The 56,377-nt window shown below is 53.3% G+C and carries 58 protein-coding genes (1 of these 58 running past the window's edge); 23 read left to right on the top strand and 35 right to left on the bottom strand.

What is annotated here, in order from left to right; all coding sequences use genetic code 11:
• Together AB9F26_RS11470 and AB9F26_RS11465 are read right to left on the bottom strand one after the other, a co-directional pair.
• Positions 1 to 156: the 5' portion of a HigA family addiction module antitoxin gene (locus AB9F26_RS11470; protein WP_369768084.1), read on the bottom strand. It extends 135 nt beyond the left edge of the window; the window shows 156 of its 291 coding nt (coding positions 1–156); the start codon lies at positions 154 to 156; the stop codon falls past the left edge of the window.
• 11 nt (positions 157 to 167) lie between these two features.
• Positions 168 to 458, bottom strand: coding sequence for a type II toxin-antitoxin system RelE/ParE family toxin (locus AB9F26_RS11465; RefSeq protein ID WP_369768083.1), 291 nt, complete (start codon positions 456 to 458; stop codon positions 168 to 170).
• Between the two features lie 283 nt (positions 459 to 741).
• On the opposite strand from AB9F26_RS11465, the gene htpG reads away from it, so the two are divergent.
• From htpG to AB9F26_RS11450, 3 genes are all read left to right on the top strand, one after another.
• Positions 742 to 2,604 carry a molecular chaperone HtpG gene (gene htpG, locus AB9F26_RS11460; protein WP_369768082.1) on the top strand — a complete coding sequence of 621 codons (1,863 nt, stop codon included), beginning with the start codon at positions 742 to 744 and terminating at the stop codon, positions 2,602 to 2,604.
• A 374-nt stretch (positions 2,605 to 2,978) separates the two neighbouring features.
• Positions 2,979 to 3,578, top strand: a complete 600-nt coding sequence (locus tag AB9F26_RS11455; RefSeq protein WP_369768081.1) for a helix-turn-helix domain-containing protein — start codon at positions 2,979 to 2,981, stop codon at positions 3,576 to 3,578.
• On the top strand, positions 3,571 to 4,815 hold the full coding sequence (locus AB9F26_RS11450) for a type II toxin-antitoxin system HipA family toxin (RefSeq protein ID WP_369768096.1): 1,245 nt from the start codon (positions 3,571 to 3,573) through the stop codon (positions 4,813 to 4,815). Before AB9F26_RS11455 ends, AB9F26_RS11450 begins: the two co-directional genes overlap by 8 nt.
• Positions 4,816 to 5,031: 216 nt before the next feature.
• Here the strand turns inward: AB9F26_RS11450 and AB9F26_RS11445 are convergent, their stop codons facing one another.
• The 4 genes from AB9F26_RS11445 to AB9F26_RS11430 all read right to left on the bottom strand — a co-directional run bounded on the left by AB9F26_RS11445 (position 5,032) and on the right by AB9F26_RS11430 (position 7,363).
• Complete coding sequence (locus AB9F26_RS11445; RefSeq protein ID WP_369768080.1) at positions 5,032 to 5,607, bottom strand: hypothetical protein; 576 nt, start codon at positions 5,605 to 5,607, stop codon at positions 5,032 to 5,034.
• Complete coding sequence (locus tag AB9F26_RS11440; RefSeq protein WP_369768079.1) at positions 5,604 to 6,260, bottom strand: hypothetical protein; 657 nt, start codon at positions 6,258 to 6,260, stop codon at positions 5,604 to 5,606. Before AB9F26_RS11440 ends, AB9F26_RS11445 begins: the two co-directional genes overlap by 4 nt.
• 233 nt (positions 6,261 to 6,493) lie before the next feature.
• Positions 6,494 to 7,090, bottom strand: a complete 597-nt coding sequence (locus tag AB9F26_RS11435) for a YdcF family protein (RefSeq protein ID WP_369768078.1) — start codon at positions 7,088 to 7,090, stop codon at positions 6,494 to 6,496.
• Complete coding sequence (locus AB9F26_RS11430) at positions 7,091 to 7,363, bottom strand: helix-turn-helix transcriptional regulator (protein WP_369768077.1); 273 nt, start codon at positions 7,361 to 7,363, stop codon at positions 7,091 to 7,093. It abuts the gene before it with no gap.
• A gap of 2 nt (positions 7,364 to 7,365) precedes the next feature.
• Here AB9F26_RS11430 and AB9F26_RS11425 point away from each other — a divergent pair, with 2 nt between their 5' ends.
• A complete protein-coding gene (locus AB9F26_RS11425; RefSeq protein ID WP_369768076.1) occupies positions 7,366 to 8,283 on the top strand; it encodes a tyrosine-type recombinase/integrase in 918 nt (305 codons plus the stop codon).
• 109 nt (positions 8,284 to 8,392) lie between these two features.
• Here the strand turns inward: AB9F26_RS11425 and AB9F26_RS11420 are convergent, their stop codons facing one another.
• From AB9F26_RS11420 to AB9F26_RS11405, 4 genes are all read right to left on the bottom strand, one after another.
• Complete coding sequence (locus AB9F26_RS11420; RefSeq protein ID WP_369768075.1) at positions 8,393 to 8,974, bottom strand: hypothetical protein; 582 nt, start codon at positions 8,972 to 8,974, stop codon at positions 8,393 to 8,395.
• Positions 8,971 to 9,555: a hypothetical protein gene (locus AB9F26_RS11415; RefSeq protein WP_369768074.1), complete on the bottom strand. Its 585-nt coding sequence runs from the start codon at positions 9,553 to 9,555 to the stop codon at positions 8,971 to 8,973. Before AB9F26_RS11415 ends, AB9F26_RS11420 begins: the two co-directional genes overlap by 4 nt.
• A 443-nt stretch (positions 9,556 to 9,998) precedes the next feature.
• On the bottom strand, positions 9,999 to 10,397 hold the full coding sequence (locus AB9F26_RS11410; protein ID WP_369768073.1) for a VanZ family protein: 399 nt from the start codon (positions 10,395 to 10,397) through the stop codon (positions 9,999 to 10,001).
• Positions 10,398 to 10,428: 31 nt separating this feature from the next.
• Positions 10,429 to 10,683 carry a helix-turn-helix domain-containing protein gene (locus AB9F26_RS11405; RefSeq protein WP_369768072.1) on the bottom strand — a complete coding sequence of 85 codons (255 nt, stop codon included), beginning with the start codon at positions 10,681 to 10,683 and terminating at the stop codon, positions 10,429 to 10,431.
• Positions 10,684 to 10,730: 47 nt separating this feature from the next.
• Here AB9F26_RS11405 and AB9F26_RS11400 point away from each other — a divergent pair, with 47 nt between their 5' ends.
• Positions 10,731 to 11,633 (top strand): tyrosine-type recombinase/integrase, encoded by a 903-nt coding sequence (locus tag AB9F26_RS11400; RefSeq protein WP_369768071.1) that lies wholly within the window; start codon positions 10,731 to 10,733, stop codon positions 11,631 to 11,633.
• A gap of 44 nt (positions 11,634 to 11,677) precedes the next feature.
• Here AB9F26_RS11400 and AB9F26_RS11395 read toward each other — a convergent pair whose 3' ends face one another.
• The 3 genes from AB9F26_RS11395 to AB9F26_RS11385 all read right to left on the bottom strand — a co-directional run bounded on the left by AB9F26_RS11395 (position 11,678) and on the right by AB9F26_RS11385 (position 13,981).
• Positions 11,678 to 12,595, bottom strand: coding sequence for a glycosyltransferase family 2 protein (locus AB9F26_RS11395; RefSeq protein ID WP_369768070.1), 918 nt, complete (start codon positions 12,593 to 12,595; stop codon positions 11,678 to 11,680).
• 199 nt (positions 12,596 to 12,794) lie between these two features.
• Positions 12,795 to 13,763 (bottom strand): nitroreductase family protein, encoded by a 969-nt coding sequence (locus AB9F26_RS11390; RefSeq protein WP_369768069.1) that lies wholly within the window; start codon positions 13,761 to 13,763, stop codon positions 12,795 to 12,797.
• A 2-nt stretch (positions 13,764 to 13,765) separates the two neighbouring features.
• Positions 13,766 to 13,981: a hypothetical protein gene (locus AB9F26_RS11385; RefSeq protein ID WP_369768095.1), complete on the bottom strand. Its 216-nt coding sequence runs from the start codon at positions 13,979 to 13,981 to the stop codon at positions 13,766 to 13,768.
• 12 nt (positions 13,982 to 13,993) lie between these two features.
• Here AB9F26_RS11385 and AB9F26_RS11380 point away from each other — a divergent pair, with 12 nt between their 5' ends.
• The gene (locus tag AB9F26_RS11380; RefSeq protein ID WP_369768097.1) at positions 13,994 to 14,146 is read left to right on the top strand and encodes a hypothetical protein; all 153 of its coding nucleotides are present in this window, start codon (positions 13,994 to 13,996) and stop codon (positions 14,144 to 14,146) included.
• A gap of 203 nt (positions 14,147 to 14,349) precedes the next feature.
• Here the strand turns inward: AB9F26_RS11380 and AB9F26_RS11375 are convergent, their stop codons facing one another.
• The 9 genes from AB9F26_RS11375 to AB9F26_RS11335 form a co-directional block, all read right to left on the bottom strand.
• Positions 14,350 to 15,504, bottom strand: a complete 1,155-nt coding sequence (locus AB9F26_RS11375) for a polysaccharide pyruvyl transferase family protein (RefSeq protein WP_369768068.1) — start codon at positions 15,502 to 15,504, stop codon at positions 14,350 to 14,352.
• Between the two features lie 81 nt (positions 15,505 to 15,585).
• Entirely contained in the window at positions 15,586 to 16,593 is a 1,008-nt protein-coding gene (locus AB9F26_RS11370; protein WP_369768067.1) for an IS630 family transposase, read from the bottom strand.
• A gap of 385 nt (positions 16,594 to 16,978) precedes the next feature.
• Positions 16,979 to 18,154, bottom strand: a complete 1,176-nt coding sequence (locus AB9F26_RS11365; protein ID WP_369768066.1) for a glycosyltransferase — start codon at positions 18,152 to 18,154, stop codon at positions 16,979 to 16,981.
• Entirely contained in the window at positions 18,151 to 19,338 is a 1,188-nt protein-coding gene (locus tag AB9F26_RS11360; protein WP_369768065.1) for a glycosyltransferase family 4 protein, read from the bottom strand. The genes AB9F26_RS11365 and AB9F26_RS11360 overlap by 4 nt, the downstream gene beginning before the upstream one ends.
• 5 nt (positions 19,339 to 19,343) lie before the next feature.
• A complete protein-coding gene (locus AB9F26_RS11355) occupies positions 19,344 to 20,720 on the bottom strand; it encodes a hypothetical protein (protein WP_369768064.1) in 1,377 nt (458 codons plus the stop codon).
• A gap of 415 nt (positions 20,721 to 21,135) precedes the next feature.
• On the bottom strand, positions 21,136 to 22,137 hold the full coding sequence (locus tag AB9F26_RS11350) for a hypothetical protein (RefSeq protein WP_369768063.1): 1,002 nt from the start codon (positions 22,135 to 22,137) through the stop codon (positions 21,136 to 21,138).
• A gap of 55 nt (positions 22,138 to 22,192) precedes the next feature.
• Entirely contained in the window at positions 22,193 to 23,470 is a 1,278-nt protein-coding gene (locus AB9F26_RS11345; RefSeq protein ID WP_369768062.1) for a lipopolysaccharide biosynthesis protein, read from the bottom strand.
• A 702-nt stretch (positions 23,471 to 24,172) separates the two neighbouring features.
• Entirely contained in the window at positions 24,173 to 24,841 is a 669-nt protein-coding gene (locus AB9F26_RS11340) for an FkbM family methyltransferase (RefSeq protein ID WP_369768061.1), read from the bottom strand.
• A gap of 656 nt (positions 24,842 to 25,497) precedes the next feature.
• Positions 25,498 to 25,689 (bottom strand): winged helix-turn-helix transcriptional regulator, encoded by a 192-nt coding sequence (locus AB9F26_RS11335; protein WP_369768060.1) that lies wholly within the window; start codon positions 25,687 to 25,689, stop codon positions 25,498 to 25,500.
• Between the two features lie 309 nt (positions 25,690 to 25,998).
• On the opposite strand from AB9F26_RS11335, the gene AB9F26_RS11330 reads away from it, so the two are divergent.
• On the top strand, positions 25,999 to 26,562 hold the full coding sequence (locus tag AB9F26_RS11330) for a transcriptional activator RfaH (RefSeq protein ID WP_369768059.1): 564 nt from the start codon (positions 25,999 to 26,001) through the stop codon (positions 26,560 to 26,562).
• A 12-nt stretch (positions 26,563 to 26,574) separates the two neighbouring features.
• Here the strand turns inward: AB9F26_RS11330 and AB9F26_RS11325 are convergent, their stop codons facing one another.
• Genes AB9F26_RS11325 through AB9F26_RS11315 form a run of 3 tightly spaced genes read right to left on the bottom strand, consistent with a single transcriptional unit; the run spans position 26,575 to position 30,878 of the window.
• Complete coding sequence (locus AB9F26_RS11325; RefSeq protein WP_369768058.1) at positions 26,575 to 27,807, bottom strand: efflux RND transporter periplasmic adaptor subunit; 1,233 nt, start codon at positions 27,805 to 27,807, stop codon at positions 26,575 to 26,577.
• Positions 27,808 to 27,810: 3 nt separating this feature from the next.
• Positions 27,811 to 30,174: an ABC transporter permease gene (locus AB9F26_RS11320; protein ID WP_369768057.1), complete on the bottom strand. Its 2,364-nt coding sequence runs from the start codon at positions 30,172 to 30,174 to the stop codon at positions 27,811 to 27,813.
• Positions 30,171 to 30,878, bottom strand: coding sequence for an ABC transporter ATP-binding protein (locus tag AB9F26_RS11315; protein ID WP_369768056.1), 708 nt, complete (start codon positions 30,876 to 30,878; stop codon positions 30,171 to 30,173). Before AB9F26_RS11315 ends, AB9F26_RS11320 begins: the two co-directional genes overlap by 4 nt.
• 171 nt (positions 30,879 to 31,049) lie before the next feature.
• On the opposite strand from AB9F26_RS11315, the gene AB9F26_RS11310 reads away from it, so the two are divergent.
• Positions 31,050 to 31,400 (top strand): hypothetical protein, encoded by a 351-nt coding sequence (locus AB9F26_RS11310; RefSeq protein ID WP_369768055.1) that lies wholly within the window; start codon positions 31,050 to 31,052, stop codon positions 31,398 to 31,400.
• Positions 31,397 to 32,026 (top strand): DedA family protein, encoded by a 630-nt coding sequence (locus AB9F26_RS11305; RefSeq protein ID WP_335586352.1) that lies wholly within the window; start codon positions 31,397 to 31,399, stop codon positions 32,024 to 32,026. Before AB9F26_RS11310 ends, AB9F26_RS11305 begins: the two co-directional genes overlap by 4 nt.
• Here the strand turns inward: AB9F26_RS11305 and AB9F26_RS11300 are convergent.
• Positions 32,023 to 34,929 (bottom strand): error-prone DNA polymerase, encoded by a 2,907-nt coding sequence (locus AB9F26_RS11300; RefSeq protein WP_369768094.1) that lies wholly within the window; start codon positions 34,927 to 34,929, stop codon positions 32,023 to 32,025. The genes AB9F26_RS11305 and AB9F26_RS11300 overlap by 4 nt on opposite strands.
• Positions 34,930 to 34,988: 59 nt before the next feature.
• On the opposite strand from AB9F26_RS11300, the gene AB9F26_RS11295 reads away from it, so the two are divergent.
• The 7 genes from AB9F26_RS11295 (at position 34,989) to AB9F26_RS11265 (ending at position 41,571) form a co-directional block, all read left to right on the top strand.
• Positions 34,989 to 35,177 carry a hypothetical protein gene (locus AB9F26_RS11295; protein WP_369768054.1) on the top strand — a complete coding sequence of 63 codons (189 nt, stop codon included), beginning with the start codon at positions 34,989 to 34,991 and terminating at the stop codon, positions 35,175 to 35,177.
• A 511-nt stretch (positions 35,178 to 35,688) separates the two neighbouring features.
• Positions 35,689 to 38,550, top strand: coding sequence for a monovalent cation/H+ antiporter subunit A (locus AB9F26_RS11290; protein WP_369768053.1), 2,862 nt, complete (start codon positions 35,689 to 35,691; stop codon positions 38,548 to 38,550).
• A 1-nt stretch (position 38,551) separates the two neighbouring features.
• Positions 38,552 to 38,902, top strand: a complete 351-nt coding sequence (locus tag AB9F26_RS11285) for a Na+/H+ antiporter subunit C (RefSeq protein WP_335583872.1) — start codon at positions 38,552 to 38,554, stop codon at positions 38,900 to 38,902.
• Positions 38,899 to 40,431: a monovalent cation/H+ antiporter subunit D gene (locus AB9F26_RS11280; protein WP_369768052.1), complete on the top strand. Its 1,533-nt coding sequence runs from the start codon at positions 38,899 to 38,901 to the stop codon at positions 40,429 to 40,431. The genes AB9F26_RS11285 and AB9F26_RS11280 overlap by 4 nt, the downstream gene beginning before the upstream one ends.
• Positions 40,428 to 40,925: a Na+/H+ antiporter subunit E gene (locus tag AB9F26_RS11275; RefSeq protein ID WP_335583870.1), complete on the top strand. Its 498-nt coding sequence runs from the start codon at positions 40,428 to 40,430 to the stop codon at positions 40,923 to 40,925. The genes AB9F26_RS11280 and AB9F26_RS11275 overlap by 4 nt, the downstream gene beginning before the upstream one ends.
• The gene (locus tag AB9F26_RS11270) at positions 40,922 to 41,191 is read left to right on the top strand and encodes a K+/H+ antiporter subunit F (protein WP_039003770.1); all 270 of its coding nucleotides are present in this window, start codon (positions 40,922 to 40,924) and stop codon (positions 41,189 to 41,191) included. Before AB9F26_RS11275 ends, AB9F26_RS11270 begins: the two co-directional genes overlap by 4 nt.
• An 8-nt stretch (positions 41,192 to 41,199) precedes the next feature.
• Complete coding sequence (locus AB9F26_RS11265; protein WP_335583880.1) at positions 41,200 to 41,571, top strand: Na+/H+ antiporter subunit G; 372 nt, start codon at positions 41,200 to 41,202, stop codon at positions 41,569 to 41,571.
• A 12-nt stretch (positions 41,572 to 41,583) separates the two neighbouring features.
• Here the strand turns inward: AB9F26_RS11265 and AB9F26_RS11260 are convergent, their stop codons facing one another.
• The 4 genes from AB9F26_RS11260 to AB9F26_RS11245 form a co-directional block, all read right to left on the bottom strand.
• Positions 41,584 to 42,336 carry an SDR family NAD(P)-dependent oxidoreductase gene (locus AB9F26_RS11260; protein WP_369768051.1) on the bottom strand — a complete coding sequence of 251 codons (753 nt, stop codon included), beginning with the start codon at positions 42,334 to 42,336 and terminating at the stop codon, positions 41,584 to 41,586.
• Positions 42,337 to 42,367: 31 nt separating this feature from the next.
• A complete protein-coding gene (locus tag AB9F26_RS11255) occupies positions 42,368 to 43,690 on the bottom strand; it encodes a TRAP transporter large permease (protein WP_369768050.1) in 1,323 nt (440 codons plus the stop codon).
• Positions 43,683 to 44,165: a TRAP transporter small permease gene (locus AB9F26_RS11250; RefSeq protein WP_369768049.1), complete on the bottom strand. Its 483-nt coding sequence runs from the start codon at positions 44,163 to 44,165 to the stop codon at positions 43,683 to 43,685. Before AB9F26_RS11250 ends, AB9F26_RS11255 begins: the two co-directional genes overlap by 8 nt.
• Before the next feature lie 109 nt (positions 44,166 to 44,274).
• Positions 44,275 to 45,273 (bottom strand): DctP family TRAP transporter solute-binding subunit, encoded by a 999-nt coding sequence (locus AB9F26_RS11245; protein WP_369768047.1) that lies wholly within the window; start codon positions 45,271 to 45,273, stop codon positions 44,275 to 44,277.
• A 176-nt stretch (positions 45,274 to 45,449) separates the two neighbouring features.
• Between AB9F26_RS11245 and AB9F26_RS11240 the strand changes: the two genes are divergently transcribed.
• The 5 genes from AB9F26_RS11240 to AB9F26_RS11220 all read left to right on the top strand — a co-directional run bounded on the left by AB9F26_RS11240 (position 45,450) and on the right by AB9F26_RS11220 (position 51,188).
• A complete protein-coding gene (locus tag AB9F26_RS11240; RefSeq protein ID WP_369768046.1) occupies positions 45,450 to 46,355 on the top strand; it encodes an IclR family transcriptional regulator in 906 nt (301 codons plus the stop codon).
• A 33-nt stretch (positions 46,356 to 46,388) separates the two neighbouring features.
• Entirely contained in the window at positions 46,389 to 47,561 is a 1,173-nt protein-coding gene (locus AB9F26_RS11235; protein ID WP_039003779.1) for a thiolase domain-containing protein, read from the top strand.
• On the top strand, positions 47,558 to 49,186 hold the full coding sequence (locus tag AB9F26_RS11230; RefSeq protein WP_369768045.1) for an acyl-CoA synthetase: 1,629 nt from the start codon (positions 47,558 to 47,560) through the stop codon (positions 49,184 to 49,186). Before AB9F26_RS11235 ends, AB9F26_RS11230 begins: the two co-directional genes overlap by 4 nt.
• The gene (locus AB9F26_RS11225; protein WP_369768044.1) at positions 49,183 to 50,031 is read left to right on the top strand and encodes a hypothetical protein; all 849 of its coding nucleotides are present in this window, start codon (positions 49,183 to 49,185) and stop codon (positions 50,029 to 50,031) included. The genes AB9F26_RS11230 and AB9F26_RS11225 overlap by 4 nt, the downstream gene beginning before the upstream one ends.
• A gap of 110 nt (positions 50,032 to 50,141) precedes the next feature.
• On the top strand, positions 50,142 to 51,188 hold the full coding sequence (locus tag AB9F26_RS11220) for an AI-2E family transporter (RefSeq protein ID WP_335583861.1): 1,047 nt from the start codon (positions 50,142 to 50,144) through the stop codon (positions 51,186 to 51,188).
• Positions 51,189 to 51,218: 30 nt separating this feature from the next.
• On the opposite strand, the gene AB9F26_RS11215 is transcribed toward AB9F26_RS11220, so the two are convergent.
• On the bottom strand, positions 51,219 to 51,689 hold the full coding sequence (locus AB9F26_RS11215; protein ID WP_369768043.1) for a DedA family protein: 471 nt from the start codon (positions 51,687 to 51,689) through the stop codon (positions 51,219 to 51,221).
• On the opposite strand from AB9F26_RS11215, the gene AB9F26_RS11210 reads away from it, so the two are divergent.
• The gene (locus AB9F26_RS11210) at positions 51,681 to 51,971 is read left to right on the top strand and encodes a hypothetical protein (protein WP_369768042.1); all 291 of its coding nucleotides are present in this window, start codon (positions 51,681 to 51,683) and stop codon (positions 51,969 to 51,971) included. The genes AB9F26_RS11215 and AB9F26_RS11210 overlap by 9 nt on opposite strands.
• Before the next feature lie 23 nt (positions 51,972 to 51,994).
• Here AB9F26_RS11210 and AB9F26_RS11205 read toward each other — a convergent pair whose 3' ends face one another.
• Both AB9F26_RS11205 and AB9F26_RS11200 read right to left on the bottom strand, forming a co-directional pair.
• Positions 51,995 to 52,603, bottom strand: coding sequence for a TetR/AcrR family transcriptional regulator (locus AB9F26_RS11205; RefSeq protein WP_369768041.1), 609 nt, complete (start codon positions 52,601 to 52,603; stop codon positions 51,995 to 51,997).
• The gene (locus tag AB9F26_RS11200; protein ID WP_369768040.1) at positions 52,600 to 53,010 is read right to left on the bottom strand and encodes a hypothetical protein; all 411 of its coding nucleotides are present in this window, start codon (positions 53,008 to 53,010) and stop codon (positions 52,600 to 52,602) included. Before AB9F26_RS11200 ends, AB9F26_RS11205 begins: the two co-directional genes overlap by 4 nt.
• Positions 53,011 to 53,267: 257 nt before the next feature.
• Between AB9F26_RS11200 and AB9F26_RS11195 the strand changes: the two genes are divergently transcribed.
• A complete protein-coding gene (locus AB9F26_RS11195; RefSeq protein WP_369768039.1) occupies positions 53,268 to 54,377 on the top strand; it encodes an MFS transporter in 1,110 nt (369 codons plus the stop codon).
• Positions 54,378 to 54,391: 14 nt separating this feature from the next.
• Here the strand turns inward: AB9F26_RS11195 and AB9F26_RS11190 are convergent, their stop codons facing one another.
• Positions 54,392 to 55,639, bottom strand: a complete 1,248-nt coding sequence (locus AB9F26_RS11190) for an MFS transporter (RefSeq protein WP_369768038.1) — start codon at positions 55,637 to 55,639, stop codon at positions 54,392 to 54,394.
• Between the two features lie 148 nt (positions 55,640 to 55,787).
• The gene (locus AB9F26_RS11185) at positions 55,788 to 56,318 is read right to left on the bottom strand and encodes a flavodoxin domain-containing protein (RefSeq protein WP_369754872.1); all 531 of its coding nucleotides are present in this window, start codon (positions 56,316 to 56,318) and stop codon (positions 55,788 to 55,790) included.
• Between the last annotated feature and the right edge of the window lie 59 nt (positions 56,319 to 56,377).

Raw genomic sequence — 56,377 nt, 5'->3', positions numbered from 1 at the left:
CGGCGTCACGCTGGTTACCCCCTTCACAAGCCGCTCGATCCGCGTGCGGGGAACGCCCAGACGACGGGCAAAAGCAATCGCCCCCATGTCCAGAGGGTCAAGGTAGAGTTCTTTCAGAACTTCGCCCGGGTGCATCGGTTCTTTAAGCAGGCTCATAGTGCTTCCTTTTAATGATAGTCGATGAACTCAACATCGGTGGGGCCGGTGGCCGTCAAGAAAAAACAAATGCGCCATTGCCCGTTTATCCGCACAGAATGTTGCCCAGCCCGATTACCTTTCAGTTCTTCCAAATGGTTACCAGGTGGGAAGCGTAAATCTTCCACGATAACCGCAGCATCAAGCGCTGTGAGCATCGCCCTACTGCGCTTTACCAAGTCTCGGGGAAAGCCTTTGCCATATTTGCCATATTTGCCTTGGATGGCGTTGGCGGCATGTTTGCCCTTGGTGCTTTGGATCATGTTAGGTATGTATCACTACGCGACACTTGTGTCAATGTGTGATACATGTCCTACCCCTGCGGACATCAAGGGGTGTCTCATGGGGTCCGTTGTGTCCGCCTTATGCAGCTATATTTAGGGGGAACTCCCTTGGAGTTATTGCGAATACTGGCCAAGCTATATTGAGCTTTGGCCAGACATATCGCCCTGAATGTCTAGGCTGGGGTTGAAAGCCTCGCCTCTGCTTCATAGATTGCGCAGGCAAATTTTAAATACGCCCGAAATCGAACAAGGAACTATCGCTGTGACGGATACGGATACTAAAGAAACCTTTTCCTTTCAAACTGAGGTCGGCCAATTGCTCGACATCGTTGCGGGGTCCCTCTATTCAAACCGCGAAATTTTCCTACGGGAGTTGATTTCAAACGCTTCGGACGCCTGTGACAAGCTTCGCTACGAAGCTCTCACCGATCCGACGCTTACAGAAAATTCGGAACAGTTTGCGGTTGTACTAAACGTTGACAAGAAAGCCAAAACGCTTTCCGTTTCCGACAACGGCATTGGCATGAACCACTCTGACCTATTGGAAACCCTAGGTACTATCGCGCGCTCTGGAACCGGCGCATTTCTCGACGCGCTGAAAGACAAGAGTCAAGGTGATCTTGGGCTCATCGGTCAATTTGGGGTTGGTTTTTATTCGGCCTTCATGGTTGCCGATAAAGTCGAAGTGCTAACGCGAAAAGCAGGCGAAGAACAAAGCTGGCTCTGGACGTCTGATGGTAAGGGCCAATTTACTATCGAACCCTCAGATAGGGATGGGTGCGGCACAACCGTTGTTCTGCATCTGAAGAAGGACGCCAAAGAATTTCTTGAAGACCTGCGCGTCAAACATATTGTTCGAACCTACTCGGATCACATCGGCTTTCCGGTACAGCTGGCTGAGGAAACTCTAAACTCGGCATCCGCAATCTGGACACGGCCCGCCAAAGACGTGACTGAGGAACAGTATACCGAATTCTATCATCATTCCTCACACGCATATGACACGCCTTGGTTGGTTATGCACAATCAAGTCGAAGGCGCCGTAAACCACAAAAGCCTTTTGTTTGTACCTTCGATGGCGCCATTTGACCTTTATGACAATGAGCGCAAAAGCCATGTGAAATTGTATGTTAATCGGGTCTTTATTTCCGATGACACAAAAGACCTCATCCCTGCATATCTGCGGTTCTTGAGAGGCGTTGTGGATTCAGAAGACCTGTCGCTAAACGTGTCTCGCGAAATGCTGCAATCAGACCCTAAGCTGGCCAAAATCAGGAAAGCTTTGACCAAAAAGGTATTGAGTGAACTTAAAAAGAAGGCAAACAAAGCTCCCGAAGAATACGCTACGTTCTGGGAGAACTTCGGTGCTGTCCTCAAAGAAGGTTTGGTCGAAGACGCCGATCTTCAAAGCAAACTGCTGGAGCTATGCCGTTTCTCCTCAACCGATAGCGATAGCCTGACGAGCTTGGCTGGCTATGTTGAGCGCAGCAAAGAAGGTCAAGATTCAATCTATTACATGACAGGTGACGACACTAAAAAAATGGAGCAGTCACCGCATCTTGAAGGGTTTAAGGCAAAGGGTGTCGAAGTCCTGTTGCTCTCAGACAATGTCGATGAATTCTGGTTGCAACATGTCACCGAGTTTGAGGGCAAGAGCTTCAAGTCGGTAACCCGCGGCGCAACGGATTTAGACAAGATCGAAGGCGACAAGAGCAAGGATGACGAGGACGATTCATCCGAGACTGAATTGACCGACCTGATTGCGGCGATCAAGGCCGAGCTTGGCGATGCGGTCAAAGATGTGCGCCCCTCTAAACGGCTTACCGATAGCCCAGTTTGCCTCGTTGCCGATGAAGGGGACATGGATGTCAATATGGAGCGGCTATTGAAGCGCCACGGCCAACTAACAGACGGAACCGCGCGTATTCTGGAACTAAACCCAACGCATAGCATCCTGCAAAAACTTGCCTTACGGGCAAACGAAGAACAGTCGGCTACGGACTCCCTCTTGCAAGATGCTGCTCATCTATTGCTGGATCAGGCCAAAATTGCGGATGGGGAAGCGCCTTCCAATCCAGCCGAGTTTGTTAGACGCCTGAGTGCAGTATTCGACAAAGCTTTGTAAAGGTAATAGGCCCGCGGCTTTCCGCGGGCCTTCAGATCCTGTTTGTCCGCTGACCTGAGCCCCTAAAACTCCTCCAGATTGAAGCTCATGTTTTCGTTGGCTCTAGTATGAAGCCCATAGGGGGCATGGAAAAAACGTGAAGAGGCATCGCGACAGATGTCGATTGTTTGAGTTCGTCTATTGAAAAGGGGGGTGCCTTCCTTCCTAGGAGGTAGGGGATGCAATCGTCATTATGTGTGTTGAATAATATCTATTATAGTAGATCACGAATACCTTTTGATTTACAATTATAGATCGATCCTTGCCTGGTATTGAATTTGTGATATGTTATTGTAGATCGAAAGCAGTTCTTGATATTCTAAGGTAGATCAAAAATGAGCTATGCAAGTGAAAACATCGCGGCGTCTCTGAAGGAGGCACGCGAAAACAAAGGGTTAAGTCAACGAGAGCTTAGCGCTCGCTCTGGTGTGCCGCAATCGCACATCTCAAAGATCGAAAGCAACGCAGTCGATCTTCGGCTCTCAAGCCTTGCGTCACTTGCTCATGCGCTTGACCTTGAACTCGCCATGATTCCGCGAAAGGCAGCACCGGCAGTCAGGTCAATTGTCCGCTCCACTGGCAGTCACAAACGGCAAAGCAACAACGATGCACTGCGCGAACTTGGGCGAGCGCAACGTGCTCTTGATGAACTGCCCAAGTCTTTGCAGGAGAACTCGGCGGTGCAAACGCTGCAAAGATTATTTCAAGAAATGAACAATTTCTCCAACATCTTGCAGGAAACTGACCCGATCAAGAATATGCGCAGTGCACTTGAAGCTGTTGAGAATTCTGGAGATCTTAAAAGCCTCGAAAATATTGCCAAAGATGCTCAGCGTCTTCGCAATAAGTTGGGGCACAGCGTACCGTCACACATGATGAACGAACCAACTAGTAGACCAGCCTACAGCCTAGACGAGGATGGTAGTGATGGCTGATGTCTCTGTTTTAAATGTTGAGCTTTATGGTGAGATCGTCGGTACGCTGACGCGCGTTGCGGGGGATCGTAGTCTATTCGCGTTCAATGAAGAGTATATTGAGAACTCAGACCGCCTGACACTCGGTCTGTTCTTCAAGGATGAATTCGGCGAGTTGCGTACCGAATTTAAGCCTGTCCAAAAACAGGTCATGCCATTCTTTTCGAACCTGTTGCCAGAGGGGCATTTACGTAAGTACCTCGCTGAACAAGCAGGGATTAATACCGAGCGTGAATTCTTTTTGCTTTGGGCGTTAGGGCGCGACCTTCCCGGTGCGATAACAATAAAACCAGCGGACGGTGAAATCTGGCCGCCAGAGGCCGCACATGTGGAACGTGAAGACGGGCCCAAGTCAAAAGAAAATATGCTTCGGTTCTCTCTTGCAGGTGTTCAGTTAAAATTCTCCGCCATCGAAAGCGCCAGCGGTGGGTTAACTATTCCAGCTTCCGGCATTGGAGGTGATTGGATCGTTAAACTGCCTTCGCGAGAATATATGGGTGTTCCCGAAAATGAGTTCTCGATGATGCGATTGGCTAGTAAGATTGGCATGGATGTACCTCGTATTGATCTGATCGATATCGAGAGTATCGCAAATCTACCTGACGGTACTGATCGCTTTGGAACTAAAGCATTCGTTATAGAACGCTTTGACCGGCACCCCAGCGGAGCGCGCGTGCATATCGAGGACTTCGCGCAAGTCTTTGGCGTCTACGGCGAAGACAAATATAAGAAGGCGAGCATGCGCAATATTGCTGCCGTCATTGCAGCGGAAGGGTCGGATGAAGACGTCCGTGAATTCATACGTCGCCTGACTTTTAATACACTGATTGGCAATGGCGACATGCATCTCAAAAACTGGTCGCTAATCTATCCTGATCGACGGAATGCCGCCTTGTCGCCAGCTTATGATTTTGTTTCGACAGTCCCTTACATAAAGGGTGATAGTTTCGCACTGAACTACAGCCGAGTGCGCGATTTTACTGCCTTTGATGAAGACGAAATTTCCCATCTTGCTGCCAAGGCTGCTTTGCCAGAAAAAATGGTTCTTGATGTGGCACGAGAAACTGCGAGCGATTTTGCTTTGCTTTGGAAACGCGAAAAGGATGCGCTGCCTATGTTTGACGACGTGAGGGTAGCTATTGACGCGCTTTTACAAACCCTCCCTCTGATGACAAACTACGCAGCGCTGTTAAAATGACCAATAACACCGACTATCGAGCGTTTGGGAGTGTTGCGGCGTATCGGGCGTTTGGAAAAGCAAAAATCCAGCGGTCAGACACGCGGCAGTGTTGGTCATTTGATGGCGCGGGCGATGAAATCGTCATATATTTCTTTTTAAATCAATGAATTGACAGTTTTCATGCCAAAATACAACTATAGATTGTTTTTTGGCTTTGTTTCGGAAATTGAGGACTTACGCCACTTTGACCTTCGTCACCTCCCTGTGACAATGATACTGAAGCCAGGCCTGAAATGCCCTCTTGCGGTGCCCGTGCGCCTCGCGGACATAGCGCTGCAGTAACTTGTGACGCTTGCCGCCGTGTACGGTCTTGGGGGTAATGTCCTTGGCAATGCGCCGCAGCAGAGACAAGCCGAAGCGTTGCAGAGTTGCTGGCGTGTCTTTTTTCATTAGCGGACGGGCGATATACTCAGCTTGCACACGCATCGCGTGAACGGCGCCTGAAGGGGGTGCATCTGCGCGCTCGAATCGCTCCAAGGCCGCCCGGGCCGCACATAGTTTCACTTCGGCTTCTGCGAGCGCCAAGGCCGATGATGTCTGCCCATCGTTCCTCAGCAGATCGCCCGGCGCCAGGTTAGGCTTGTCGAGAATTATCCTCATCCATAATGCAACAGAAGTCGGATCGGGTTTTGCGGTCACGCCATGCCGGCGCGCATTTTGTGCGACGACGGCCTGGCCTAGCGGCGTTCTGGGACCGGTACTCTTCTGGGCATTGGCCCAGTTGCGCGTGGATATGCCGTCTGACCTCATCCCTCGATGACCTCTGCCTCAGCCACCACAGGCCGGGCTTTCTGTAGAGCGTCAAAGTCACGCTTCACCTCGCGGCGGCGGCGCTCAAGTTCCTGCCCCTTCTGGTCGTGATGACGGACTTGCACGCCGGATGTCCGGTAGGCCCCTCCCATGAGCTCAACAACATTCTGGCCCATGGCTTCGATTTCTTTGCTGGCCGCCGTAAGTTCTGCGGGATCTTTTGAAATGGCTTGCGCAGCAAGTTCGGCGCCCGAGGCCTTGGCCGCCTCTGTGTCAAATGAGAAAGGCTCTTCCCAGTCGTCCTGCGTGCCGCCAGCTTCTGTGTGTTTGTCGAAGTGTGCGTCCAGAAGGGCTTCGTGATCTGCGCGCCCTGTGGCGATAACGGCTTTGATTACAGCGTCCCGTATCGCTGCGCGTAGGCCTGCGTCGCGCATGCGGCGGTGCTGGATCAGTTCCCACTCAATGGCGATGAGGTTCTCTGCGATGACGCCTTCATAGGGCGTCAGTGGTGCGAGTGCTTGCATCATCGCTTCGTGGAACCCGTCAAACGATCCGGGGTCCTCTCCAACAATGTGTTCCCTGGCAGGGAGCAAATCGGCAAACCGCGCCAGTCCAAAGCGGGCGGGGTCGTTTGGTATCAGATCGTTGGGCATCGGTGCAGTCCTTTAGTGTTGCGCGCAGATACTCCCAAACCGCGACGTGCTTGTGACCTCAAATTACCATATGTCGTAGTCGAGTGTCTACGGTGCAGTCAAAAAACGGCAGCTGTATAAAGGTGGTGGCAGCGCAAGGGCGCACGTAAACTGAAACATTCCGCCGTGTGAAGGCATGAAGCGCTACGGCTCCAATGCACCCGGCAGCGTGCGTACCAAATGCCCCACCCGTTTCACCTGCAGCCGCCCGGAAAAAATGCCTCTGTGCGGCCGGTAACCCGGTAGGCCAGCCGCCCGACCCATTCCTTCACCCAAGTGTTTAAGTCTGTGAGGTTTTCCGCCAGGTTCCAGCCAATCTGATCTCGGATTGTGCTGCCGCGGTAGTCTGTGGGGTTGGGCACTAGGTTGCGCCATCCCGCGGCACAAAAGCTCCCAACAGCCCGAGGCATGTGAAACGCGCTGGTGACAAGTATCCATGGGCCATTCCCGTCCGGTGCCATGGTGCGCGACAGGGTGGCGTTTTCGGCTGAGCTCCGTGAACGTCCCTCGACGATGAGCCTATCCTCCGAGAGCCCCAATTGCCGCAGCATGTCAGGACCCACTTCGAACGCACCTTCGGCGACCGGCGTGAGGGCCACTTTGCCGCCTGAGTAAAGCACCACCGCCTCGGGGAACCGCCGCGACAGCTGCATAGCGACAATCAAGCGGTCCGCAGCGTCGTTGAGCTGGGCCACGCTACCCGGATATTTGGGCGCGATATCTTCCGCGCCACCCAAAACGAGGACGACTTCAGGCTGTGTAATTGTTGGGTTGGCAGTGTAGTCCTTCACTCATTTTGGATCTCGAAATATCACACCTCTGCCGCCGTCGTCAGTTTTAATGAATTCAATACCCGCGATTTCGAGCGCATTCTGAATGGCTTGTAGAGTTTTTTGAGATGGAGATACCTCGCTGCCTTTGTCCTCAATTCTTATCACCGTCCGCCTATTGAGGCCCGCTTCAGAAGCTAACTTATCAATGGTCCAACCGAGGGATGCTCTCGCTGCGCGTATCTGTTTGGAGTCAATCATTGACACACCACCAAAAGTCACTAATAGTGACATTTATGAAAACTCAAGATACGAATATCGAGACACCCGACTGGCGCACCCACTTCAAGCGCCTTGAAGGCGCCTATGCACCTGCAACAATGCGTAGTTATCGCGCAGATGTCGAGGCGTTCGAGGCATGGTGTCTGGAAAATAAATGCGACGCCTTTCCTGCATCTGTGGATACGGTTTGTCGCTTCCTGCAAGGACAGGGTGTCAATAAAGCTCCGTCAACCGTCCGGCGCCGGCTCTACGCCATTCGAAAAGTCCACCGACTGTTGCAATTACCCGACCCAACTTATGACGAGAAAATAAATATCACGTATCGCCGAGTTAATAGGGCAAAACTCACGCGACCCAAGCAGGCCAAAGGCATGACGCGCGACTATCTTGATAGTTTTCTTGCCGTGCAGCCCGAAACCCCTTGGGGGCTGCGCAATAAAGCGATGTTGTCGCTTGGATATGAATTGCTAACGCGTCGCGCAGAACTTGTGGCCTTAACCACTGATGCGATTGAGTTTCGCGAGGATGGCACAATGCGCGCAATCATTCGGCGGAGCAAAGCTGACCCATTCGGAAAAGGGCGCATAGCGTTTACATCACGTCAAACAGCGCAACTCGTTCAAGATTGGCTAGCCTGGCGAGGGCCAGACATTCACCACTTATTTTGCCCAATATACCAAGAAGTCGCTATAGATCGGCCCCTAAGTACAACAGCGGTAAAACGACTGATTAAAGACGCAGCTCGAGCGAGCGGTTTGGATCAAGAAGATGTTGATGCATTTAGTGGGCACTCGTTCCGAGTTGGGGCAGCGCAAGATCTGCTTACTCTAGGCTATGATACTGCTGCAATCATGCGAGCTGGGGGCTGGAAATCCTTGGGTGTTCTTTCGCGTTATTTGGAATTGGCGGAGCATAACGTCTGGAAAAATTGAAAAAGCTTCACACTTCGAGAATGAATTAGTGCCAGTGCCAGTGCCAACGTTATCGGGCATTTAGGCGTAAAATACAATCAGTGATTGTATTTGGGTTTGTTTCCGGGAATCACTCATTTTGTATGTTCAGCCAGGCCTTGAAAGCGCGCCGGCGTGCGCTCTCGGCGTCACGCCGGTACCGCGTCAAAGTCTTCATGGTTCTGCGCAGAGCGGCTGGGCGTGTTGGGCTGGTGCTTGCAACAATCCGTGCAGCACCCGCGATAAAAGGGTCCTCTGAGTTCGTCGCCATCAATTGCAGCGTATCATAATCTTCCACATCAAAGCCCTGTGCCACCGAGCGGTCTATGACGCGATTGAGGAAAGACGCCGCGTCTTTTGTGGGCGCGAGACGGCTTTGCATATCAAACAGATGGTCGCGTTCCGCCATCGTGGTCCGCGCGACTTGTGCCTCAGCTTCTGCCAGCCGGAGTGCGCTCCGCTCATAGGGGTCCATACTATGCGGGACCGGCTGGGCTTGCGGGTCATTTGTCACGACCCGATACCAGCGCGTGACCTGATCCCAAGGCGGCGGCGTGGTCAAGCCGTGGCGCCGTGCATTCTGCGCAACCTGACGCTTGCCAGCGACCGTTCTGGGCCCCGTGCTGGCCTTGGCGTTCGCTCGGTTTGCATCTGCTTGCCGCTGTGTGGTCATTGTGGATCGACAATCTCTGCGTCTGTGACCGGACGTGCCCGCGTTGCTTTCAACTGATCATAATCTTGACGGAGGCGCCTGCGACGCGTCTCAAGCTCTGCTAGCTTGCGTTCGTGGGGGTCAAGCGCAGGGCCTGCTTTTTGATAGGCAAGCGCGACAATCTCTTCGACGGTGATGTTGTTCTGCGCGAGCCAGTTTCGGGCCTCTGTTGTGTCAGCCCCAGTCGGGCTCATCAATGCATCAGCAAAGTCCATGGCTTCTTGTGACACCAATCCAAGCCCGAGATTAAACCCATTGGTGCGGTTTTCTCTTGTCTCCCGTGCGACCTCCCGAAAATGGCTACGGATCAAACTATCACGCAGAGCGCGGTGCCGGTGGGTTTCCCACTCAAGTGCAATGATGTTTTCAGCAATGGCAGTTTCATAAGGTGTGGATGGCGCCAGCTCGCCCAGAAGCGCCTGTCGTAAATCCTCAAAAGTAGCGTCATCTTCGCCAGGCAACAGGCGCATACGCGGAATGAGATCGAGGAGCTCTTGTGAGCCACCGGTACTGATCGCCTTGGTTTGTTTTTTCCCGGGCATCGGTCTCTCCGAAAATTATGTGCAGTCGAGGTGTTTCTCTGCGACGAGTCTAAACGGGTTTCTTAAAGATTGCGAGATTTTTTACCACATATTGTGTTGGTCTGGTTCTAAGGTACATTTTATGCGGTAGTCGGTCGTTGTTATGGCGCTTGTTAGATCTAATCGTGACACCTGAACGCTGCCTCAGATCCTCTAGGCCGATGCATTCATCGGCAATGTTGAACCGTAGTCCGTTCGGTCTTACATCCCGGCCGCCAGAACAAAATTACACGCATCCCATGCTTTGGACACACAGTATCGGACGGCGTCGCCTGATGAGCCAAACCAGCGTTTGAGTTTGGATTTTGTCTCCGATGTCGTGACAGGCGGCGCCGGTTTCGTAGCCGCGACATGCTAGCGTTTAAAAAAGCACGTGCGCAAGCTGCTGCGCGACGGGCGGGACGCTATCGAGATGCTTTAACAGTGGCGGTGCGTGGTCTCTCGCCGCGGCGGAGCTGAAACCACCATCTGCGCATGATCAGTCCGAGTATGAGCCCACATGCCACGCCGCCAACGTCCGCGACAAAGTCTGCCATTTCGGCGGAGCGGCCCACGAGAGGTTGAACGAGCTCAATGGCTGCGCCGAATACCAGCGCTGCAGGGATCAACCAGATTAGACTTCTGAGGTAGAGGAAGGCTGCCGGAAAGATCAGGGCGGCAAATGCTATCCCGTGATAGGCCTTGTCTGACAGAAGACCATCAAGCGCGTCAGGGCGCGGAGGCGTGAGAGTAAGATAGGCAATCACGGCGGCAAGGAGTGCCGTGGCTAGCAGTGCAAGAGTGTGTCGTTGAGATGCAGTCATGTTTTGATCCTGGTCGTGCTTGCCGTGCGTGTCAGGGCTTTGGTGGCGAAGTCCGTATGCGGACGCCTGGTCCGTCTTCCGGCGTGCCGATGAATTCGATGCCGGCTGCTTCAAGGGCGGCCTGAATTGCAAGAATTGAACTTTTTCTGATTTTCTTGTGTCCATCTTCAGCTTCGGCCGTTTGGATCGTTCTGAGCGAAAGTCCGGCTTCTTCAGCCAGATGGCTCGCAGACCAACCTAAAGCACCTCGACCCGCTCGAATTTGGGAAGATATTACAAATTGCATATATTCTTTCTAATTGCATAAAATGTGCAAATTGGTAGTGTGTGTGCATGTTGGATGGAATCGAACACGATTGGCGTAAAGAATTCAAGCGCCTTGAGGGGGCTTATGCCCCCTCAACGATGCGGTCCTACTATTCTGACGTCGAAATCTTCTTGAATTGGTGTAACGATCAAAACCTGCCTCCGTTCCCCGCCAGCGTCGAAACCGTGTGTCGTTTCCTCGAAGAGCAAGCTCCCGATCGCGCGCCCTCAACAGTACGCCGGCGCCTCTATGCCATTCGCAAAGTGCACAGGCTTCTGCGCCTGGACGATCCCACATATGCCGAGGACATCAACCTCACCTTCCGTCGGATCCGGCGCGCGAAGCGGACGCGACCAAAACAGGCAAAGGGCATGACGCGGCCCTACTTGAATAAGTTTCTCGCCGTTCAGCCTGATAATCCTTGGGGGCTGCGTAACCGCGCCATGCTTCTGCTGGGGTATGAGCTGCTCACACGCAGGTCAGAACTGGTGGCGCTGACGACCAACGATCTGGAAACCCTGGCTGATGGAACAATGCGCGTCATCATCCGGCGCAGCAAGGCGGATCCGTTCGGGCAGGGGCGCGTCGCATTCACGTCGAAGAGCACTGCTGACGCTGTGGAAGAATGGCTGAAATGGCGCGGGACCGAGTTCAATTTTCTGTTTTGTCCAATTTATCGGGGCAGGGCGGTCAATCGGGATCTAAGCACGACGACCGTAAAGCGTCTGGTTAAATCTGCCGCAAAGGCTGCAGGGCTGGAACCCGCGGAAATTGAAGCCTTCAGCGGGCATTCACTTCGCGTCGGCGCGGCGCAGGATCTGCTCTGTGCAGGATATGACGCTGCTGCCATCATGCGGGCGGGAGGCTGGAAATCGGTCAATATCTTGGGGAGGTATCTGGAGATGGCCGAGCATAATGTTTGGGCGTGAGCAAACGATTTCCGCATGATCTTAGCCGACGTGAAGGAGTTCCATCACTTGATTTTGGCCTGATGGGAAACGTCAATTCCGAGTACATCCTGGATGGCTGTCTCAACATCTACGTTGTTTCTTGTGATGTACGTTTGGACTTCATGAAGCTTCATGTCGACAAGGTAGCGATACCAAAAGCCCTGAAGCACGTGGAACGCTGTCCCCTCTTTTCCGTCCAGAAACCCCAGCCGGACAACGTAACGGTAGAAGAAGTAGACAAAGGCACGCAAACCACCTGGCAGCCGCGCATAGACCTTCTCTTTGAGCCAGCGCTTGACGCCAGCTTGCTGGCCCCCACGGATGTCGGCGACCGTCTCGTGCGTCATAAAGCCGTATTCTAGGTTCAACAGATCGACGACCTCGCGGGACGCATACGCATTGTGTTTTTCCGTCCACCAGGTCAGCGAATTCAGATTATCGTCGATGATCTCGCCGGAGAGGTCGGCCGTGGCGCCATCGACAAGAATGTGCTCGTCCATCCAGCGATCTTCGCACCGTCCTGCGCCGTGCCGGAAAACCCTCAGCACCCGGATCGGGAAGAGCCCCCCCCACCGAATAGGACGGCCAAGGAAATGCATGCGTCGTGAGACATAGATACCCTTTGTGTCAGAACCGAGCTTTGGAAGGGTCTCTTTGATTTGTTGGGCGAGAGGCTCTGTGACGATTTCATCCGCATCAAGACGCAGCACCCACTCCGTGTCACCCGGCAACTGATCTAAGGCCCAGTTGAACTGCTGCGCCTGCGTTACAAAGGGGTGCACGAGGATTTTTGCGCCTTGCGCCTTGGCCAACTCCACGGTGCGATCATCGGAACCGCTGTCGATGACAACATACCGATCCGCGATGCCTGAAACGGACGCAAGTGCACGCGTGATATGGCGCTCTTCGTTCTTGGTAAGGATAACGACAGTGAGGGTCATCTCGTCTCTTTATTGGTAAAATACCTTGGGGAAAACTGGCTTAACGACAAAGCCCAGAAGCACTGTTATCGAGCATTAAGGAATTTGAGCACTGTTATCGAGCATTAAGGAATTTGAGTGGCGTTATCGGGCGTTTAAAGCTGGGTAACAGCTTCATCGCCGCTTGCACGTTCTAATCCGTGGACCCATTGATGGAGATTTATTCGTGATCATGAATTGTACAGATTGCATCGGTAGGCCAGCGAGGAGAACGAGCTGCTCGGAATGGATAAGTAGGCGGTAAGCCGGCAGCAACCATTACCACCAGTCGTTCGCGCTTGGGGATAGTACCTTCCCTTTTGATGGCTTGCTCTTTGCTGTGGGTGATCGCGAGGTTCATTGGGCAGCTAACGAACCCATGGGCGTCCAGCGACAGCAGTAACATGGTGGTGAAAATGCCGCCGTCAACATAGGGCTGATTGCGCTGCTGTGGCCCTCCCCATGCCGTGATTTCGGATGTGATTACGAATAGTGTTGGCACAGCCTGAATGAATCCGCGCCCGCCCCCCTGCAATTCGAGAAGTCTCGCGATCCTAGCTCGGTCGCGATAGACATGTAGTCTGGTTGACTGCCTATTGCATTGCGAAGGCGCGCGTTGTGCGAGATGAACCACAGTCGCGATCTCACGATCTTCAAGCGTCCTAGGAGCAAAATCCCGCGCCGAGAAACGTGCGTTAAGGAAGGCGACTGCCGAAGCATCGCACTCTGACTTCTTTTCGATGTAGCCCCGCACACCACCCTCTGCGGTTTCTGTCTCCTGCGTATCAAGAAAAGTGTCGACTTGCGCAGCCAGTGCGGCATCTGGCGGGCTGGTGTCGACGAAAGCGGCACGATAATCGCGCAGCGCTCCTAGCAACATTGTACGCGAAATATCGCCCGGCGGCGGTACCCAGCCGGCATTCATCTCGAGAAGTGCGCGAACCTTGTTTTGCCCGAAATAAGGCCGCGGTTCAGGCAGTGCCAACCCCTTCTCGATCGTGTGCGCCTCGATGATAGTTTTGTGCGAAAGGCGACGATCACGTGGCTCCAGTGGAGAAAATCCGTTGTACCTTAGGAACAACCAACCGTCCCGTGTATATTCGGTAAAGACCTGCAGGATTTTGGCAATCCGTATCAGTTTCGAACGCATTGTCACACTCCCCGCATGGTTTGCTGAGTTGTTGCATCGGAAAGTGGGCCGGTGTCTATTCTTCGTTTTCCGACTTCTCGGGCCGGGTTGCCCGCCCATATAGTCCAAGGCTTCGCCTCGTGGCGCAGGACTGCGCGAGCAGCAATTACTGCCCCTTCACCGACCACTACGCCAGGATTTATCATCGCCTCAGCGGCAATCCAGCAATGGTTACCAATAACGATAGGGGCGTGAGTGAGAGGCCGCTGGAGGCTGGATATATCGTGGCCTGCAGTGCAGAAGAAGGCGCGTTGGCTTATCGTTACCTTCGATCCGATCACGATCCGGTCGACGGAGTAGAGATCGACGCCCGCCGCGATGGCAACGTAATCGCCCATCTCTAGATTCCATGGAGTCCAGATTGCGGCGCGCGGATCGATCCGGCAACCCTCGCCTATCTTAGCGCCGAAAATTCGAAGTATGCCGCGCCTCCAGCCATGCAGTGCCCAGCGAGGGGTTGGCCGGAAAGCCAAAGTATAAACAACACCCCAGAGAAGCCTGGCCAGCTGGTTGCTGCGTGTTAATTGGTTGTCATATTGAAACTGTCTCATGCGTCACGTCCCCCGACTTTAAGAATTTCGGCGGCAAGATAGTCTTCCCCTTCGGCTCTCATCGCTGCCAACCGACTATTGGAGGCATCCCAGTCGATCGGCGAATTAACAAGCCGACTGAGCGCGGTTGGATCGGCCGTCTCAACCATTCGTTCAGTAAGCCCGGTCATCGCCAACAGGTTCGACGCGCGTGCATTCATGCCCACGCGTTTGCCTGGCAACATTACTGCAATGAAAGGCCGGTTAAGGACGATACTGAGAGCGATGCCGTGAAATGAGTTGCTGACTACCAACTGCGCTCGCGCTAGCATGCGCAGCCACTCCACGGGCCCTGGCGCTACCCCCTGACCGATGTCGCGCCAGCGCTGACGGCTACTCTGCGGAGCATAGAGAGGTCCGCCCGTTAGTTTCGCTGCCGTTTCGGCCACCTCGCGGATCACCTGATCGGTACGCAGTGCGTAGCAGAACACGCTGTCGTTGGGGGCAACGTCGCCCTGCAAGTGCGCATCGAACTTGCCAAGAAGGATGGTCGGGTCGGGTACCACGCGGGCGCGATCAAGCGGCATCCCAGTGCTTGTCAGAATACCCAATCCGCTAGTCTCGCGCACGGAAATGCCGTCAAGTCCTTGCAACAACTGGCCGAGTTCTGCGTGGTGCTCGGCTTCAATTGTACTGCGCCCGAAACTTGGAGCATATGCTACTTTGCGAGCGTGGTCTGTTCCAGGGATGTTAAGAAAGTAAACTGGATCAAGTCCACGCTGAATAGAAGGATTCCAAATCTGATCTGAACCACACACTAGCATATCACAATCGGCTATATTGGCGCGAAGCGCTTCGCCGGTCCGACGAGGCGGTCCGATTACACCAAGAGAATCGCGCCGGAAGCTCTCAAAAGCAGCGTGTTGCGAATGATTTCCAAAAAGCTGCCGACGATAATGAGACAGTTTCATGTAGCATATTGTGGCGTTCTTACGCCAAAGTGACGGTTTCCAAGGTCGGTCCAGCGGCCCACCCTCCTCGACATAACTCGGATGGTAATTTATAAAATCTGCCTCTATGCCTCGATTGGTGAACCATTGGCGCAGTGCATACGCCTGATAAAGTGCGCCATAGTTGTCACTGAAATGATAGGTTAGAAGGCCGATTTTCATGAGCGTTCCTTGATCACATTTGCAAAAAATTGATGAAAATTTGCAGTGAAATTTCACCAAGAGAAGTTACTTATACCCCACTCACCGCAAAACCCGAAAGTTTTGATTTGAGATGATACGAAAGTTATCGGTGACTTGATTTCGAAAGCCGGTCCAATTTTCGGGGATGGTTTCCCGAAAGAATTTGAGGATTGCTTCGGCGAATTGTTTTTGGGTTTTATAATGTCTATTATGGGTGACATGCCTGTGCATGACCGCCCAGAGTCTTTCAATCGGGTTGAGATGTGGACAATATGGCGGCAGCTGTATCAAGTGGATGCGACAGTTCTTGCGCGACAGGAAAGCCCTAACATGAGGCCCTTTGTGGTAGGGTGCGTTATCCCAAATGACATGTATGACGCGTTTATCGAGGTTGCGGGCTTCGATTTTGGCCAATAGTTGCACCGCACTTGTGCCATCGACGGTGATTGGTTCGACAAACGGCGCATCGAATGTCTCAAGGCTTAACGCGCCGTGGATGTTGACACGCCCGCGTCCAGATGTTGTCAGAAGGGCTGGGTTTGTACCTTTGCGCACCCAGCCAAAGGCAGGTTTGCTTTGATATTCTGGGTGGACCGCGTCCGCGAAATATACGGCCTCGTCAGCGGAAAGTGTATTGAGCAGATTTTCGTAAAATGCGATAAAGTCGGCCTGTTTGACCGGGTCAGCCACTTTTGGTAGCGCGTTTGGCTTACGATACTCAAACCCGAGACGCGCCAACAGCTTGATACAGCCAGAATGCGCATAAAGGATGCCAAATTCGGCGGCTATATAGGCCCTAATCTCGACGGTTGAACGGCAAAATCGAGCCTCAAGCCAATCCCGCAAAGCTATTTCCTGAGCCGCCGTCATCCGTGACTGACCGCCTTTCCAGCCATCATAAGCGACCCCCTCCCAACCCTCATTCTGATATTGCTTGAACCAACTTCGGATCGTGTCGTCATCCAGGTAGAGAACTTTTGCGATCCGAGCACAGCTCTCGCCATCATCCAAAAGCAACAGCGCATTCGCCCGCCGCGCAACCCCATGATCCTCGCGTTGATGCTTCACGCAAGAAAGTAATTTGCGAGGATCTGAAGGCGAAAGAAAACTGGGCTGGATCATAAGTCAAAGCAGAATCCAAATCACCAAAACCGTCAACCAAAATCTCGGGTGTTCAAGGACTCAGTGTATAGTATCTATTAGCGGCCACGCCGTCTATCTTTGTCGCTCTAAATCGCTCAGCTGCATTAGCTCGCGCAATGCACCTGCAGGCGGCCCTATCCATATGCAATCTGTCTGCCATGGCTCTCCGTTTTTCGATGTAAGGGCAGCACGCTGTGGCCTTTATAAAATCACAAACGAAGCGTCAAACCTTACGCAACACACGCCATTTGCATTCTCCAGCGCCTACGTGGACTTCGGAAGGTTAGTTTTTACGTCAACCATAGGTCGGTCATTTTATCTGCACGGTGGGAGGGGCTTCCCCGCCGTCGAGAACCCAACGATAGACGGCAGCCATCTGCTCGGCCACAGTAGACCAAGTGAATCTCTCTTCCACCAGTTTGCGACCAGCGTACCCTACGAAACGCAGTTCGTTTTTATCCAATTTGATGACTTGGTCCAGAACGTGTGCCATTTCGGCTGGGTCAGTTGTAATCCGAAAAGCCGCCCCTGACGCAAACCCCTCTGGCAGATTACAGGCCTTTGTCATCAAAACAGGAAGGCGAAAGGACCACGCCTCGAGAACGGTCATCGGCAAGCCCTCACTGAAAGACGGGAGAACAAAAGCATCCGCGCGGGCGTAACTTGCCTTTTTGTTAATGCCGTACTGGGGCCCCACGAAATGTACGCGCTGTTCCAGCCCGAGCTCCGAAACTTTCGCGACAAGCTTGGCCTCGGTCCCGCCTTGGTCCCAACCGGCAACTACGAGATGCCAGCGCGCCGCGCCGGTAGCCCGCAAAAGCGCAATGGCATCTAAGAGTGGTTCAATGCCTTTCTTGGGATGGATGCGTCCAAGGTATAAAAGCACTTTCGCATCATTAGGAATGTGCTTGCTCCAATTGGGCTTTGGGAAGGGCCCTTCGGCTTCTGACAAATCAACACCATTGGGAATGACGGCGATGGGAACATTGATCCCGCAGGACCGGATCGCATCCCTTTCCGCCGCACATAGGGCGTGTAGACAAGCCGCTCCTGCAAGGTTGCGTCTCTCGAAAAGGGCCATTGCCAGGCTTTTTTTTGCCGCAGAATTCTGCAGGGCCCAAGGGTCGAGCATGCCATGGGGAGAAATTACCCTTGGTTTATTGTTCTCTGAGAACCCCGTAGCCACCAATGAAGGATACATCCACAGCCCATGCTTATGTAGGACATCAACTTTTGCGCCAGCCAGGGATTGGTTCAAACCTCGTTGCCAACCGAATGCACGCGGACCTCGCACTTCGTGCAATCGGACCGGTAAGTTGCCCCACAGGCCTAGGTCCTTGTCAGACTCGGCGTCTCGAGCAGCAAAGACCGCTACATCGATGTCATTGACGACAAGGCTGGCGCTGAGGGCACGCATGGAGGGAGCAATGCCACCAGCAGTACGAGACATCGATGCAGAGAGCATTCCAACACGAATTTTGTTCAATTCCGCCCCCTGGTCCGGGCAATAAGACGAATTGCGAAGCCATCAATGCTAGGTTGGTGCGAGCCCTTAATAACCTGCTGCGCGAGATCCATTGCATTTGAAGCAAAAAATTCAGGTGAAAATGCGCCAATCCTAACCTTTGCCGCTATCCCCATCCGTTCACGCAACATCTCCGGTAATGAGGATAGTTTCAACATCAAGCTTAACAGTGCGCCCTCGTCCTCGGGATTGAAGGTGAAGCCCGTTTTCCCTTCGATTACTAGGTCGGGCGCAGACCCGCATCGGTCTGAAACTAGCGCCGGCAGTCCGGTTGCCATTGCTTCGTTCACGACCAGTCCCCATTGTTCCGAGGTACTAGGCAAAATCAAGGCGTCGGCCAAACCGAAGACAATCGGGGTCTCTTCGTATTGACGAAAGCCGAGTAAATGAACTGCTCCTTGCAGTCCGCTGTCCAATATTTGCCGCTCCAAATCAGGTCGCATTGGGCCATCCCCCATAAGAACGAGATCCCAGGGGGCAGCGTTTGGGCAGGATTGCCGATAGCTCTGAAAGGTCCGAAGAAGCCAAGGCAAATTTTTCTTCTGGATGAAACGAGCAGACACCAAGAAATAGCGCTTAGGCAAGTTAAACTCCTGCCAGTACCGCGCTGGTTCGGCGCGCGCTCGTGCGGCTCCTGCGGCAAAATGGTCGTTATCAACTACATCATAGCCAGTTCGTATCAATTGGCTCGGGACCCCTAGTGCGCGTGCATATTTGACGTGGGGCGAGCCTGCGACCAATGCTCCCGAAAATCGTTTGACAATCCAGCTCTTGAGCGTTTCTGACCACGTGGATCGACGATTATCATGCATTTGAGAGTCTGACATCACAACCGCTGGCACGCCACGTAAGCGGGCCCAGGCCAGCGCCTCCAAAGCAAACCGGCTGCTCCATCCAGGAACAAAAATTATGTCAGGTTGCTCAGTTGACAGGGTTTTCCGGAGTGCTCTGAGTGGATCAACGCCTACTTCCGCAACATCGTCTAAAGTGATTTTCTGAAAGGGAACTGACCCCGCCGACAACCAAGCATAGTCATGGCTCGCCATATAAACCTCGATGGCAAGAAGGTTGCAGAGTGGAGCAAGGGCTTGAAGCCGCGCGACGTGATAAGGCCCAAGGCTGTCGAAGATTACGATAACTTTCATAATTTCTAAATAGACATTCTAAATTTACCAAAAACATAGGTGCGTTTTGATAGCCACATGAGAGTCAAAGCTATGATTGTCGGTCGTGCGAAGGCCCTCAACCCAGAATGGCCGCTAATTACGATACCACCAATAATTAGAAGAAAGATCAAATATTTGACTTTGCCTCGATGAGTTGACTGCAAAACATCAACGCGTCTGAGCAACCATCCATATGCCGCACCCAAAAATATCAAAGGCCATCCGAAAAGGAAATACAGCTCAGCCAAGGCCGGGGAGGTGAGGTTGGTCGACCCTGTTATGCCAAACGACTCCCTCAGGTTAGGTCCAAACTGGACTGGATTTGAAAATAGCGATGAAGGAAGCGGTTGAAGTGCGAAAAAAAGACTTTTCATAGCCGTTAGAATATCCTGGTCTGATCTGTCAGAGAAGTGAATATGGGCGCTGATTGGTGCTAAGGCGTCAAAGAAATTAAGAATAGCGTAGTTCGATATTTCTCCAATGCCTGATGTCGATAGAGTATCAAGAAAGCCAAAGTTTGGATATAGTGCTGCCAAAACGAACGAACTCACACCCATCTCGGCATCTCTTTGGGTGAATCCAACGAAGCATAGATAAAAACCCACAGCGAATAAAAGTATTGAAATAACTTTGTGAGTGAGCCCCATTTTTTTAGGAAGTTGAATTGCGGTCGCGGCAACGATCATAAACAAGCCAGAACCTCTGCTGAAACTTGCAAAAAAACTAATGCTGCAAATGCTGACTAATGCAATTGCTTTCACGAGGTCCAGAATAGAAGGATTCTTTTTATGCCCAATCCTCAAGCCAATTATGAAGGCTGCAAGTCCGCCGATTCCAGTCGACGCGGTGCGGAGAAATCTGCTGAGGTCGCCCGTCAGCGTACGTTCGTTGAACTGTCCGTAACCGCGGTCGATCGTGGACACAAAAAGGTTTTCTAAGCTACCAAAAGTGAGGAAATAGCTTAACGCAATGAGGGACACGGACATTATTAGTGCGTAGAGCACCAGCTTGGACGATGGTTTTTTCTCCACCATTTCATTCAGTACGGACAATGGATGTGCTTGCTTTTTCGTGCCAGTTTCAAATGACCTGCAAAATACATACCCCCCAACAACTGAAAGAACAAAAGCGCCGGCCACAACAATGGATCTATCTACAGACAAAGGCTTGAGCATTAAAGTGCTCCAGCCGCCAGAGAAAAAGGATATGAACGGCGCCAGGAAATACTGCAAGAAGGTCCACATGAGAAAGAAGTAGATGACTATGGCATTGTTTCGATCAGTTCTGTCTTTCAAAATGAAAAGGGAGAATAAGATGAGAGCGGTCAAACCAAACATCTGAAATTCATCAAGCTCATACATAAATAGTACTCCCTGGACTCTAAATCATGCGGAAGCCGCTTCATCAAACAACAGCCCTAGCCTTAACGAAGCCGCTTCGGTTAAAGTGGGTTTTAACGAAACCTAACGATCAACTTTAGTCGTCGTGCTTTGTGTCCACATTATCGGGCTTAATTTAGGACGTGTTGATATTCATCGCGTGCGAATGACAGTCGCCCCGATGTGGATCATTGTTTCAAAGCTTGAAACAGAAATCATGCAATTTGGGAATCCTGAATATCAACAGGCCCTAGTCCCTAATAACTATACCCGCATTCGCCTAAAATTTTAGTTTTATCCGTTGCACGCGCCATGAGGTGCCAAATCCACCCCTGCTGACTAAATTTTTTGGGCAAAACCGAGTGTACGGTATTAGTGAAGTGCTTGAGAGCCGACTTCAAGACTGATTATTACCCAATGATCCGCGAATCTTTGTAATGTCGGACTCGAGAATATCTGGGATGGAGGTGGCGTTTCGGCTGACAAATAGCTTTTCGATAAAGCTTCCTTTGCGCATAACTGGCATCACGCCTGTCTGAAATGCGCGTCCGAATACTCCTGACGCCTGATCATAATCGGGCGCATAACGGCACCAAGCGAAGTCAGCTATACGATAAAGGCTTAGAATCTCGTCATCAGAGACGTACCTATCCTCAACGATCATGCCCATGGCCCGAAGGTCGCTGGCAGTTGCCCTAAAATTGGGGGGCACGCTACCAGCCACAACGACTAGAAGTTTTCTAGAATCGGTTTTCGCGGTCTCGACCAATTCCGGAAAGCCTTTGATCCCGTTCGCAGCGCCGATGTAAATCATGACTTCGCGGTCACCGCGTTCCATTTCAACACGGCGCGACAAGTCGGTTTCAGGCAAGTCGGGTTGGCCGTCTATCCAAAGGTCCCACATTTGCGGGTCATGGATCCAGTCGTGGCTGATTTCGTGCAATTCGGGATGGATGTCGTGGGGAATAATGGAAAATAGCCGCAGTTTTGGCAGTCGGCACAGCCAGCGGAACACTCGCCGCTTCATCGGATAGATAATGGTGCGTTCCGTTCGAAAGCACTGAAGAGGGCGCAGGAAGAGGCCGACTGTCGGCTTAAGAAGTACAGCGCGCATCAGGGCGACAGCAATGAAGCCAGCGTAGTCAGTGTCGATCGTGGCGAAGAATATACGGCGGGCGAATACAAGTTTCCAAAACCGACGCCCCCTGATAGGGCCAGTGGAGGGCTTACCATCTAGCAACCGCAAAAATAGATCGCGATAGGACATGTGATGGCCGTCAGTCACGGATATATGGACAATTGTAGCAGCAACGTCTGTGGTCAGCGAGTCGTCCTCGATATCCCCATCCCTACGATAAATGGCAACAAACGAACGGTACAGTTGAGCGCATAAATTCATGATATTGCCTACTTTTGTGCGAAGTTACTCATAGCGCCGGGCTCAAAAATTCACTTCACTCACGCCGTCTTAGAAACTGACCATTCCCGAAAACAACCATTACTGCACCGCCAACAGTACCTAGAAATATAGCAACTAATATACCCCCGCTGCCGAATTTGGCCCCAAGGGGAATGCCAATAGTTAAAATGCTCGCCGCCATCAAAATATGCGCGCCAATATTCCAACGCATATAATTCAGTCCTACACCGGCAAAGTAATAGGGGATGGCGATAATATTGACGGCATAACCCGTACTCAGAGCAGCTATTATCATTAAAAGCTCTAGGTTGATTTCTCCAAACATTATAACGCTGTAGCTCGGTGCAATGGGCACAAGACTGACGAGCATGACCATCGCGTACGTGGCAACAGATTGTAGTGATTTTCTCAACAAGATACGAATCCGGTTTCCGTCCATTCTGAGCGACGCGAACTCGGGCACCAAAGGCGTCGCCATCTGTACGACAACCGAACGCAATGCCTCTACCAATTTAGCACCAAGATCGTATAAGCCGACAGCCTCTAAACCAGCATAGCTGTTGAGAATAAATTTGACGACGGGATCAGACAGCATCATTGCTATTGAATTTGCCTGTATTTTCAGTCCGTAGGCTACAGTTTCGCGCAACACTTTATTTGACCATTTCGTTGGCAAAAATCCTAGGCCAGTTATATGCTTAGTCAGGATGGCCCATGCACCAAAAATTTTGAACGCTTGTTGAAAGACAATGGCGTATCCCCAAGCCCAAACCCCGAAATATGGGACAAATATAAGTACCGCACCAAGAAAGAGTAAATTTGATATGATTACCAAAATCGCTCGCTGGTCCGCACGACCTACTCCATCAATTCCGGATGTCAAAGTTGAGGAAAGAGGCGTCATCAGGAGGCCTACGATTAGGGCTAGTGGTAGTAGTGATTTAGCTTCGTCCAGCAACTGTGGGTCGATAAAGCGGATAAGGGCATACTCGCCGGAAGCAAGAAATATAAGTAGTAAGGCTGTGTACAGGGCGAGCGTCGACAATACTACGGTGTGAACGTATGATGCAGCATCTCGGCGATCGCTCTTTGCTTCGGCAACAAAGCGCGAAAGCCCGCCTGCACCAGTTAAATCAGCGGCCCTTGCAATCGACGCACTTGCAATCATGAGTGACCACAATCCCAGTCGCTCAATTCCTACCTCTTGGAGTAATACTCTATACGCCCAAAACATACTGGCGATCGATATCAACGCTTGCCCGCCTGAAAATATGGCGTTCCGTTTTAGTCGACTATTTAATATTTTTTTCAAATCGGTACACCTCGAGACGTCTGCATAACCCCTATTTTGATAAAAACAGGAAAAAAATCGAGGTCCCCTCTAAAAATTTGTTGAGTGAAGGTGCTCAGAGCATGCGGAAACTGAAAATTTTGGACAGTCTCGAGTTTCGCTCTATCCTTTCGATAGCAGGTGAACTCCATCACCGGTGGGAAAGCGATTTCGCTCCGATCCCTAATGCGAGCCACGTTGTTCGGGTGGACATCAACAGTGTGATGGGTGCGGAGCAGTTTCAGAAAGGTGGTGCGAATAAGCCTCAAGGGCATGGGAGCGAAAACCTGTCTAAGTTGTGGAATCCGATCCGGATAAGGAACGTTGCTGAGATCTGGGCAGACCAGAGGCCGATCAGTTCGAGGCCACCAACTTGCATGATGAGCCGGTAGGACTCCAAGGCCAGCGCAGCATTGACGATGAAGGCAGCAACAGCAACTATGACGTTCAGACGCAAACGAATGCTATTTTGCTTCGGCACTGGCGTCAAAAGAACGATCCCGACCCGACAGAAAGCTCGCGAGGAGCAAATCTATGCATGTTATAGGAAGCTATTAGACGAGAAAGACGCCCTCGCTCTATCGAGTCTTGGGTACAAGGGGCTCGCCACAGCCCCGCGAACAGGTGACCATTAGTTTCAGCGAAGAGCATTGAGGCTTTGCGATGTCCAGTAATTCATTGGGGTCAGCGTCGTCCGGCGAACCAGCCGGTGGCGAGCGGCGCGTCGGGCAGTTCCGGCACGCAGGGGTGATCTAGTGGATGTGGCAGATCGTGACGATGTTCTTCAATCGCGTCCCGAAGCACATCGCGCCTAAGCAGGGTCAGTTCCAGAAATGGATGCAACACGACCTCGCCCAAGCGGACGGGTGAACGGATGTTATTGGGATGCGCATGCACCACCACATGATCTTGCAGCAGCATGTCGGAGAAGTCACGGAACACTTGTAGGAATGCCCGATTACCTAACGCATTTAGATTGTGAAGTTCCAATACGATTATGCGGAACTGGCGCCGGATGTTGCGGGGTGTGGCAAGCAAAGTGGCATATTCTGCCCCTTCGATGTCCATCTGCAAAATCATGTCCTCCCGCGCCGTTTCGCCCACTTCATCGAGCCAGTCTTGTATCGATATCAGGTCCGTTTTGGCGCAGGTGACGGGCCCTACGAATTTTTTTGTGAAGGAGAGTGGTGTGAAGCCGTCCGGAGGTGCGTCCACGGTCTTGTCGATCAGATGGCTTCTAATTCCCATATCGGCCAGTTCCCGCTCGAAGTCGGCAGTACGGTCCACACCAGGAGATAGACACACTGATATTCCGTCTAGGCAATCGGGTATCAAATAACCTCCATCGTTCATGCCGCCAATTCTACGCAGTGGGAAGCCCGGATCGACGGGCCAGTAACGACCCAGTAGCGCCTTCAGGTCTTGGCTACTGGACGACCTCGAGACATGTATTCCAGCACGCGACATGACTGTGGAGACTAAATTTTTGATATTCACGCTAAGAACTACTCCTTGCTGGATTTGATGGGTGAATTCTAATTGCCTTAGGCCGTATAAAATTTTATATTGCGCTAGCGTTAACCGGTTCAAGATCAGCCCACTCAACTTGACGCCTAATACAAGGAGCTGGCAACCACATGATTTGGGTGCCTTTGCTGCAGTACCCCTTTCCCAATCAGTCGCCAAAGCTGCATTAATGGTTCTATTGTATTAAACGCCCGATAACGTAAAACTGGTCTCCCGTTCCTTTTTATAGACGGGAAATACCCCTAAATGGCCGATAACGTAAAATCTTACGCAAGAATAATATTTCAAAAAAAGCCCCCGAGGGTCCAAGCTTTAATTCCTACTCTAGGGTCGTCCGCGTTTTCGACATTGAATTTGTGTCCGCAAATTTCGAATTCGAAGTCTTTGTACTGATCCAGTTCTCGCTTCAGAAATCGACTTGTCAGCACTGCTTTTTACGAGGTTCTTAGGCGGTAGAACAAATGAAGGGCGAATTTTGTTCTTCAAACACCCGATTTTTTTTCGTCCTGTTCCGCCAAAGCCTTGAGGCAATAATTCAAAACACCCTGCGAATACCCCAAGACGGCAGCAATTTCTCTTTGGCTTGATTGTCGTTCTTGCTCCAAGTGCCGCAGCACAAGGAACTGAATACCTTCGTTTGCGGAATGCATCATGAATTTAGGGTTGGTAATCAATAGCTACCGCACCGGAACTCGAAGGAGTCCGTTGCGCATTTTAACGAAGTTATTCGCCCGCTCATTGTGGAACGCATAAGCCAAAACTATTATCAAGTATAGGGGGGCTTTCTCTCTGTGAGTCTTATTAAACGCAGCAGGATGGTAGGGATCTGAGACTTGGAAATTCTGAATTTTTGTGGAGAATTGGAGTTGGGAGACTGAAGCGTTTTTCGCAGGCAAATAAACTTGGCACATCGGTCTTAAATTGTTAGAAAATTACTGATATACGGTCTCAATCTAAAAAAGTTTGTATTGCAATATAGGTGTGTGTTGTCTGTGGGAAGTGAATTTGACAAGTTGAAGCAATGTGTGGAAACCGACGATAGAAATGAATGTCTTCAATGGTTTGCGGCGCAGCTAAAGCCAAACGGGTTGAAAACGGCACAAAAAAACTTGGAGCGGCAGGGTTTTTACGCATTTATGCCACGGCTTTCAGTCAGCCAGCGGGTGCGAAACCAGTTTGTTGACCGGATGGAACCACTTTTTCCGGGGTATATTTTTGTTGGCGTCGATCCCGACAGTTTGCCTTGGAACAAAATCAACTGCACCTTAGGGGTTGGGCGACTTGTCAGTGGCATCAATGGGCTTCCGGCGGAACTTCCCCGCGAACTTATAGCGCAACTGCTTGCGCGTGCGAATGAAGAAAACATCATGCAGCCAGTCGATCAATTGCCCATCGGCACGAAAGTCACAATATCTGCGGGGCCTTTCACACAGTGGGTCGCCGAGGTTGAAGCCAGTAAAAAAGGCGAGCGTGTGGACGTTTTACTGTCCTTCATGGGGCGGCTTGTACGGACAAATCTTTCGCGGCAAGAACTCAAGATCGTCTGAACCTCAGCCCGCTTACTCAACGACTCTTTGCGTGACTTTTGTGCCGTCCGTTAAACCCGTTGAGGGATAGAGTACCACAGTGCCTCCCTCTGCCAATCCATCCAAGACTTGAGCGGACAAGCCGTTGTTTTGGCCAATCCGAAGGATGCGAGTTTCAATGACTCCGTCGACAACTACATAGGTGGCCCACTTGTCTTGAACTCTAAAAAGGGCGCTGGCAGGGACGGTCAGGACATCTTCCTCTTCCCAAACGATGATGCGCACTTCGACGCGATAGCCGTGGCCGAGTTTTCCGTTGGCGTTTTGGTTTTCATCAAAGCCAATGATCACAAGCACGCGTTGTTCTTCGACACCGAGGGCCGAGAACTTGGTGAATCCATAGGGCTCAATTCGGATGATGCTCCCTACCAAGGCCTCCGGAAATCCCCAGTCTTCGATGATGACGCGATCGCCCTTTGTAACGCGGACGGCTTCGGTGGAAATCAGTTCAACCACCACTTCCAAGTCGCTTTGGACGTCGCCGATTTCAAGTATGGGGGTTCCGGCGGGGAGGGTCGTTTCGGACTTTTGTATGACCTGTAATATTCGGCCATCAATCGGCGCGTAGAGCGGGATTGTCGTCGCCTGCGTATCGGCGACGGATTGTGAAAGGTTCGGGCCGTCGAACTCAATCAATTGACTGCGGGCATTGGCGACTTCCGCTTCGCGCATGGATATGGCGGCTCTGGCGGTTTCCATGCGCGCTTCACTCGCCCGCGCTTCACCTTCGGCGCGCTCAAGCACCGCAGCGCTGACAGTACCCGAGGTGGCTAGTTTTTGGGCGCGGTTCAAATCGGAATCGACGATGGATTTCTCAGCAAGAACCGCGTTTAAATTTGCCTGTGCCACACGCAGGGAGGCCTCGGCGGCGCTCACGAGGGCGCGGGCTTGTTCGCGGGTGCGAACGTCTAATGCAGAGGGGCTAATGGGGCGCATTCGTGCGACAACTGTTTTGCCGCGCTCAACGATATCTCCCGGGTCCAATTCGACGCGCATCAAACGACCCGCAACAGGGGTCGCGACGATATAGGGTTCGTGCACGCGCGTGCGGCCTTCTTCGTTGATTGTGACCGTTAAGGTATCGCGTGTGACTTGGGCCATATCGACTTTGGTGGGGCGGGGCCAAAACGCGGCTGCAACGGCTCCGACGATGATGATCGTGACGCCGATGGTCAATAAGCTGCGGGACCGTTTCTTGTTCGCCATGTTTTACTCCTGAGACTTTAGAACAGCAACCAGATCCGCGCGATCAAGGTCTCGTTTCACCAAAAGGCCCGAAGCCAAGGTTGCAAGCAAGACAAACATTGCCGCAGAGCCATAAGCCTCAGGTGAGAAAACGGTCGTAATTTGATAGAGTTCCGTGGAAAAACCTTCAGCCAAGGCGCGCGCCAGATAATAGCTTATCGCTCCCCCCAAAGGCATAGCTATCAAAACGACGACCACAAGTTCGCCGAGCAAAACAAACGCGGCCTCGCCTCTTGTGAAGCCAATAACCCGCAGCCCCGCAAGATCGCGGGCCCGTTCCGCATAGGCAATCCGCGCGGCGTTATAGATAATTCCGAAGGTAATCGTAAACGCGATAATGCCCATGACATACCGCATAGCCCCCGCCCCCGTGTCCATCATTTTAACCATAGCTTTTCGGGTGTCCTCTTTGAGGCTGACACCTGCCACGGTTGGCATGTCTTTTAGGGCGCGGTAAATGGGGGCGGCTTTGGCCTTATCGATCGAAAGATAGGCGCCGGAAATCCGGTTGGGCTCTCGCATCGCGCGGTTGAGCGCCTCGCGATTCATATAGGCGGGCGATCCAAGCAGGGTTTCGGAAATCGCGACTACGGGAATTTCAAGCTGTGGTTGGCGCCCTTCGCGCACATCCACCGTCAATATTTCCCCCACACCAATATCCAAGATATTCGCCAGCCCACTCGACAAAACAATTCCATCGCCCGTTAAATCAATGGCGCTGAGATCCTTGCTAATGGCACGATTCAGGCGTGCATCGGGCTCCAGCCCATTCACCGCCCCCCGATAGGTTCTCAACCCATTGCGCAGGATCGCGGGGACAATGCGCGTGGGTTCGACCCAAACGATTCCGTGCATTTGCTTAAGCGCAAAGGCGCTTTTTATATCGAGGGGGCGTGTGAAGGTGACGGTTACATCGCTGCGATCTACTACGTTGAACGTCAGGTCGATTGTGCGATCAAACCCACCATAGATCGTGAGCATCGCCGACGAAAGCGCCATGCCGGATGCAACCCCGATGATCGCGCCCGCCATGCGGATAGGTTGTCGCGTCAGACGCCGCAACACCATTCGCGAAGGTTGATCCAGCAGGCGATTGAGAACGCCGGAAATACGGCTGCTGCGACTGTAGTTCGGCGGCGCGGGGGGGCGCATTGCAACGGCGGGTGTTAGGGCGAAAACGTGCCGCAGGACCCACAACCCCCCAGCCGACGAGGCGGCAACGCTGACAAGGTAACCCGTGAAAAACGTGCTGGCCTCGAGCTGGAACACAAGAAACGGGAATTTGAAATACAGGGTGTAAATTTGGATAAGCCAGCGCCCCGTGAAGATCCCCAAAAGGCTCCCAAAAGTAGCACCTCCAATCGCAATCAGGAGAACCAGTTTGAAATAGTGACTACCGACTTCGATATTGGAATAGCCAAAGGCCTTCAATAGGCCGATTTGCTCGCGCTCTGACTGTACGATACGACTGACGACGATGTTTAAAAGGAACGCGGCGACCGCAAGAAAAATTGGCGGCACCACTTTGGCGGAGTTGCGCAGATTTGCAATTTCCTCGCTGACAAATCGGTTGGAAAGCTGGTCTTCGATCCCATAGGCGCCTGCACCGCCGTAGGGTTCCAGTATCCGGTCAATGCTTGCGAGAACTTGGGGAAGATTCGCCCTGTGGCCAAGGGAGAGCAGGACTTCGTTGAAGGCTCCCTCCAGATCATAGGCTGTAGCGAGGGCCTTTTGCCCGATCCAGATGACCCCAAAACGACTATCATCTGGCATCAACTCGCCCGGCGGCGTTGTGTACAGAAACTCTGGCGATTGCGCCACGCCGACGATTTGAAACTGCCTTCGTGCTCCATTCATGGTCGCGCTCAGCGTGTCTCCCGGAACTAAATCATGGGCCTTTGCAAAGCTCTCAAGCAGGATAATTTCGTCCTGATGTCCCGTGCTTAAATACCGCCCGCCCGTGAGGTAGACATCATTCAGGAGCGGTTTTCCGGTGTCGGGAAGCGAAATCGCTATCGCCTGAAGGGGGAGGTCCTGGTCGGGAAGAGCGATAAGCGCACTGCCAAAAACGCGGCTTTGCACATTGGACACACCCTGAATTTCCTCGAGTTTTTTCACCAAGCGTTCGGGCGCACGTGTCACTTGGGCAAAGATGTCGGCAAGGCGATAACGCTCGTAATAAGCTCGGCGGGTTTCATCGAGGGACAACACAAGGCCACTCATCATCACGAGCATCATCACCCCAAGCGCAATCACAACTGCAATGGCGGCCGCCTGTGCCTTTATGCGCCCCAAGTCGCGGATGAGTTTGTGATCAAGGGGGGTCACCAGTGAATGTCCTCGGGCTCCAGTTTCGTTTTGTTTTCAATAATTTTGCGCACGCCGCCATCGGCAAAATGAATGATGCGATCCGCCATCTGCCCCGTGGCCGCCGCGTGTGTGACGATAAAAATCGTGGCACCGAGGTTTTGGTTTACATCTTTGAGGACACGCAAAACGGCCCGCCCCGTCACGCTATCAAGCGCGCCAGTTGGCTCATCACAAAACAAAACGGACGGCTGTTTTGCGATCGCCCGCGCAATGGCCACCCGTTGCTGCTCGCCGCCGGAAAGCTGTGACGGGAAGTGGTCTGCCCGCTCTTTGAGCCCCACAAGCTCCAAAGCTTTTGCGGCTTCCATCGGGGTGTCGGAAATTTCAGTGACCAGTTCTACATTCTCGCGGGCGGTGAGGCTTGGCATCAGATTGTAAAACTGAAAGACAAAACCGATTTGCCGTCGGCGATACTGTGTGAGTTGTTTTTCGGTCATTGTGGTCAGGTTCTGGTCTTGGAAAAACGCTTCGCCATCTGTCGCGCTATCAAGGCCGCCGATGATGTTGAGCAAGGTCGATTTTCCGCTCCCCGATGGTCCCAAAAGGACGATGATTTCCCCTTGAGGGATGTCCAAATCAACCCCGCGCAACGCGTGAACCGCCGAATGTCCTTCTCCGTAGACTTTCGTCAGGCCGCGAATTTTATACGCGAGTTTTGTCATGCGAGGGCTCACTTTTTGGGCGCGAGACGCGCGGTTATATCTTTGCATGGTTGCGCATTCCGGCCTTGATGTGAAGGGCAGGCCCTCAAGTTGACGCGTTCGTGGCTTTACCCCCCCTAGAAAAACTGAAACACTGTCTTAAATGTTGATTGGCTCAACAAGGGAGACGCTGTGCGTCGATTGTCTTATCTTTGGCGCGAACATCGTGTTTTGAGCCTCGCGTTCGTCATGGCCCTTGCGCTGACAACGGTTTTCCTGTTCCGCATTATTGTTGGCATGGTGTATTGGGCCGACCCGATGCATCAGGACCGTCCCTTAGAAATGTGGATGACTCCCCGCTATATTTCCATGTCGTTTGACCTGCCGCGTGAAGAAGTTCTTGATGCACTTGGGATCAAAGAGGGGGAACTGAAACGCCCCACGACGCTGCGCCGAATTTCTGAGCATACGGGTGTTGATATTAAGGGCCTGGAAGCTGCGGTCGAAGATGCCGCCACCAAGTTCCGCGCGTCCCATCCATGACCGATCTCGTCTTCCAATGGGTTTTGAGCTACGGTATTTTAATCGTTTTTGTCACGACGTTTTTAAGCTGCCTCGCGATGCCGGTGCCCTCCTCTTTGATGATGCTTTCGGGCGGTGCCTTTGCCGCATCCGGAGATTTTTCCATCACAACGGTTGCTTTCGCGGCCTATGGGGGGGCGGTCGTTGGCGATCAGGCGGGGTATGCCGTTGGCAAGCGCGGGCGAGAGTGGCTTCAGTCCAAAATCCAACCGCACCCAAAACGAGCGGAGGTTTTTTCCAAGGCGCGGAGCTTTACGGAGAATTGGGGCGGACCGGGTGTTTTCTTGAGTCGTTGGCTTTTGAGCCCTCTTGGCCCCTATGTGAATTTTGCGGGCGGCATCGTGGAAATGCCGTGGCTTAGGTTTACGATTTGGGCGGCGCTGGGCGAGATTGTTTGGGTGACGCTCTATGTGGGCCTTGGGTTTGTTTTCGCAGCACATATTGAAGAAGTGGCGAGCTTTTTGGGGAATACAATTGGGGTTGTGACGGGGCTTGCTGTCACAATCACCCTCGGGGTTGCCCTTTACAGAGCACATCCAAAATCGCCCAAACACACGCGCGAGGTTAAGGCCCGCGAAGGCGTTTAGCGCGCACTTTTTGGTGGGGTTAGGCGAGGGCGAATGAGCGCCATTGGATGCGCCCGCAGCGTCAGGCGCATCGAAACGTAATCCTCAACCACCTCTTCGCCTTCGCTCATTTTGCGCAGATGCACGGCAGGCTCAACAATGCCTTCGCCGTCCAAATCCCCAGCGAAAAGGGGCAGAGGCGCGTCGCCCTTGACGGCTTTGGCTTGCCACAGGGCCTCGCGGCGATTGAGGCCGAGGGAGGCAAAGGCGTCGGCTTCTGCGAGGATTTGGATAAGGCGCGGCGGCGTGCCCGCCCGTCGCCACAAGTCGTCGACATCCAAATAGCCGTTGCCCCGCGCGGCGGTGATCCAACTGGCTTCCTCTTCGCGCATGGATTTGATCTGGCGAAATCCCAGCCGCAACGCAAGGCCGCCGCGCCCGTCTGGTTCCATCACATTGTCCCAAAAACTGGCGTTGATACAGACGGGGAGCACGGCCACATTATGGGCGCGGGCGTCGCGGACAATTTGCGCAGGGGCATAAAACCCCATGGGCTGGGAGTTGAGCAGGGCGCAGGCAAAAATACCGGGGTGGTGGCATTTGATCCAAGCCGAAGCATAGACCAACAGGGCAAAACTCGCGGCGTGGCTTTCGGGGAACCCATAGCTGCCGAAGCCTTCGATTTGCGAGAAACACCGTTCGGAAAATTCGGTATCATAACCGTTTTTTGCCATGCCCTTAAGGAACCGCGTGCGAAAATTGCTGATGTTCCCGAGCTTTTTGAAGGTCGCGAGGGCGCGGCGCAGACGATCGGCCTCATCGGGGGTGAAGCCCGCGCCGATGATCGAAATTTGCATCGCTTGCTCTTGAAACAAAGGCACGCCGAGGGTTTTCCCAAGCACATCTCCCAGCGCGTCCGACGGAAAACTCACCTCCTCCTCGCCATTGCGCCGTCGAATGAACGGATGCACCATATCGCCCTGAATGGGGCCGGGGCGGATGATCGCCACCTCAATCACAAGGTCATAGAAATTGCGCGGTCGCATGCGCGGCAGGAAGTTCATCTGGGCGCGACTCTCGACCTGAAACACGCCAATACTGTCGGCTTTGCACAGCATATCGTACACGGCGGGGTCTTCGGCGGGGAGGGTCGCGAGGTTGAAATCCAACCCGTGGTGCTGCCCCATCAAATCAAATGCTTTGCGAATGCAGGTCAGCATTCCAAGGCTGAGAACGTCGACCTTGAGAATGCCAAGCGCGTCGATATCGTCTTTGTCCCAACAAATAACGGTGCGATCCTCCATGGAGGCGTTCTCGATGGGAACAAGCTCGTCAAGCCGCCCCTCCGTGATGATGAATCCGCCCACATGTTGTGACAGGTGGCGTGGAAAGCCCTGAATTTGATCGCAAAGATCAAGCGTTTGGGCGAGGTGGGGATCGCTGATGTCGAGACCGATTTCGCGCAGACGCTCCGCGCGCAAACCACCACCGCCCCAGCCCCACATCTGGCTGGAGAGGGCGCTGATCGTATCCTCAGAAAGCCCCATGACTTTGCCGACCTCACGAATGGCACGCTTGCCGCGATAATGGATGACCGTGGCGCAAAGGCCCGCGCGGTGACGGCCATAGCGTTCGTAGATATGTTGGATGACTTCCTCGCGACGCTCATGCTCAAAATCAACGTCGATGTCGGGGGGCTCGTCGCGGGCCTCGGAGACAAAGCGTTCAAACACCATGGTGCCGATTTCAGGGGAAACCGAGGTGACGCCGAGGCAAAAACAAACAACGGAATTGGCAGCCGAACCGCGGCCCTGACACAGGATATTGCGCTCGCGTGCAAAATGCACAATGTCGCGCACGGTGAGGAAATAGGGCTCGTATTTGAGTTTGGAGATCAGGGTTAACTCGTGCTCCAAAAGGTCGTGCACCCGCTGGGGGGCACCGCCGGGATAGCGCCATTTGAGCCCCTCATAAGCGAGCCGCGCGAGACGTTGGCGGGGCGTTTCTCCCTGTGTGAGTTCACTGGGATATTCATAGCGCAACTCATCAAGAGAAAAGGTGCAGCGGGTGGCCACGGCTTCGGCGTTAAGGAGCGCCTCTGGGTGGTCGCGAAAGAGGTGCGCCATTTCGACGGGCGCGCGCAACCGCTGCTCGGCATTGCGCAGAGCCGCGTGGCCAAGATTTTCGACACGCACCCCGAGCCGAACGGCCGAGAGGACATCGGCGAGACGGCGGCGCTTGCCGTGGTGCATCATCGGGCCGGCGGAGGCGACCATGGGGATGGCGAGGTCTTCTGCGAGGTGGGCGAGATGATGGAACCGCGCGTGGTCTTGGCCGTCGTATTTCGGAGAGGCGAGCAGCGACACTTGGCCGGGGAAGTGGCGCGTCAGGCGGCGCGCCAGCGGCTGCCAATTATGCGCGCCGCGAAAGGGCGTGAGCGGTTGGCGCACAGGGTGTAGGAGCATTTCACAGCCCGCGCCCCATGCCATAAGATCGTCAAACCGCAGAACACATGTGCCTTTCTTAGCCCGCAAGCGCCCAAGGGATAACAAGCGTGAAAGGCGCCCCCATGCCGCGCGATCCCGCGGAAAAACTGTGACGTCGAAACCTTCCTGAAGCACAATAAACGCCGCGGGTAATAGGCGCGGGATGGTGTAGATGTCGGCGGATGGAGGCGCGGGAATCTGCGTGGGGCGCGGTGGCCCGATGAGGCCATGGGCAGCGTCAAAATCGCGGCGCAATCCGACGTGACGGGCCACTTCGCGGCATTCCACATGGGCGCGCACGATGCCCGCGACGGAATTTTCGTCCGTTATGGCAAGGGCAGGGATACCCAAATACGCGGCACGGCGCACGTATTCCTCAGGGTGTGAAGCCCCTGTGAGAAAGGTGAAATTGGAGGTTATATTGAGTTCTGCGACCATGGCGATTCGCAGTATATTCACGTTTTGTTCTCACTTGGAGTCTAAACTGCCGAGGCTGTGTGGAAACGCATACAGTCGCTAATCATCTTGAAGACTGTGTGGGCGAAGATAGTCCGGTTCGTGCCGCGGACGCATTGGTTGATTTGGTCGATATTGATTTCAGCAATGAAGCCGCCATCGGAAAGCCGGTTGGCATCTGTCGGCCTGTTGAAATTGCCATCTTAAGCCGCACAGCCTCGGCCGATTGAGGACATTCATGCTCAATGCGGCCTTTGCGTTCAATGTTATGGGCGCTTAAACAGAAGCCCCCCTTGGCCACGGGGGATTGAATGGCAAAGGTTGATCACAAATATTGTGTTGATTTCCGAAGACTTGTCATACCTTATAACTGTCAGCTCTTTAGTTTGGTCCAATTCATTTTCTAAAATTCGTCTTTGAAAGCGGAACCATCGAGGTGCTGTCGCTGACATTGCAGGTACGTTGCAATTCCTCTTCTATCTCTAGTCAAGGTTGCAGGACCCCGAAAACACCAATCGGAGGGCTGGACCTCGGCTTCCGCGAAAAGATGTGGGGGAAAATGTGATACCATCAGCCACCCTATATCAGAAAAGTGTCGCACTTTAGAGATCGCGCATAGCGTTTTGTGGGATATACGGTTAAGTCACCCTTGTTTTCAATTGATTACCTTGCTCATATACGACGATGCAAGCCAGCTATAGATAATTTGCTTCGCAGAGGCATTTCGACGGAGGCAACATAGTGTCATTGATGTTTATCGCCCTACTACCGTTTTTGGGCGCAATATTCCCACCCCTCCTTATTCGTGCTGGTCGAAATGCGGCGGCTTGGTCCGCAGGCGGGACAACCCTTCTGGCGTTGATCGGCCTCCTTTGGAATGCCCCAAAAGTTATGCGCGGCGAAGTCGTAACCGCACGCCTTGATTGGGCACCCTCGATTGGTTTGAACGCAAACTTTTTCCTCGACGGGTTGGGGCTTTTGTTTGCGGGCCTGATCCTTGGCATCGGCCTGCTCATCATCCTTTACGCAAGATTTTATCTGTCGCGCAACGATCCGATGGGTCAGTTTTACGCGTATTTACTGCTGTTCCAAGGTGCTATGGTTGGCATTGTTTTGTCTGACAACATACTGCTATTGCTGGTTTTCTGGGAGCTGACCTCGCTGTCGTCTTTCCTTTTGATTGGCTATTGGAAACATCTACCCGCAGGGCGCCAAGGCGCGCGAATGGCTTTGACTGTGACGGGGATGGGCGGGCTTTCGATGATTGCTGGGCTGCTTATTCTTGGGAATATTGTTGGCAGCTATGACCTGAGCATCATTTTGACGCAAAAAGACCTGATCCAAGCTTCGCCGCTCTATTTACCTGCGCTGATCCTTATTCTCATCGGGGCGTTCACAAAATCCGCCCAATTCCCATTCCACTTTTGGTTGCCCCATGCGATGGCCGCGCCGACACCCGTGTCTGCCTATCTGCACTCGGCAACTATGGTGAAGGCGGGTATTTTCTTGATGGCACGGCTCTGGCCGGTTTTGGCAGGCACAGAAGAATGGTTTTACATCGTCGCAACCACGGGCCTGATCACGATGGTTCTGGGCGCGGTCATTGCTTTGTTCAAAGACGACCTTAAATCGCTCCTTGCGTTTTCAACTGTGAGTCACCTTGGCCTCATCACCATGTTGCTTGGATTTGGCACCAAAATCGCCGCTGTCACGGCCGTTTTTCACATCATCAATCACGCAACTTTCAAGGCCGCCCTCTTTATGTCGGCGGGTATTATCGATCACGAAACCCATACCCGCGATATCAAACGTCTTGGCGGGTTGCGCACATTGATGCCAATCACTTTCATTCTGGTGACGCTGGCAAGCCTGTCCATGGCTGGTTTGCCGCCTCTCAATGGCTTCCTTTCTAAGGAAATGATGCTCGAAGAAGCCGCACATACCGTTTGGGCGAGCTATCCGTATTTGCTGCCTGCAGTGGTCGTTTTGGGCGCGCTGTTTTCCGCGGCATATTCCTTCCGCTTGATTGCACATGTGTTTCTTGGACCTGTCCGCAATGACTACCCCGCCGCGCCACATGATCCTCCTTCCGGTTTGTTGATTTCACCGGGTATTCTGGTTTTTCTCGTTGTTGCAATCGGGCTTTTCTCGTCGGCGATCGTGGGGCCGATTGTTGCGGTTTCGGCGCGCGCAGTAATTGGGGGCACAGAGCTGCCTTATTACTCCCTAAAAATCTGGCATGGCTTCACACCTGCGCTGTACATGTCGGGCGTTGCTTCGATTGGTGGGCTGTTTTTACTCTGGTCTTACGGGTTTTTGGACAGAATTTGGAATGCTATGCCGCGCCCAGAAGCCAAAGTTATTTTTGATCGCCTGATGGGTGCCCTAGAGCGTGCAAGCCGGTCCTTCACAGCCGTTTTGCATGATGGCGCTTTGAGTCGTTATTCCGCAATTTTCCTGATTTTCACCATGTCGCTTGCTTTGTATGCCTATGTTTCAGGCACACATTCGGTGCCGTTGAATGCCGCAAGCGATGTTGAGTTTCTTGGGGCCATTGGCTGGATTTGCATGGTCGTTTCCGCGCTTTGCGTCGTTATTTTTCATCGTAACCGCCTTCTTTCTCTTGTGATTATCGGTATGACGGGGCTTATGGTTTCGCTTCTGTTTAACTACTATTCTGCCCCTGACCTCGCGCTCACGCAGATTTCTGTCGAAGTGGTAACGATCATTCTGTTGCTGCTCTCGCTCAACTTTATGCCCAAAACCTCCCCCATCGAGAGTACATTTGGGCGCCGCGCACGCGATATTATTATCTCGGTTGTAGCGGGCTTGGGCGTTGGTGGACTAGTCTACGCCATTTTGCTCAGCAGTTTTGCACAGCCTTCGATCTCGGAATTCCATCTCGAAAACTCCTATTCGGGCGGCGGCGGCACGAATGTCGTCAATGTTATTCTCGTCGATTTCCGTGGCTTTGATACCTTTGGCGAAATCATCGTTTTGGGAATCGCCGCCGTCGTTATTTTCGCCCTCACGGAATCTGTCTTGGCGTCCAATGTGCGGGCCAAACTTTTGAACCGGACACCCGACAAGCCGCTCTCAAAAGACGTCCACCCGATGATGATGGTTGTCGCAACACGCGTGATGATGCCGATCGCTTTGATGGTTGGCGTGTACATCTTCCTGCGGGGCCACAACATGCCTGGCGGCGGGTTCATTGCGGGGCTTGTCGTCGCGATTGCCTTTGTGATGCAATATATGGCGTCAGGCTTTTCTTGGGCCGCCGCACGGCAGAAATTCCCCTATCATGCCGTCATTGGCTGTGGGGTTCTGGTCGCGGCTGTCACGGGTATGGGCGCTTGGTTTAACGGGCTGCCCTTCCTGACGAGTGCCTTCGCATATGTTCATATTCCGGGCCTTGAGGAATTCGAACTGGCCACCGCGATGTTCTTTGACTTGGGCGTTTTCCTCGCCGTTTTCGGGGCGATTATGTTGGCCTTGGAAAGCTTCGCGCGCTTCGCATGGCAACCGGGTATTGAAAGTGATGATCCTATGAATATTAACCCGGACCGTGATTATATTCAGCCAAATGGAGAGGAGGTATAAAATGGAATTTCTTGTCTCTAGCGCCGTTGCTGTCCTCACATCCTGTGGTGTCTATCTGATCCTGCGCCAACGCACATTCCCTGTTATTCTGGGGCTTTCTCTTCTGTCCTATGCGGTGAATATTTTCCTCTTTTCAACGGGACGCCTTGTGCAAAACCTTCCTGCTATTTTGGACAAATATGGCGAAGGCATCTATACTGACCCGCTCCCGCAAGCCCTCGTTTTGACGGCGATTGTTATTTCTTTCGGGATGACAGCCTTGGTGGTGATGATCGCCCTCAGCGCTTATTTGACGTCGGAGACGGACGAGATTGATATGACCGAGACCACCGACGAAGGAGACAGCGCGTGAGCAATTTGATCATAGCCCCCGTCGTTCTACCTGCGGTTCTCGCACCGTTCATTCTGATGGTGATCCGGCATCATCTCGACCTGCAACGCATTTTCTCGATGGCAGGATCGATTGCGCTGGTTTGCATTTCGCTGGTCCTCACCCACCAAGCGTCTGGCGGCGAAATTCAGGTCTATGAATTGGGCGATTGGCCCGCGCCCTTTGGCATTGTTCTCGTGCTCGACCGCCTTTCTGCCCTGATGGTTTTGCTCACATCCGTCCTTGGCCTATGCGTGAACCTCTATGTTATCAGCACGGATTGGGATAAACGCGGCGAGCATTTCCACCCGCTTTTTCAGTTCCAACTCATGGGCGTTTGCGGCGCATTCCTTACGGGTGATGCGTTTAACCTCTTCGTGTTCTTTGAGGTGCTGCTCATTGCTTCATACGGCCTTATGATTCATGGCGGGGGCGCTGACCGCCTTCGTGCGGGCATGCAATATGTGGTTTACAACCTTCTCGGGTCGACGCTCTTTCTGTTTGCGCTTGGGACAATTTATGCCGTCACTGGTACACTCAATATGGCCGACCTGGCGGTGCGCATTGCCGAACTCCCCGCCGACGACACGGCCCTTATTCGTGTCGGTGCAGTCCTGTTGTTGCTTGTGTTCTGCATCAAGGCCGCCGTGCTGCCATTGCATTTTTGGCTTCCCGGAAGCTATGCAAATGCGCCTGCGCCTGTGGCTGCCTTGTTCGCCATTATGACCAAAGTTGGCGCCTATTCAATCTTGCGCATGTACACGCTGGTGTTCGGACCGGAGCTCGCCCTTAGTGCTGGATTGGTTGGGCAATGGCTGTTGCCAGCGGCGCTGCTAACCCTCGCGGTAGGCATGGTTGGTATCCTCGGTTCGCGCGACATTTCTAAACTCGCAGTCTTTGCCGCCATCGGCTCTATGGGGACGTTGCTGATCGCGATCGCGCTCTTTACGCCACTCGCCACAGGGGCCGCAATTTACTATATTGTGCACTCTACGCTGGCGACGGCGATGATCTTCCTTGTGTCCGATCTGATCATTGAGCGACGGGGAAAAGAGATCAAACCCGCCCCCCGTATGGCACAGAACGGTTTGATCTCGGCCCTCTTTTTTGTGGCCGCCATTGCCTTGGCTGGGATGCCGCCCCTTTCGGGGTTCTTGGGCAAGCTGATGGTTCTTCAGGCCTCCACGGGAACGCCCCACCAAACCCTGATCTGGAGCGTGATCCTTATTTTCTCGCTGGTCGCAATCATCGGCTTTGCGCGTGCGGGCAGCTTGATCTTCTGGAAAACCACCGACCCTATGGAGGACCTCGATCTGGAAGAAGTGCAAGTCGCACCGCTCCAAACACAGGGCACTATTATGGTTTTTGTGCCAATTTTTGCCCTGCTCTTTGGCCTTGTCGCGCTTACGATTTTCGCGGAACCCGCAATAGAATACGCCAATGCCACGGCCGAGCAATTGTTTGATACATCCGCCTATATTGACGCCGTACTTGGGGAGACTGCGAAATGAGACTACTACGCAAAGCATTCCCACACCCCGTTCTCACCGTCCTTTTAACGATCGTTTGGCTGCTTCTGGTAAATGCCTATTCCATCAACTCGCTGTTATTCGGCGCGTTTCTTGGCGTACTCATTCCCTTTATCACCAGCCCCTATTGGCCAAATATGCCGCGTGTCAGACACCCGCTCAAAATCATCGAGTACTTTTTTATTGTCCTGTGGGATATCGTCGTCGCCAATTTCGTTGTGGCGAACCTCATTCTGTTTCGCCGCAATGCGGACTTAAAGCCGGCATGGGTCACCGTTCCCTTGGATCTGCGCACACCCGAAGCCATTACTGTTTTGGCGGGAACAATCACCCTTACGCCTGGCACCGTCTCAAGCGATATTTCCGACGAAGGCCATGCAATTTTGGTGCATTGCCTGAATGCCCCCGACCCACAGGCGGTCTGTGATGAAATAAAAATGCGGTACGAGCGTCGCCTAAAGGAGATTTTCGAATGATTGGGATTGCAATCAACTTTGCTTTTGGCTGCTTTGGTGCGGCGCTTTTGTTGAACTTATGGCGGATTATACGTGCGCCGGGGGTTGGAGATCGTGTGCTTGCCCTCGATACGATGGTCATCAATGTCATCGCGCTGATTGTTCTTTTCGGGATGAAGTTCAAAACCGAGATGGTCTTTGAAAGCGCGCTCATTATTTCCATGTTGGGTTTCGTTTCGACGGTCGCCTATACGCGCTTTATGTTGCGCGGAAACATTATCGAGTAGAGGGCATGATGGACTTATTTTACGAAATCCTAATCACGTTCTTTCTGATTGTGAGCGGCGTCTTTGGCCTTGTTGGCTCGATTGGTCTGGTCAAATTGCCCGATCCAATGTCGCGCCTTCATGCGCCCACCAAGGCCACAACATTGGGTGTTGGCGGCGTGCTTCTGGCGTCTATCTTGCATTCGGTTTTGATCGAAGGGCACCTCTCGTTGCATGAGTTGCTAATCACGTTGTTTTTGTTCCTTACGGCCCCGATCACCGCGCATTTCATCGCCAAGGCGCATATTCACCGGAATATGAAATCTGATGAATTGCCCGATCCGGGGGGGGATAAAAGCTGGTCGTCCTTACCAGAGGTCATCACCCCAGAAGAGGGGTGATGCCGTTTGGGGTCATCCGCGCAGAGCGGGAAGGCCGACGCCTGTGCTTTCAAAACCACCATCGGCTGCGATCACTTGCCCAGTCACATAACTGGCCCGTTCCGAGCATAAATACGTAATCAGATCGGCCAGTTCCAACTCAGTACCGTACCGATTGAGCGGAATAGCATCGTGGTAAGCTGCGATAATTTCGGGCGTATGGACCGCCATTGCCAATTTGGTGCGCACCGGCCCGGGGCAGACACAATTCGCCCGGACGCCGAATTCGCCCAGTTCCGCAGCCTGTTGTTTGGTTAAATGGATCACCGCCGCTTTGGACGTGCCATAGGCCACCCTGAGGGTCGAGGCGCGTAAACCGCTGATCGACGCGATATTCACCAACGCCCCTTTGGTTCTCTTCAGCGCCGGAATCGTCGCCTGTGACACCAGAAACAACCCATCCAGATTGGTGTCCATGATGCGCCGCCAATCGGCAAAAGTGGTCTCGGCGAGCGGGCGGAAATCGGCAACGCCTGCGTTATTCACAACCGCATCAATGCGCCCAAAAGTGGAGAGCACGGCCTCGGCCATTTTATCCACATCGTCGGGGAGAGAGACGTCGTATTCAAACGGAAAACCCTGTTCTAACGGCTCGGCCGCGATAACCAGTTCGCTCGCGTCACGGTCAATCATCGCGACTTTCCAACCCTGCTCGATCAAAAGTTTACTCGTCGCCAGCCCGATCCCGCGCGCCGCGCCCGTCACCAGTGCTACTTTCTGTGTCATGTTCCTCACTCCCGATCTTAGAAAACTTAAATTACTTCATCCACACCAACAAATAGGTCGTCAACTCAGGCCAAAGCGCGATGATGGCAAGGCCGAGGGTGCTGGTGATAAGGAATGGCACCGCCGCAACCGCAATCTTCTCCAGCGAGAGTTTGGCCACATTCGCCGCCACAAATAGGTTGATCCCAACGGGCGGCGTAAACAGGCCAATAGCGAGATTAATCATGAGGAACACGCCGAACCAGACGGGATCCCATTCAAGCGCCCGTACCACAGGTAGAAAGATTGGTAGCGAGATAAACATGATGGTTACCGCGTCCATAAACATACCTGCAATCAGCAGGATCACTGCCATCACCAGCATAATGGTCCACTGAGAATCGCTCAGGGCAAGCAGGCCTTCCGAATAGCGGCCGACCACATCATCTACGGTGACAACCCAGCCAAACAGGCTGGCGAAGGTCACAACCAACATCACAACCGCCGAGGAAGCGGCGGCATCGGTCAGGGCGTCAAACAGGGTCGAAATCGTCAGGCTGCGATAAACAAAGAACCCCACGAACAGCGCATAAACCACGGCAACAACGGCCGCCTCTGTGGGTGTAAAAATACCCGTGTAAATCCCGCCAAGGATCACAACGGGAGTCATTAAGCCCCAGATTGCGTCCCGAAAACTCAGCCAGACGCGTTTGGGAAAAGCGAATTCTCCATATGGCATCGGCGCGAGTTCCGCGAGTTTAGAGGATTTGTTCGCGGCCCGCTGTACCCTGACAAAAGGCAGGGCGGCCAGCATCAAGGCGCCCATAACGACACCGGGTAAGATTGCGGCGATAAACAGATCGCCGATGGAAACCTCGGCAATCACGCCATAGATCACCAAGCCGATAGAGGGCGGGATCACAATGGACAGGGCCGCGCCCGTACAGACCATCGCCGCGGCAAACGCCTTGGGGTAGCCATCTTCTTCCATGCCGCGAATGACCATCGGGCCAATCGCCGCCACCGACGCGGGGCCAGAACCGGAAACCGCGCCCCAAAACAAACTAACAACCACGCCAACAAGGCCCATGCCACCAGGAAGGCTGCCCATTAGCACACGGAAAAACCGGATCATCCGATCGGCCATACCCGCAGTTCCCATCAGGATGCCCGCGAGTATAAAGAACGGGATCGCCAGAAGCGAGAATTTGGTGATGCCACTGGCCAGCAAATCGCCGACCAAATCCAGCCCAAAACCCATCTGCCACATGGCAAACAGGGACGAAAGGCCGAGCGAAAACGCCACAGGAACGCGGATGACCAAGAGGATCCCAAAAAGGATGAGCATCTGGGTGCCAGTATCGAAATCAAACATAGGCCACCGCCTTGTGCTCAATAATCGCGCCTTGCACCAACCGCACGGCGATCATCAGGAACCCCAAAGGGAGGGCCAGCGAATAATACCACGACGGAACCTGAAGCCCTGCTGAAACGATTCCACTGGCGCGTTGGTTTATCACCATCTCGCCGCAATACCACGCCGACAACGCCAGCAGCAGAACGCCCAGAGAGACAGAAAACCAGCGTACGAAGGGCTGTAAGGCAGTGGGCAGCATATCCGCGAACAGTGTCACCGCGAGGTGTTGGCCGCGTCGCGCCGCAATTGCCGCGCCAAAAACGGTCAGCAGCAAAAACCCGTTCAACAGGATTTCTTGCGTGGCCGCAAAAGAATAATTGGAAAGATAGCGCACCAGCACATTGGCAAAACCGATAAATGTCATCACTAGAAAAATCAAACTGCAGACATATTCTTCCAGCCGATCGGCAATTTTAAGTATCTGGTTTTTCAAGGGGGCCACCTTTGTCATGAAGATCATACCTGACATCGACGCACATGCATCTGCGCGGCAGGCGGACAACGCGCCCCACTTGTGGCGGGACGCGTTGTTTTTTACCTAATTAATTCGAGCCGTTAATGGAAGTCTGAAAAAGTTCAACCAGTTCAGGGCCAACCTTGGCGGACCATTTATCAAAAGGCTCTTTTGTGGCATCGCGGAATGCCTGCAACTCGTCAGCCGTTGGTTCGTAAACCTCCATGCCTTCTGCGCGCAACTTGTCTAGACCAGCAGCCGTTCCTTCACGGGTCACTTTGATTTGGAAATCCATCGCTTCGATCGCAGCGGCCTGAACCTTAGCTTGTGTTTCCGCGTCCCAGCCATCCCATTTCTCTTTGCTTACACCAAGGAAAATTGGGTCGTAAGAATAGTGCCAAGGGGTGATGTATTTTTGAACTTCATACACACGTTGGGGCACAATCACCGCGCCGATTGGGTTTTCTTGGCCGTCAACGACACCCTGTTGCAGCGCACTGAAGGTTTCCGCCCATTGCATCTGTTGTGGGTTCGCCCCAAGTGCGGTCATCACGTCGATATACATCGGACCCGCAACACGCATTTTTAGACCTTTGAGGTCTTCTGGCGATTTGATCGGGTGCACGTTGTTTGTGACTTCGCGGAAGCCATTTTCGCCCCATGCCAACACGATGATACCGTGCTCCGCCATGATCTCTTTCATTTTGTCGCCCGGCGCACCGGATGTCGTGGCGTCGACGGCGTCATAGCCAGAGTACAGATACGGCAATGAGAAAACGGCCATCTCAGGAACGATGGGCGTCACGTTGATTGCGGAGGTGACAACAAAGTCCAACGCGCCGCGGCCAACCATTTCAGCCTGTTTCATTTGGTCGCCACCGGACAGTTGCGCGTTTGGAAAAACACGCACGTCCAGATCCCCGCCCGTGGCTTCGTTCAACAGTTCCGAGAATTTTTCGGACCCTTGATGCCAAGACGTCGTGTCGCTCGTATTGTGCGACAGACGCAGTGTTTCAGCTTTCGCCACAGACCCAAAAGCAGTGGCGGCCGAAATTGCCGCCGCAAAAATGAGATTCATTTTGGACATATTGTATCCTCCTATTTAACAAGTCCCCTCCCAGTGGAGGTCTCCGGCAACAGAACGTCCATATTTTGGATGGTGTTGCAAGGGAAAATTTTATTGTCGTTTTGAAATTCTAAATTTTACCTTGAAACATGCCCAATATTGCTCAACAATCAATGTTTAGCCTGTACGGATAGAAAATGGCTACAAAACAAGTGTCCACATTGTGGATGCATGGGGGTGCTTGGAAGATGACAGACGAGAATTTCCCTGTGGAAAACATCGGCGCGCAAAGCGTTGACCGGGCTTTAGCCTTGCTGTCCTTAATCGGGCGCAGCGCGGTTGAGGGGGTTGGTCTGTCTACAATCGTACAGGACACGGGGTTAAGTCGCCCAACTGCGCGGCGCTTACTGCTTGCCCTCATGCGGGCGCGAATGGTGGAACAAGACACGGCAAGTCGGCATTATTTTCTCGGCGAAGAAACCTATGTACTTGGCGTGTTGGCGGCACAGAGATTCGATTTGATGGACCTGACGCGCAACAGTTTGGTGGATCTGGCCGCCCTGAGCGGAGATTCCGTTTTTCTCTCTGTGCGCCGCGATTCCTTTTCTGTTTGCCTGCAAAAGGAAGAAGGTGCATTTCCGATCCGCACCCATGCGCTGCAAGTGGGATATCGCCATCCGTTAGGCGTGGGGGCTGGTTCGCTGGCCATCCTTGCCGCCCTTCCCGCCGAAGAACGCGTCGAAATCCTGACCCGAAACATAGATATACTGGCTCAGAACTTTCCTGATTGTAGCCCCGAAGCCCTGAAACCCCTGATCATTCAAGCAATCGAGCGCGGCTACTCCCTCAATCCGGGATTGGTTTTGACCAGTTCATGGGCCGTGGGTGCCGCTTTCAAAATACCCGGTGGTCGGGTTGTGGGCGCCATTAGTATTGCCGCCATCGATAGCCGCATGGGGCCTGAACGGCAGGCCGAATTGGGCGCGGCTTTGCTGCTTGAAACCGCGAAAATAGAAGCGCGCATGGCCAAGACCTTCGCGCTGTCAAAATCGACCGACCTGCCACGCCATCGCACACAATTCAGCGCGGCGGCCAAAGGGTAGTCGGCACTTAGTATAAAACGGAGGATAAGATACGTGAACAAAGCACAGATCGTTGGTTGGGCACATAGCCATTTTGGGAAATCCACCGCGCCAGATACTGAAACCCTGATGGCAGAAGTCATCGCCCCCGCGCTTGAACATGCAGGTGTTGGCGCAGCGGACATTGACGGCATTTTTGTAGGCGTCATGAACAACGGCTTTTCCAAGCAGGATTTTCAAGGCGCATTGGTTGGGATGGCCATGCCAGAACTGGGCATGACGCCAGCTGTGCGGATGGAAAATGCCTGTGCCACTGGGTCTGCGGCGCTTTACTCTGCGCTTGATTTTATCGAATCTGGTCGCGGCAAAATTGCACTGGTGGTTGGAGCCGAAAAGATGACGGCCCTGCCCACAGTTGAGGTGGGCGATATCCTTTTAGGGGCGAGTTATCGCAGCGAAGAGGCGGATGTTGCGGGTGGATTTGCGGGACTGTTTGGCCGGATTGCCCAACAGTATTTTCAGAAATACGGCGATTGTTCCGATGCGCTGGCAATGATTGCCTCCAAAAACCACCAGAATGGCGCGCATAACCCCTACGCTCATATGCAAAAAGCGTTAACCTTTGCGCAATGTAACGACGTTTCTGATCGCAACCCCTATGTGGCCCCCCCGCTGCGCCGCACCGATTGCTCGCTTGTGTCGGATGGCGCTGCCGCGATGATTGTCGCCTCTGCGGATGTGGCCGCCGACCTCAAACGCGCCATTGCCTTCCGCGCGCGCACCCATACCAACGACATACTGGCCCTATCGCGCCGTGAGATCACCAATTTTGATGGGGCACGTCGGGCTTGGGCTGCCTCTTTGGAGGCTGCGGATCTCAACCTTTATGATTTGGATTTGGTCGAAACTCACGATTGTTTCACCATCGCCGAGTTGCTGGAATATGAGGCCATGGGCCTTGCCGAAACGGGCAAAGGCGCAAATGTGATCCGTGAAGGCATCACCCGCAAGGATGGCCGCCTTCCGGTAAACCTGTCGGGCGGATTGAAATCCAAGGGGCATCCCATCGGGGCGACGGGCGTATCCATGCACATCATGGCGGCGATGCAACTGGCGGGCGAAGCGCCTGAAGGCATTCAGGCCAAATCCCCGCAACTGGCGGGCGTGTTCAATATGGGCGGCGCGGCGGTTGCCAACTATATGTCGGTTTTGGAGCGCGTAAGATGAGCTCTTGGGTGTCAGTTAACAGCGATCCAAAGGGTGGGATTGCCCCCTCAACCACCCGTGTTTCAAACCTTGCCAACCACCTTACCCGCAACGCGCGGCGTTTGGGCGACAAGGTGGCGCTGGTTTGGGGCGAGGAGCAATGGACGTGGGAGCAGATGGAGGCTCGCGTGAATGCGCTGGCGTTTGGATTGCGCGACCGATTTGGCGTGAGCAAGGGCGATCGCATCCTAATCCAGTCCCAAAACTGTAACCAGATGTTTGAATCCATGCTCGCTTGTTTTCGATTGGGTGCGGTCTGGGTGCCTGCGAATTTCCGCCAAACCCCCGAAGAAGTGTCGTGGCTGGCACAATCCTCGGGCGCGACTGGCATGATTTGCGGCGTGGAATTCCCTGAGCACGCCGCCGCCTGTGACGCGCCTGAGCGTGGGTTCATGCTGGTGATCGGTGGCCCCAAGGGCGACAGTGATTTTGATACGCTGGTAGATTCCTATATGGGCCAAACGGTTGCAAATACGGCCGTCGACCGCGATGATCCTTGTTGGTTTTTCTTTACTTCGGGCACAACGGGGCCGCCCAAGGCCTCGGTGCTGACGCATGGACAGATGGCGTTTGTTCTGCTCAATCACCTGAATGACCTCATGCCAGGGACCACACATGAGGCGAGGTCCCTATGCCTTGCGCCCCTTAGTCACGGCGCAGGTATTCACCAGATGACCCAAGTCGCCGCAGGGGCGGCAACCGTGTTGTTTCCCGCCGGTCGTTTTGATCCCGAAATCGCGTGGAAAATCGTGCAGGATCACAAGATCAGCAATATGTTTACCGTGCCCACAATCGTTAAGATGCTGGTCGAACACGACAGTGTGACCCAATATGATATTTCCTCGCTAAAACAGATGATTTACGCGGGCGCACCGATGTACCGCTCCGATCAAAAATATGCTTTGTCGATTCTGGGAAAAGTGCTGGTGCAATATTTCGGACTTGGCGAAGTCACTGGAAACATTACGGTCCTCCCTCCGTCGGAACATTTCGAAGACGATGCAGAGATGCGGATCGGGAGTTGTGGCTACCCCCGCACGGGCATAGAAATCTCCATCCAAGCCAGCGACGGCAGTGAAATGCCTGTTGGGCAACAAGGCGAGATTTGCGTGATCGGACCTGCGGTTTTTGCTGGCTATTACAACAACCCCGAAGCCAACGCCAAAGCCTTCCGTGATGGATGGTTCCGCACGGGGGATTTGGGCTATGTCGATGCTGGCGGCTATCTTTTCATCACAGGTCGGGAATCCGACATGTATATCTCAGGCGGGTCCAATATTTACCCCCGCGAGATCGAGGAAAAAATCCTCACTCATGACGCCGTTAGCGAAGTTGCAGTCCTAGGCGTACCTGATCCGGTCTGGGGCGAAGTTGGCATCGCCGTTTGCGTTTTGCGCAAAGGCTCCGAAGCCACAGCAGAAGAATTGCACGCATGGCTCAAACCAAAAATTTCGAGCTATAAAATGCCCAAGCGTTTTATCCTCATCGAGGAAATGCCCAAATCTGCCTATGGCAAAATCACCAAGAAAATTATTCTTGAAACATTGATACAGCGCGGTTTGATGGGTGAGGTGACCTGCGCATGAAAACTACTGCGCTAAATCCACCCATGGTCCACCCTGGTCCTGTGAATCCCAAACGGATCGAAGCTGTTGGCGTACAGGCCTATGATCTGGAAATTCAACTAGAGGCGGGGCAGCAAGTCGAAGCCGCCATTTGCTCGGCGGTTGCGGCGGCGGGATGTGACGGAGCTTGGGTCGATGTGAGCGGTTTGTTTTCCGATCCCTACGCCTTTGTTATGCCGGACAAATCCCCCGACGGTACGCGCGTCGCTTGGTACAGCGAAACCTATGAGCCAAAGGGCGAGACTCGCGTGGATATGGGCGGAATGTCGGTTGGGCATTACGGCGACGGATCGTTTACCCATTGCCACGGCGTTTGGACCTCGGTTGACGGAACAACTTTAGGGCATATGCTGGCCCCAATTTGCACCGTTTCGCGCCCTGTGACACTCAAGGCTATCGGCTTCAAAGGCGGACGGTTTGAGCGGCTACAAGACGGCGAAACCTGTTTCGAATTGTTCCGCGCATGTGCGACGGGCACGTCCGTGCAAACCCCAGATGCCGTCATTCTGACCCTGCGCCCCAACACAGACCTTTGCGGTGCCATTGAAGAAACCGCCCGTGCCTTCGGGATTTCGGACGGTGAAATCATGGGCCTCGGCAGTGCCAACGGCGCGCGGTTCCAAGACGCACCGTCCATGCACAGTGCCATAACCGAGTTCATTATAAGCTCGGGTAAGTTGGTTAACGGCAAGGCCAGCGTCAACCTCTCCGCCGTGGACATTCAGAAAGATATCTTCAGCGGTACAGTGAAAAGCGGCGATGCACCAATTTCAATCACCGCTGAAATCGTTTTGCGCCGCGCTTAATTCTGCGCTGGGGGGGCATTTTCTAATTTTTCGCATAAAGGATACCTTTTGGGCCGTGAACGTCATAACGTTGAAAATTATGTGACGACTGTCAGGAGACATACCTTTTCATGAAAGACGCGCCCCTCCTAAATCTGGCTCTTGCGATGTTTCTCACCCTTTCCATTGGCTGGCTTCTGTTCATAGGGCGGCCAATTTTATTGCCCGTCGTGACGGGACTCTTTGCGGTTTACGTGATGATCTCGACCTCCAATGCGCTGCACCGCCAGCTTTTGCTGCGCCATTTGCCGCTACCTTTCCTACGATTTTGCGTGCTGTCGGTTTTTGCCGCTGCCGTCATTACGCTTGCCATCGTTGCTGCCGCCACAATCCGCGAAATCGCCGCCGTTGCCCCTATCTATGAAGCCAACATGGACGCATTCCTTGAGAGCATTGCGGCGCGATTTGAGTTGGATCATCAGGAGCTTTGGCTGGGAATTCGCACCGTTACGATCGATGCCTTTGATCTGCGCGTCGTCTTTTTGAGCCTATTGGGGGGATTTACTAATGTTGGGCTCACTGTCTTCTTGATTGTGATTTATGCCGCATTTTTAATGAGCGAACGTTCCAACTTTGAAAAGAAACTCGCGGCCGTCTTCTCCACCCCTAATCAGGCCCAAATGGCCAAACGCGTCATTCGCGAAATTAATACTAAAATCAGCGACTATTTGGCGGTGAAAACACTGATCAATGTCGTGCTAGGGGTGATCTCCTTTCTTATCCTCTGGGCGCATGGCACAGATTTCGCCCTATTTTGGGCGGTGATGATCGGATTGCTAAACTATATCCCCTATGTTGGCTCCTATATCGGCGTTCTTTTTCCCGTTATCCTGTCGTTTGCACAGTTTGCCTCCCTTTCCCATACGTTGTCCCTGACGTTTTTCCTGACCGCGACCCAATTTATCATGGGCAATGTCATTGAGCCGCGCTTTATTGGGCGGCAAGTCAATCTGAGTCCGGTAATTGTGTTGATTGCCTTATCGGTTTGGACAGGGCTTTGGGGGATTCCTGGCGCAATTTTAGCGGTCCCGCTGACTTCGGTGATCGCAATTATTTTTGCCAGCTTTGCGTCTACCCGCTTTATTGCAGTGCTACTGGCGGACCGTGTCGAAGAATAGACGCTGGTCTTAACGCATTCCGTTGCGAGTTTAGTGGTCGCTTGCGCTGCGAAAATGATTCCAAATCGCCCGTAGAAAAATAACGGACAGGACAAGACCCGCCGCAATCAGCACATATTTGGTATGCAACACATGCCCAAAAACACGCCCCAGAAGTTGGCCAACGGCGCTACCGAGGACAGTGTATACCACCCCCCAAATCAACGCAGAAATGCCAGCGCGCAAGGCAAACTGCACGGTTCTGATTTCCGATTGGGCCAACGCGATGGGGCCGACAATCCGCATGCCCGGTATGAACTGAAAAATGGACGCATAGCGGGCGGGCTTCTTATTGAGTTTCTGCAACATCCCCGAGAGTCGTTTGTTCGCTAGGATCGACTGAACGCGCGACTGCCCGCGATAGCGCCGCCCCAGAAAAAACACCGATAGATTCGACAAGTAGGCACCGCAGATGGCCACCGACGCCACCTGCCAAGGTAATAGGAGATGGTGATGCGCCATGATGCCCCCTGTAATGGCGACGGTTTCACCCTCGACAATACTGCCCAAAAAGACGGCAAAAAGACCGTAATTGGATATCCAACTTTCTACACTAATAGTGACTCTCCATGTCTCAAATACGCACGGCTTTTCCGTTCGCCACATGTTGGGTCGGCCCTTGTTGAATGTCCAGAGTATCCGTCACAATCCAATCCGTTTTCGGATTTTTGTTGGGCGGGCCCCTTAACTCTGGATCGGCACAAACATCATGTTCCGCACCTATCGCGGCGCTTGGGTGGGTAACAAAGGCCAGTATAAAAACGGTTTCATGTTGTAATCCCCTTGTCCGCGAAGAGGCTTAGTTGCAGATCAAGCAGACGCGCACCGTCTTGCACAAGGTGGGTGGCGTCTCGGGTTAAGATGAGGCGCAACACAAGGCTTTGGATGATCCCGAATAGTAGCATCACACCGTCCTCTGCGCGCAATGTACCGCCCAAATGCCCTTGAGTTTGAGCCACTTCAAAGGAGCGGATCAAGGCGGCACGAAACGCGACAACCTCTGATTGGATGGCGCGCCGTGCTTGGGTTAAAATGCCAGTTGGGTCGCGGGTCACCATGATTTCCGGCAACGCCGGAGTTTGGGTCACCAGTTGCAGATGCCCCAAAATTAGATGTCGCAGATTGTCTACAGGGGACCGCTCTGACTGCTGTCCCTCAAGGGTATTTTCGCGGATTTGCGCACATAGCGTTTGGGTGGCAGCCCACCAGATGTCTTCCTTCTTGGGGTAGTGCTTATAAACCGCAGGCTGTGTCAGGCCAAGCCGCTTGGCGATCATACCGGTTGTCACATGATCCGGACCAACTTCGAACGCAAGATCCAAGGTCGTCGTCAGAATTTGCATCTTGCGATCTTCGGAGGATTTGCGTGTACTCATCCCCGTTTCACGGCCCGCGTCGCGATGACGGCGATCACAGCCCAAAAGGTAAATCTCAAGACCAGCGCGCCGATTGTGCGCATCTCAAACGGGGTGCCGAGCAAGACCACAAACGCAAATCCCAAGGCAACCCCTGCTGTTGCGATTGCAATTAAGCCTGACAGACGCGCCGCCCAAAGTGTGCCCTGCCACAGGCCGATCGCGGCCAGAATATAGGCCGCCCCTGCTAGGAAATTGAACCAAACGACAAACCCGACATAATTGCCCGCCCACGCCTGTGAGGCCATGGAACCAAACAAGACATTGCCTGCGGAAAACAGGGTTAACGCGCCAAATAACATGGCGACTATAGCTATGAACTTTTGCCCGCGAAAAGGTGAAGTGGGAACTGTTAGATGGCTATTCATTGGATACCCTACTATTGGTTATAGTATTATAACTAATAACAAGCACCTCGCGTTTCAACCTCGACACCAACTTTCCCTAAAATCAGGACAGAACGGTTTCCACCTCAATCTTATGTTGAGAAACCCTACTGTTTCAGAAACGCATGTGGTAACGCTCGCGGGCAGATTTCTGCTCTTTCTACTGATTGAATTTCGGCGACCGCCCAAGGAGATGTCCATTGCTAAAAGTAACCCCTAGACAGATGGTCTGGTTATGCATGGCTGTATTTTTTGTTCAGCCAATCCAGTTTGGCATTTGGCTATCAAATGTCGCCGAAATAAAGATAGGCTTGGGTCTAAGCAACTCGGATTTGGCGCTTGGTTTGTTGGGCATGCCCATCGGGCTTCTGCCCTCTCTCTATTTTGCCAGCCACGTCGTTGATCGAATCGGCCCAAGACACACCCTTTTGTGGTTATTTCCCCTCATGCTGATCGCAGGTGTTCTCCCAGGTTTCGCGACGGGTGTGGGATCGTTGTTCATGGCGCTTTTCGTGCTCGGGGCGCTCATTGCGTTTACTGAGGTCGCCTTGAATGTCTTTGCCGCGCGGGTGGAGAAAACGCTTGGGACATCCATCATGAACCGAGCGCATGGTTTTTGGAGCCTCGGCGTTATGGCGGGCAGTTTTATTGGTGTTCAGATGGCAGGGCTTGGCTTCACGGTGGCCGAAAGCTTGCAATGGGGGGGCTTGCTGCTTTTGCCATTATTGATGGTCGTTGCCTATATTTTGCCACGGATTGCGCCGAAACAAGAGACCACAGAAATCGCGCAGGCCAAACCACCGCTTCCAAAAGCGCTTCTACCGATTGTTGCCATTGTTTTTGGGGCAACAATTGTCGAAGGCGCAATGATTGACTGGTCGACCGTCTATATGCGCGATGTTGCTGAGATCATTGCTGGCAAAGAGGGCTGGGCGGTGACCATTTTCGCCGGTTTCGTGACGGCAGGGAGGTTTATTGGCGACGCAGTAAATAACCGATATGGAGCGATGCTGCTGGCGCGCATGTGCATTGGTTCCGCCATTTTGGGACTTGTCATTTTGACGCTCAACTTGGGACCGGACGCGTCATTTTTGGGCTTCGCTTTTGTCGGGCTAGGCGTGTCCACGATCTTTCCTCTGGGCATAAGCGCCAGCGCAGCTCTTGGGGATGAGGGAGAGGCGAGAAACGTATCGGTGATGACCTTTGGCGCGTTAAGCGGTTTCCTTGTTGGACCGCCCATGATTGGTTTCGTCGCAGAGGCAACCTCGCTTAATGTCGCCTTCGCCTTGCTCCTCCCCACGCTTGCACTGAGCTTTATCTTGGCGAAACATCTTTTACGCATGCGTTGATTGGATTGGGATGTTTACTCACCCGGATCGCGGTTTTCTAGGCTGCCGTCGCGTTGGCGGCGAAACAACCGTCCAACCGTGAAAGAGGTGCGCGGCGTATAGATATAAGGCGTGCGCGCGCCCTTGGTGGGACGCACTTGCATGCGTGCGAGGCCAAAGACAATCAGAACGCCGTGCCCGACCGATATCATCAGGAACAGGGCTTTGGGGCCGAAATCGTCAATAAGCACCGAGGCGAGGTAGGGCGCAAAGATAGCCCCAAGCGCGAAGAAAAACATCAGTGCGGCCGAGAGTTCGACGCGCTCCTCGGAGGTGGCAAAATCATGCGCGTGGGCCGCCGCGACGGAATAAATCGGAAAGGTCGTGAGGCCAAAAAGCCCCGCGGACAGCATGATCCCCGTCGTCCCCAAACCCGAGGCCATAATCGTAATGCCGCAACTGAGCATCGCGGCGAAGGATAGCCAAACCAACACCCAGCGGCGGTCGTATTTATCCGCCAACCACCCCACGGGGAGTTGTGCCAGTGCCCCGCCGAGCACGAAGGCCGACAAAAACCAAGCGATCTGGCCTGCGCTCAAGCCGACTTCCTGACCATAAATCGGGCCGACCATACGAAAGGACGCGCTTGAAAGCGCCGCGACCACAACCGCCGCCGCCGCCAAAGGCGAGCAATCAATCGCCAGACGTGGACGTAAACGGGCGCGGCTGGGGGTTTCAGGTTCTGCCGTGCGCGTCAGCATCAGGGGCAAAAGCGCCGCACAACAGAGGATAGCAAGCAGGTTGTAGGATATGTATGACGCGGGGGACAGGATTCCGATAATCATTTGCGCGGCCAGCGATCCCGTCATGTCCACGACGCGGTATACCCCCATCGTGCGGCCGCGTGTTTCATTGGTGACTCGCGCCTGCAACCACGCTTCGATCACGGTATAGCATCCCGCCACACAAAGCCCCGAGGCCACGCGCATCAAGGCCCACGCGTAGGGATCCAGCACCATCATATGTGCCATCAATCCGATGGAACCGCTGGCCGTGAAAGCGGCAAACGCGCGCGAGTGACCCACGTTGCCCATCAGGCGCGGTGCCCACCAGCAGCCTATGAAAAACCCCAGAAAATGGGCCGAGCCCAGCATTCCGATTTCCTGCTTGGAAAAGCCAAGGGTGAGCCCAGACAACACATCAAGAGGCCCCACGCCGCCGGACGAAAGTTGTAGCAAAATAACCGAGAGAAAAAGGGCGGCAAAAGAGATGAGTAATCGCATGTCGGGTTGAACTTGCCGCTTTTGTTTGAGCAATCCAAGAGGGATTGTGTGCTGCGATGAATTATTATGACGCGGAGTGCGAATTAGTAGAATTTCACCAAGTCATCTGACCAATACGAATACCCCTCGAACCCGCGCAAGCAACGGCTCACGTACCAGTAGAAACAAACTCCGTTATGGCCTTCGACAGCGCGTCCCAATCGGTAAACTCACGGTCTTCCTTGCGTGGATCAATTGCCTGATGACGCAAGATCGCGTGCCGCAGTATTTGGGTTTCATAATAGCCATAGCTGCTGGGGTGCACCGCTCCGGCAACGAGCAACTCTGCATTTGGCTCAAGACCAGTTCGCAATTTCATTTCAACCAAATATTCCTGCGCCTCCTCGATTAACTCGGGAAATGCAGCGCCAAGGCTGACGGAGATCATAAATGTGCGACGGGTCGCCAAGGAGTCTTGGCTTGCGGTCAACAGCAGTTCAAAATTCGGGGGATGCCGACGCTCATGGACAGGCGCGGCCAAAATGACAGTATCAAACCCCGCAAACGTTACTTCCGCCATCTTGTCAGATGCATCCACCAACGTGGCCTCATACCCCGCATTGCGCACTTCGGCTTCAACAAACCGAGCAATCTTGCGAGTCTGCCCTTCGAGAGATGCAAACAGAATAAGTACCGACATTCGGTTTCTCCTTATCTCTAGTCGCGGCGCTCAAACATCAGCGCCCCTCAACCGGTATC

It is taken from the genome of Falsihalocynthiibacter sp. BN13B15, assembly GCF_041205415.1.
Taxonomy (GTDB): domain Bacteria; phylum Pseudomonadota; class Alphaproteobacteria; order Rhodobacterales; family Rhodobacteraceae; genus Falsihalocynthiibacter; species Falsihalocynthiibacter arcticus.
Note: the sequence above shows the minus strand (reverse complement) of the source record. Positions and strands in the feature narration are given on the sequence as shown.

What these genes read in the sequence shown, in the direction of transcription:
- AB9F26_RS11400 (WP_369768071.1), top strand. Translation starts at nt 10,731, where the DNA reads ATGTTGGATGGAATCGAACACGATTGGCGTAAAGAATTCAAGCGCCTT.
- AB9F26_RS11415 (WP_369768074.1), bottom strand. Translation starts at nt 9,555, where the DNA reads ATGCCCGGGAAAAAACAAACCAAGGCGATCAGTACCGGTGGCTCACAA.
- AB9F26_RS11355 (WP_369768064.1), bottom strand. Translation starts at nt 20,720, where the DNA reads ATGTATGAGCTTGATGAATTTCAGATGTTTGGTTTGACCGCTCTCATC.
- AB9F26_RS11315 (WP_369768056.1), bottom strand. Translation starts at nt 30,878, where the DNA reads ATGACAAAACTCGCGTATAAAATTCGCGGCCTGACGAAAGTCTACGGA.
- AB9F26_RS11190 (WP_369768038.1), bottom strand. Translation starts at nt 55,639, where the DNA reads ATGCGATTACTCATCTCTTTTGCCGCCCTTTTTCTCTCGGTTATTTTG.
- AB9F26_RS11430 (WP_369768077.1), bottom strand. Translation starts at nt 7,363, where the DNA reads ATGTCACTATTAGTGACTTTTGGTGGTGTGTCAATGATTGACTCCAAA.
- AB9F26_RS11325 (WP_369768058.1), bottom strand. Translation starts at nt 27,807, where the DNA reads ATGGCGAACAAGAAACGGTCCCGCAGCTTATTGACCATCGGCGTCACG.
- AB9F26_RS11300 (WP_369768094.1), bottom strand. Translation starts at nt 34,929, where the DNA reads ATGGTCGCAGAACTCAATATAACCTCCAATTTCACCTTTCTCACAGGG.
- AB9F26_RS11270 (WP_039003770.1), top strand. Translation starts at nt 40,922, where the DNA reads ATGATTGGGATTGCAATCAACTTTGCTTTTGGCTGCTTTGGTGCGGCG.
- AB9F26_RS11260 (WP_369768051.1), bottom strand. Translation starts at nt 42,336, where the DNA reads ATGACACAGAAAGTAGCACTGGTGACGGGCGCGGCGCGCGGGATCGGG.
- AB9F26_RS11420 (WP_369768075.1), bottom strand. Translation starts at nt 8,974, where the DNA reads ATGACCACACAGCGGCAAGCAGATGCAAACCGAGCGAACGCCAAGGCC.
- AB9F26_RS11405 (WP_369768072.1), bottom strand. Translation starts at nt 10,683, where the DNA reads ATGCAATTTGTAATATCTTCCCAAATTCGAGCGGGTCGAGGTGCTTTA.
- AB9F26_RS11275 (WP_335583870.1), top strand. Translation starts at nt 40,428, where the DNA reads ATGAGACTACTACGCAAAGCATTCCCACACCCCGTTCTCACCGTCCTT.
- AB9F26_RS11255 (WP_369768050.1), bottom strand. Translation starts at nt 43,690, where the DNA reads ATGTTTGATTTCGATACTGGCACCCAGATGCTCATCCTTTTTGGGATC.
- AB9F26_RS11465 (WP_369768083.1), bottom strand. Translation starts at nt 458, where the DNA reads ATGATCCAAAGCACCAAGGGCAAACATGCCGCCAACGCCATCCAAGGC.
- AB9F26_RS11230 (WP_369768045.1), top strand. Translation starts at nt 47,558, where the DNA reads ATGAGCTCTTGGGTGTCAGTTAACAGCGATCCAAAGGGTGGGATTGCC.
- AB9F26_RS11410 (WP_369768073.1), bottom strand. Translation starts at nt 10,397, where the DNA reads ATGACTGCATCTCAACGACACACTCTTGCACTGCTAGCCACGGCACTC.
- AB9F26_RS11285 (WP_335583872.1), top strand. Translation starts at nt 38,552, where the DNA reads ATGGAATTTCTTGTCTCTAGCGCCGTTGCTGTCCTCACATCCTGTGGT.
- AB9F26_RS11245 (WP_369768047.1), bottom strand. Translation starts at nt 45,273, where the DNA reads ATGTCCAAAATGAATCTCATTTTTGCGGCGGCAATTTCGGCCGCCACT.
- AB9F26_RS11240 (WP_369768046.1), top strand. Translation starts at nt 45,450, where the DNA reads ATGGCTACAAAACAAGTGTCCACATTGTGGATGCATGGGGGTGCTTGG.
- AB9F26_RS11215 (WP_369768043.1), bottom strand. Translation starts at nt 51,689, where the DNA reads ATGGCGCATCACCATCTCCTATTACCTTGGCAGGTGGCGTCGGTGGCC.
- AB9F26_RS11455 (WP_369768081.1), top strand. Translation starts at nt 2,979, where the DNA reads ATGAGCTATGCAAGTGAAAACATCGCGGCGTCTCTGAAGGAGGCACGC.
- AB9F26_RS11205 (WP_369768041.1), bottom strand. Translation starts at nt 52,603, where the DNA reads ATGAGTACACGCAAATCCTCCGAAGATCGCAAGATGCAAATTCTGACG.
- AB9F26_RS11305 (WP_335586352.1), top strand. Translation starts at nt 31,397, where the DNA reads ATGACCGATCTCGTCTTCCAATGGGTTTTGAGCTACGGTATTTTAATC.
- AB9F26_RS11220 (WP_335583861.1), top strand. Translation starts at nt 50,142, where the DNA reads ATGAAAGACGCGCCCCTCCTAAATCTGGCTCTTGCGATGTTTCTCACC.
- AB9F26_RS11390 (WP_369768069.1), bottom strand. Translation starts at nt 13,763, where the DNA reads ATGCGTTCGAAACTGATACGGATTGCCAAAATCCTGCAGGTCTTTACC.
- AB9F26_RS11425 (WP_369768076.1), top strand. Translation starts at nt 7,366, where the DNA reads ATGAAAACTCAAGATACGAATATCGAGACACCCGACTGGCGCACCCAC.
- AB9F26_RS11350 (WP_369768063.1), bottom strand. Translation starts at nt 22,137, where the DNA reads ATGAATTTATGCGCTCAACTGTACCGTTCGTTTGTTGCCATTTATCGT.
- AB9F26_RS11225 (WP_369768044.1), top strand. Translation starts at nt 49,183, where the DNA reads ATGAAAACTACTGCGCTAAATCCACCCATGGTCCACCCTGGTCCTGTG.
- AB9F26_RS11445 (WP_369768080.1), bottom strand. Translation starts at nt 5,607, where the DNA reads ATGAGGTCAGACGGCATATCCACGCGCAACTGGGCCAATGCCCAGAAG.
- AB9F26_RS11340 (WP_369768061.1), bottom strand. Translation starts at nt 24,841, where the DNA reads ATGAACGATGGAGGTTATTTGATACCCGATTGCCTAGACGGAATATCA.
- AB9F26_RS11440 (WP_369768079.1), bottom strand. Translation starts at nt 6,260, where the DNA reads ATGCCCAACGATCTGATACCAAACGACCCCGCCCGCTTTGGACTGGCG.
- AB9F26_RS11375 (WP_369768068.1), bottom strand. Translation starts at nt 15,504, where the DNA reads ATGAAAATCGGCCTTCTAACCTATCATTTCAGTGACAACTATGGCGCA.
- AB9F26_RS11185 (WP_369754872.1), bottom strand. Translation starts at nt 56,318, where the DNA reads ATGTCGGTACTTATTCTGTTTGCATCTCTCGAAGGGCAGACTCGCAAG.
- AB9F26_RS11265 (WP_335583880.1), top strand. Translation starts at nt 41,200, where the DNA reads ATGGACTTATTTTACGAAATCCTAATCACGTTCTTTCTGATTGTGAGC.
- AB9F26_RS11210 (WP_369768042.1), top strand. Translation starts at nt 51,681, where the DNA reads ATGCGCCATGATGCCCCCTGTAATGGCGACGGTTTCACCCTCGACAAT.
- AB9F26_RS11195 (WP_369768039.1), top strand. Translation starts at nt 53,268, where the DNA reads ATGGCTGTATTTTTTGTTCAGCCAATCCAGTTTGGCATTTGGCTATCA.
- AB9F26_RS11450 (WP_369768096.1), top strand. Translation starts at nt 3,571, where the DNA reads ATGGCTGATGTCTCTGTTTTAAATGTTGAGCTTTATGGTGAGATCGTC.
- AB9F26_RS11395 (WP_369768070.1), bottom strand. Translation starts at nt 12,595, where the DNA reads ATGACCCTCACTGTCGTTATCCTTACCAAGAACGAAGAGCGCCATATC.
- AB9F26_RS11360 (WP_369768065.1), bottom strand. Translation starts at nt 19,338, where the DNA reads ATGAAAGTTATCGTAATCTTCGACAGCCTTGGGCCTTATCACGTCGCG.
- AB9F26_RS11200 (WP_369768040.1), bottom strand. Translation starts at nt 53,010, where the DNA reads ATGAATAGCCATCTAACAGTTCCCACTTCACCTTTTCGCGGGCAAAAG.